Below are 57671 nucleotides of genomic sequence, written 5' to 3' on the forward strand. Positions count from 1 at the left end.
GGTCGAGGCGGGTGACATCGAGTACATCGAAGCGCACGGCACCGGCACCGCGCTCGGCGACCCGATCGAGGTGCACGCCCTTGCCTCGGTGCTGGGCGAAAACCGCACCGACGCCGCGCCGCTGTGGATCGGGTCGGTGAAGTCGAATCTCGGCCACACCCAGGCGGCGGCGGGCATCGCCAACATCATCAAGGTGATCGAGTCGATGCGGCACGAGCGCATTCCCGCCTCGCTGCACTTCCGGTCGGGCAATCCGCACATCGATTGGGATTCGATCGCGGTCCGCGTCGTCGCCGAGGAGCGCCCGTGGCGGCGTTCGCTGCGACCGCGGCGGGCGGGTGTGAGCGCGTTCGGGATCAGCGGGACGAACGCGCACGTGGTGATCGAAGAAGCGCCTCAGGTCTCCGAAGCCGGTGCGGTGACCGATTCCGGGCCCTACCTGCTGGTGTTGTCGGCGAAGAGCGCCGAGGCCCTGCGTGCGCTGGCGGCTCGCTACCGCGATTTGCTGGCTGCCCATCCGGAGACGGCATTGCTGGATGTGTGCGCGTCCGCCGCCGTCGGCCGTACACATTTCGGTGAGCGCGTCGCGATCGGCTTCGATAACGCCGCGCAGTTGCGCGCCGCGCTCGAGGATGTCGCCTCGGGAGCGACCGCGAGCGGTTCGGTCGTCGAGGTGACGAGTGGTTCGGTCGAGCTGGGTCGCCGGTATGTCGCGGGGGACGAGATCGACTGGGCGACGGTGTATTCCGGTCGCCCGTGGCGCCATGTCGACCTGCCGACGTATCCGTTCCAGCGCAAACGGCACTGGCTGGAGCTCGAGCCGCGCTCGGAGGACACCGGGCCGTCGCACCCCTTGCGGCTGGCACCGGAGATGTTCCACGGGCACCGGTTGCGTGGCGTGCCGACGGTACCCGCGGCGTGGTTGTGCGTTCGGTTGAACGACATCGCCGCTCGGTTGCCCGGGAAGTGGGAGGTCGCCGGGCTGCGATTGATCAAGCCGTTGGAGGTCACCGCCGAAGCGGTGGTGCGGGTCGTGCTCGAACCCGGCACGGTCGGCTACGACGTGAGCTTCGTCGGCCCCGGCGATGCTCGGACCAACTTTGCGACAGCGACTCTCATTGCCGCAGGCGGTGATTCGGTCGATTCGCACGATGGGGTGACGAGTGATTCGGATGCGCGGGTCTGGCCCGCCTACTACGACACCGTGGCTGGGCTGGGCCTCGAGTTGGGCCCCGACTACCGCTGCGCCCTCGACTTCCGGCGGATCAGCGACACCGAGTCCGAAGCCGTGTTCCGCCTGCCGGATAACGGCACATCCGTGCTCGACCCGATAGTGCTCGATGCCTGCCTGCACAGCATCGTGGTGACCGCCGACGGAGGCGAAGGGATGTTTTTGCCCTCCGAGATCGGTCGTGCTCGATTCTTCGGCGGTCCGGCGCTCGGAGAATCGATCGTCCGCTGCCGGGTGCGGGTGACCGAATGCAGTGCGCGCGTCATCGTCGGTGACGCCACGCTGCACTCGGCGTCCGGGCGACCGCTCGCCGCTTTGCGGGGGGTGAGCCTGCTGAGTGCGAAACCCGGTGCCGTATCGAAAGCTGTCGCGGCCGACTCGTCCAGGCTCGGACGTCTGCTGCACCACCTGGAATGGGTTCCCGTCGAGAGTGGCGCGTCGGCGAGAGAGCAGCCGACAGGTCGCTGGTTGATCTTCGGTGACGGGCCGGTCGGTGCTGCCGTCGCCGCCGGACTGGGCGCACGCGGCATCGAAACCGTGGTTGTTCGCCCAGAGAACGAGCACGCGGCAGACACCGTTTCGTCGATGACCACGCGTCCGTTCCATGGTGTCGTGTTCGCGTGGACGTCGGCGTCCGCGCAGACTCGTATCGAAGCCGCCTTGCGCTTGACCCGTGCGCTGGATTCGGGGGCGCACCGTCCTGCCGCGCTGTGGTTGCTGACGGTGAACGCCCAGCGCGTCGCACCGGCCGACCGGCCGGATCCCGATCAGGCGCTGTTGTGGGGCTTCGGGCGCACACTGGGCACCGAGCACCCCGAGTTCGGATGTCGCTTGCTGGATCTGTCCGCCGGATCGTCCGTCGACACCGCACCGATCGTCGACGGCTTGCTCGGCGGTCGCATCGGAGAGTTCGCGATTAGGGACGGGCGTTGGCTGACAGCTCGTCTCGCCGACGGCCTCGCGCCCGCCGACGACCACCGGTTGGTCGCGGACCGCTCCGGCGACTTCGACCGGATGCGGTTGATGTCCGCAACGCGGCGCGCACCGGCGTCCGATGAGGTCGAAATCGCTGTCGCCGCGACCGGTCTCAACGCTCACGACCTGTGGGTGGCCTCGGGCATACATCCAGAAGGTGTGCTGCCGTTGGGCTCGGAATGCGCGGGCCGGATCACCGCGGTCGGCGCCGGCGTCGAGGGACTCGCTATGGGTGACCGTGTTGTCGCCTTGACCACTGACGGTTTCGCTCGTCACGTGACGGTGAATGAGGGCATGGTGGCCCGGCTGCCGGATCACCTCTCCTTTGCCGAAGGCGCGACCGTGCCGTACTCCTTCACCGCCGCCTGGCACGCGCTGTTCGACCTCGGCGAGCTGCGCCCGGGGGACCGTGTGCTCATCAACGCCTCCGCCGACGGCATCGGCATGGCCGCTGTCCAGCTGGCCTCGCACGTCGGCGCGCAGGTTCTCGCGACCGCCGCGCTGTGTCGCTGGGCTGAGAGCGCGGGTCTGCCGGTCACGCGGATCGATACCTGGCGCGGCGACGAGGTGGGCGAACGCGTTCGGGCGGCGACCGCGGGGCGCGGAGTGGATGTCGTCGTCGACAGCTTGGGGGACGGCTTTTCCGCGCACGCCTCCGAGATCCTGCGCGCAGGCGGTCGATTCGTCGAGGTCATCGATCCGGTGCAGACCGGCACGGTTCACCGGCGCGACGATGTCGACCATCGGCCGGTCGATCCGGCCGCTGTCGGCCCGCGGCGGCTCGGCGCGATCCTGCGCGGCGTGATGGACCTGTTCGACCAGCGTGCACTGACTGCGCTGCCGCACGCGGTGCACGGTATCGACGGTGCCGCCGAGGCGTTCCGCGCCATGTCGCAACGAAATCATCCAGGTCGCGTCGTCTTGCTCGCCAGGGATAGCCCCGCCGCACGCGGGGACCGGTTGCCCGATGGCACCTACCTGGTGACCGGAGGGTTCGGCGGCCTCGGTGCGGCGGCCGCACGGTGGCTGGCCGACCGTGGCGCCCGGCACTTGGTGCTGGTCGGCAGACGCGCACCGGACGCGGCCGGGGAGCGGCTGCTGGAATCGCTGCGTGCCGTCGGAGTCGGTGTGACCGCGCGGCAGGCGGATGTCAGCGAGCGTGCGGCGGTCGCGGCACTGTTGCGCGGCATCGCGGAATCGGAGTTCCCACCGCTGCGCGGCGTGATCCACTGCGCGGGAGTGCTCGACGACGGCGTGGTGACCGAGCAGAACTGGTCGAGGTTCGAGACCGTGCTCGGGCCCAAATATCACGCGGCCCGTCACCTCGACGAACTCACCCGAGACCAGCCATTGGAACTTTTCGTCACCTATTCCTCGGTGGCGGGCCTGCTCGGCACCCCGGGTCAGGCGAACTACGCCGCGGCCAACGCCGCCTTGGACGCGCTGGCCTGGCGGCGGCGGGCCGAGGGACTGCCCGCGCTGAGCATCGGGTGGGGACCGTTCGCGGATGTGGGTATGGCCGCCGATCGGTCCGATGTCACCGCGCGGCTCGTGCGGCGCGGTCTGCCGCCGCTGTATCAGGACGATGCGGCCGCGGCGCTCGAGCACCTCCTTCGGCACGACAGCACTGCTCCGGGCGTCTTCGAATTCGTGCCGGAACGGTGGTATGCGCACCGGGCGCCGGGCGTCGCGATGACAGCGCCGCTGCGAACCACCCGGGCATCGGCGCCGCCGGTGGCGTCGAACGACCTCGCCGCCATGGAGGCGCTGGTGCAGCGCGTCGCGATGCGCGTACTGGACAGGGCTGGAGAACTCGATCCGGAGGTGCCATTGCACGACACCGGGGTCGACTCCCTCACGGGGATGGAGTTGCGTGCCGCGCTCGCCACCGAGGTGGGGATGCCGTTGCCGGCCGGGCTCGTCTTCGACTACCCGACCGTGCGTGACATCGCGCTGTTCCTGCACCGAAAGGGTGCGCTCGCTTCCACTGGAGGCGAGCACGAAACTGCGGATTACGAGCCTCCGGTCGCGCCCACACTGCAACCTCCGGTCGCACCCACGACACACTCCGCGGTCACATCCGCGGACCAACTTTCGGTGCCGCGGCCGCGAGAACAGTCAGTGGAGGGGAACATTTCGGCCGAACGGGAGCCCAGCAGCGACCAGCCCACCGACGACCCGATCGTCATCGTCGGGATGAGCTGCCGTTTCCCCGGCGGAGTGCGCACACCGGAAGACTTCTGGGACCTGCTGTGGCACGGACGTGACGCGATCACCGAGGTGCCGCCGCAGCGCTGGGATATCGACGCCTACTACGACCCCGACCAAGCGGCTTTGGGCACGATGTACACCCGCTGGGGCGGTTTCGTCGACGGCGCCGACGAATTCGACCCCGCGTTCTTCGGTATCGGTGCGGCGGAGGCGCGCGCGATGGACCCGCAGCAACGGCTGCTGCTCGAGACCAGCTGGGAGGCGCTGGAGCGCTCGGGCCGCGCACCCGGCACGCTGGCAGGCAGCCGCACCGGCGTGTTCGTCGGACTGTGTTTCAGCGAGTATCCGGCAACACCGACGCGCGCCGACCGGCCGACCGCGATCGGCGCCTACTCGGTGATCGGTTCGGCGCCGAGCGTGGCGGCCGGACGCTTGGCCTACGTCCTCGGGCTGCAAGGTCCGGCGATGACATTGGATACGGCATGCTCCTCGTCGCTGGTGGCGCTGCAAGCCGCCTCGGACGGATTACGCGCGGGCCGTTGCGATCTGGCGCTGGTGGGTGGAGTCAACCTCCAACTGGCGCCGGAGACGACCATCGGTTTCTGCCGCCTGGCCTCGCTCTCGCCCGACGGACGGTCGCGGGCGTTCGACACCGACGCCAACGGCTACGTCCGCGCGGACGGTTGTGGCGTGCTGGTGCTGACCCGGCTGTCGCAGGCCCGCCGCAACGGCGATCGGGTGCTGGCCGTGGTGCGTGGCGTCGCGGTGAATCACGATGGCCGATCCAACGGTCTCACCGCGCCCAACGGCCCGGCCCAGCAACGCGTCATCACCGACGCTTTGGAGAGGGCGGGCGTGCGGCCTGCCGCGGTGGACTATGTCGAGACACACGGCACCGGCACCCCGCTCGGTGATCCGATCGAGGCCACCGCGCTGGCCGAGGTGTACGGGGCGGGCCGCACGCAGCCGCTGCTCATCGGGTCGGTCAAGACCAATATCGGGCACGCCGAGGCGGCGGCCGGTGTCGCGGGGGTCATCAAAGCTGTGCTGATGTTGCAGCACCGCCGGATACCGCCGAGCCTGCACTTCCACACACCCAATCCGCTGATCGACTGGGCCGCACTGCCGCTGGAAGTCGTGCGCGAAGCGCGGGACTGGCCGCGCACCGGCCACGAACCGGCGATCGGGATCAGCTCCTTCGGGATGAGCGGCACCAACGCGCACGTCATTCTGGCGCAGGGCGACCCGGCGCATGCGCCGCGACCGGAATCGCCGGCCGCGGAGGTACTCGTCCTGTCCGCACGCGACGAAACAGCCCTCACCGACATCGCCCGGCGTTGGGCCGACGAAATCGACTCGGCGGGCGCGTCATTCGGGGATCTGGCCTATACCGCCGCGACCGGCCGCACCCATTTCGAAGAGCGGCTCGCGGTGATCGCCGAGACCGGCGACGCCGCGGCGCGAGAGCTGCGGAACCGGTCCGACCTGATCCGCGGCCGGGTGGAGCGAACAGCGCGCGCGAAGGTGGCGCTGCTGTTCACCGGGCAGGGATCGCAATACCCCGGCATGGCACGTGAGTTGTTCGATTCCGAGCCGGTCTTCCGCGACGCCCTGCGGCGCTGCGACGCGGTGCTGGGACCGATCGCGGACGGAATCGGGCTTGTCGAAGCCGTGTACGGAGATCACGGGCCGGAGTTGCTGCGGAGCACAATGTTCACCCAACCGGTGTTGTTCGCCGTCGAGTGGGCGCTGTGGGAACTGTGGCGGGCATGGGGGATCACTCCGGCGGCGGTGCTCGGGCACAGCGTCGGGGAGTACGTCGCCGCCTGCGCGGCGGGCGCGATGACCATGGAGGACGCCCTGCGCCTGGTCGCCGCGCGGGGGCGGCTGATGCAGCGTCTGCCGGACCGCGGCGGGATGGTGGCCGTCGACGCTCCGGCCGAGCAGGTTTCCCCGCTCGTGGCACGGCAGGAACCCGCGGTGTCGATCGCCGGCTACAACGGACCGGCACAGGTGGTGGTCGCCGGACCACGAGCCGCGCTCGACCTGCTGCGGGAGGAGTTGTCGGCGAGCGGTATCCGGACCGCCGAACTCGCCGTCTCGCATGCCTTCCACTCCGCGGCGATGGATCCGATCCTCGACGACCTCGCCGCCGCGGCCGCAGGCGCGACGATGACCGACCCCGCGATCCCGCTGGTCTCGAACCTCACCGGTGCGCCGCTGCGCGCGGGGGATCTCACGCCGGAGTACTGGGCGCGGCATGCGCGTCAGCCGGTGCGGTTCGCCCAGGGCATGCGGGCCATGGCCGAGCTGGGCATCGGCGACTTCCTCGAAATCGGTCCGCAGCCGACGTTGTCCGCGCTCGGCGAGCGAGCGCTGGGCGGCTCGGCACGGTTCGCCGCGTCGCTGCGGCGCGGACGCGGTGACCGCGAGACGATGATGACGGCGCTCGGGCAGCTGTATGTGGCGGGCGTGCCGGTGGACTGGGAGCAGGTGCACCGGCCGCGTGATCGGCGGCGGGTGCTCGCACCGACGTATCCGTTTCAGCGGCAACGTTATTGGGTCGACTTTGGATCCGAGACAGCCGCGTCGATGTCACCGGGTAACTCTGGGCCGAGGTCGGATCTCGCGGTGCGATCCGAAGGCGCACTCGCGGACCCAGACACCGCGCCGCGATTCGCGGGCCGCTCATCACGACCCGACAACGCGCCGCTTCCGGATCCGAACCCAGCTGCCCCTGAGTACTCGAAGAGCGCGTCGGCCGCCGCCCTCAGAGTTCCGGCTCCCGGAGATTTGCTCCCAGCGCAGTCGAAACACTTCTCCGCACCTTCGGAAGCCACTGCCGACTCCGCGGCGTCCATACCGACGCCGCCAGCCGCTACGCGGAACACCTCGAACGGCGCTGCCACACCGCAAACGAACCCGATACGACCGGAAAGCGCTCCGGTGCCGACTCCCACTCGACAGGAAGACCGTTCCGAGCATCCGCATTCGCGCGGGGCGACGTCGTTCGATCTGGTGCTCGGTCCGGAGTCTCCGCGCTATCTGGCCGATCACGTCGTCGATCGGGCTGTCGTCGTACCGGGAGCGTGGTTCGTCGCGACGATCGCCGACGCCGCGCGTGAACTCGTCGCCGGTGACGTCGTCGCGATCGATGACCTCGTGATCGCCCGCGGTCTCACGCTGAGCGGCCCGCAGCCGGTGCGGTTGAAGGTCGAGCCGACCGGCGACGGGTGGGCCGTGCAGGTGTCGACCGAAGGTTCCGGCACGCACGCGCGCGCTCATGTCCACACCGGGACGTGCCGGATTCCGGACGGTCCCGGCCTGGCGGAGATCCTCGGCGACTGTCCGGAACACCTTGCGGCGGTGAACTTCTACGAGCTGCTGGCCCGAGCGGGCCTACCCTACGGCCCGGCGTTCCGCCGTGTCACCGGCGTGCGCTTCGGGCGCGGCGAAGCCCTGGTCACGTTGTCGGATCCCGACATCGACATCGACAGCGGCGTGGGCATGGTGCATCCGGTTCTGCTGGACGCGGCGTTCCAAGCCACCTACGCGGCGATGTCGCCGAGGACCGAGGAGCAGACGTGGGTGCCGTTCGCGATCGACCAGGCATTCGTCTCGGTCGCGGCGGGCACCGTTCGATTCGGCCATGTGCGCGTCGGCGAGCAGACGCCACAGCTGTGTGTCGCCGATGTTCGACTGCTCGATGAGGAGGGTCGCCCGGTGCTGGTCGCGAACGGATTGCGCGTGATGCCCACACCCACGCCGAACGCGGGCGGGCAGCCGTCCCGTGCGCCGCATGATCGGACCGTCACGGACGCCTACCGCATCGATTGGCAGGAGACCGGCACGGCACTGCCCGCCTCGGCGGCCGGGCGCTGGCTGATCATCGGCGCGCCCGGAGACTTCACCGAGGGACTCGCCGACGCTTTGCGGGCGCGCGGCGCGGAGTGCGTCTTGGCCCGGCCCGGAAGTGGTTTCGCCTTCCGTGCCGAAAACGAGTTCGAGGTCGACCTGGGCGTACCCGCGGCGGTGCGTGCGCTGCTCGGCGCGGTGAGCGACGGGCGGGCATCGTTGCGCGGGATCGTCTCGGCGCTCGCCCTCTCCGCCGACGATGCCCCGGCGCCGGTCGCCGCGGAACGTCTGGTGGTGGGCGCTCTGCATCTCGTGCAAGCCGCGGCGCTGGCCGGAGAGCCCGCGGTGTGGCTGCTCACCCGCCACGGTCAACGGGTCGATCCCGCCGATCAGGTGGCTCCCGAGCAGTCCGCGCTGTGGGGCTTCGCCCGCGGTGCGCAGCTCGAGCACCGCGAAATCGGTTGTCGAATCGTCGATCTCGATCAGCTGGGCGACATCCGCTCGGTGGTCGACGCGCTCGTCACGCCGCAGGCGCCGCGCCAGCTCGCGCTGCGCCGGGGACGCCGGCGTGTGCCGCGGCTGGTGCCGTTGGAAGTCATCCAGGGCGAGTCGGCGGTGGCGTCCGCAGCGGGGCGGACGGTGCTGATCACCGGTGGTCTCGGCGGAGTCGGCGTGCGGCTGGCTCGCTGGTTCGTCGACCAGGGTTGGCCGGAGCTGGTGCTCGCGGGGCGGTCGGCACCCGATGCGCGAGCGGAGTCGGTCATCGCGGAGTTGCGGGGGCGGGGGCGCGGATCGTGGTGCGGTCGCTCGACGTCGCCGATCGCGAGGCCGTGTCGGCAACGCTGGACTGGATCGATCGCGAGCTGCCGCCGCTGGCGGGCGTGGTGCACTTGGCCGGGGTGCTCGATGACGGCGTGGTCGCCGAGCAGACGGCAACACGCGTCGGGCGGGTTCTCGCGCCGAAGACGTTCGGCGCATGGCATCTGCACGAGTTGACCGCGGCTCGTTCTCTGCGTTTCTTCCTGCTGTTCTCCTCGGCCGCGGCGGTGGTCGGTTTGCCGGGGCAGTCCAGCTACGCCGCCGCCAACGCCTTCCTCGACGGTGTGGCCGAGTCACGCAGTGCGGCGGGTTCGCCCGCGCTGTCGATCGCGTGGGGTCCGTGGGCGGACACCGGGATGGTCGAGCGACTCGGCAGCGGCGCCGTTCAGCGGCTGGCCCGGCGCGGCTACGGCATGCTGCGCCCTGAACAGGCCTTCGACACACTCGCCCACCTGCTCGGTTCGGTACCACCGGCGGCGGTCACCGTGCTGCCGCTCGCGCGGCCGGAGGCAGGCGGAGCCGACGTGCCGGACGTGCTGCGGGATTCGGTCGCGCCCACTGTCGCGGATGTCGACAACGTCCCCGCCGCAAGCGATCCGACTGCCGAGATCGAGGCCCTGGTTCGGCGCTGCCTCGGCCTGGCACCCGGTGACGATCTCGATCGTCCGCTGCACGAACTGGGGCTGGATTCTGTTGCGGCCCTGGAGATCCGCGACGAACTGTCCCGCCGCAGCGGTCACCGCCTGCCCGCGACGCTGGCGTTCGAGTACCCCACCCCGCGCGCAGTGGTCGGCCTGCTGGTGCGGCTCGGATCCGCTGCCGAGCCGTTCGTGCCGCCGTCGATCGAGAGCCATGGCGATTCCTCCGATCGAACGGCGGCGCGGACGCCCGCTCCTACGAGGCACAACGCGGATGCTTCGATCACACCGAACGGGGACCCTCGGCCGCAGACTGCCGACAACGGATTCGCAGCACGCACCGACGAGCCCGGCACCAACGGCCGCTCATTCGCCGACGACCGGCATCTCACACACCAGCCGCTCGATCAGCGCACAGCGGCCGACTCGTTCGCGACACCGACCGCAGTCGACCCGGCCACCGCCTCGGATGCCTACCGCGACACCGGCGCGGTAGGGGATATCGCGATCGTGGGTGTCAGCGGCCGCTACCCGGGCGCCGACGGACTCGACGCGTATTGGCGGGTGCTGGTCGAGGGACGCGACTGCGTCACCGAGATCCCGCCGCAGCGCTGGGACCACACCCGCTATTTCGTTCCCGACCGGCACAACCCGTTCACCTCCTACACCAAGTGGGGCGGATTCCTCGACGACGTCGACTGTTTCGATCCGCTGTTCTTCGCCATCTCCCCGCGCGAGGCGGAAATCCTGGACCCGCAAGAGCGGCTGTTCCTGCAAACCGCCTGGGCCGCATTGGAAGACGCCGGGCATTCCCGCGCCGACCTGGCCCGCGGCGGCCTGCGCCCGGAGCAGGCCGGGGTGTTCGTCGGCGTCATGTGGGGGACCTACCAGATGTTCGGGGCCGAGGAGTCCCGGCTCGGGCGCGGCACGCTGCCCGGGTCGACGTTCTGGAGCATCCCCAACCGCGTCTCGCACGCCTTGGACTTCCAAGGGCCGAGCATGGCGGTGGACACGGCGTGCTCGTCCTCGCTCACCGCGCTGCACCTGGCCTGCCAGAGCATCCGCACCGGCGAATGCAGGCTGGCGGTGGTCGGCGGCGTCAATCTGTCCTTGCATCCCTACAAGTTCGTCGCGCTGAGCCAGGGGCAGTTCGCCTCCACCGACGGGCGCTGCCGCTCCTTCGGCGCGGGCGGCGACGGGTATGTGGCCAGTGAGGGCGTCGGGGCGATGGTGCTGCGGCCGCTGGCCGACGCCGAAGCCGACGGTGACACCATCTACGGCGTCATCAAGGGCACCGCGATCAATCACGGCGGTCGCGTCAACGGGTTCACGGTGCCCAATCCCGACGTGCAGGCGGCGGTGATCCGCTCGGCGCTGCGCGCCGGTGGGGTCGACCCGGCATCGGTGTCCTACATCGAAGCCCACGGCACCGGCACCGCACTGGGTGATCCGATCGAAATCGCGGGATTGTCCAAGGTTTTCGGCGGCTCCGGTGTGTCCGAGCTACCGATCGGCTCGGTGAAGTCCAATGTCGGCCACCTCGAGGCGGCGGCCGGTGTCGCGGCCATGACGAAGGTGCTGCTGCAACTGCGTCACCGGACCATCGTGCCGTCGTTGCACGCCACTCCGGCCAACCCGAACATCGACTTCGCGGCGACGCCGTTCCGGATTCCGGCCGAGCCGCTGCCGTGGCCCGGCGGGGATCCGGCGCGCCCGCGCCGGGCGACGGTGAGTTCGTTCGGAGCGGGCGGGGCCAACGCCAACGTGGTGATCGAAGAGTACGTCGACCGCAGGCCGCCGACTCGGTTCAGCGGCGGGCAGGTCGTTCCGGTCTCGGCTCGCGACCGGGAGCGGCTGGTGGAGTACGTCGCCGCGCTGGACCGCTTCCTCGCCGCGCAACAACCGAACCTGGCCGATCTGGCCTACACGATGCAGGTGGGCCGTCAGGCGGGCAGCGCACGTGCCGCGTTCGTCGCCCGCGACATCGACCAGTTGCGCGCCGCCGTACGCGCCTGGGTCGACGACGCCCCCGGCGCCAGGTCGTGCCGGGATGCGGGGGAGGACTCCCGGATCGCGCGCTGGCTCGACGGCGGTGACATCGATTGGGCCACCGTCCGCGATCCCGGACCTCGCCGTCGCATTCCCGCGCCGACCTATCCGTTCGCCCGGGAGCGATACTGGATTCCGGACGTCGCGCCGGTGCCCGGCTCCGCTTCCGCGCCGAGCCCGCAGACCGTGCCGGGCTCCGATTTCGTCACGAAGCCCACGCCCGGCCCGCCCTCGGCGTCCGAGCCGGACAGCGCATCGCCGCAACCCCTGTGGAGCCGAGGGTCCGCGCCCGGGCCCGTCACGGTGCCGCAGCCTGTGCTGGAGCGGGGATCCGCGTTCACGCCGGAGTCGCGGACACTCCCCGCATCGGCGCAACAGTCGGTGTCCGGGTCGGTTCCGGTGACGCCTGCGCAGAATGGCGGGTACGCGCCCGCGCCGGGGCTTGGACAGGGCCTGATGTGGCCTGTCCCGGAGTCGACGCCGCAAGCCGCGTCAGCGGAACGCCGATTGCTGGTTCCGGTGTGGCGAGAAGCTCCGCTCCCCAGCGGTGACCTGCGCGCCCGCCGTAGCTTGATCGTGTACGACGCACGTACTCCCCACCCTCTGGTGGAGGCTCTCGCCGCCGCTGCGGGCGATCGGGGCCGTCTGGTGCGCCTGTCGGACCTGCCGGGCGACCTGAATCGCGACGACTTCGACGCGGGCGCGGCTCTCGGCCGGGCGCTCGCGGCGCGCTACCCCGATACCGACTGTGTGCTCGACGTGTGCGATCTCGCTCCCGCAGCGGCAGGTAGGCCCACGGGTGATCTCGGCCGGATGGGGCTGTATCAAGGTGTGCTCGAGGCGCGCGCCGGTTCGCTCGCGCTGGTGCATGTTTGCGGCGGCCACGTCGGTGCCGACGGCCCGGAAGCCGCGCCGCTGGGCGGTCTGGTCGCCGCGCTCGCCGCGGAAATCCGTGACGTGCGCACGCGCAGCGTCCATGTGCTCGCCGAGCGAGCGGCGGTGTGCGCCGATCCCGCGCGATTGCTGGCGATCCTGGGCGCGGAGTGCGCCGCCACCGAGGACAGCTGCCCCCGGGTGCGGTATCGGGACGGAATCCGCGAAGCCGTCGAACTGGCGGACGCGTCCGCACGTGCGGGTCTCGTCGTCGATCCCGCCCGCACCTACGTGGTGACCGGCGGGACGCGCGGACTCGGCGCGGAGTTCGCGACGGCGCTGGTCGAGCGTGGGGCGCGCCGCTTGGCCGTGCTCGGCCGGGATCCGCTGCCGCCGGAACCGGAATGGGACCGCGCGGCCGCCGGATCCGGGCCGGTGGCGCAGAAGGTGCGGCGGTTGGTCGCGTTGCGTGACCGCGGCGTCGCGGTGCGGACCTACTTCGGCAGCCTCACCGACGAGACGGCGCTGTCGGGGTTCTTCGACCGGCTGCGGCGCGAGCTGGGTCCCATCGGTGGTGTGCTGCACTGCGCGGGAAGCGTTTCCGGCGAGAGTCCGGCGTTCGTGCGCAAGACCGGCCCCGCCATCGCGACCGTGCTCGAACCCAAGCTGGCGGGTACGGCGGTCCTCGCCGACGTGCTGGCCGCCGACCGTCCGGACTTCTTCGTGTTGTTCTCGTCGGTGTCGGCCGTGCTGCCCGCCTTGGCGGTGGGTCTGTCGGATTACGCGATGGCCAACGCGCATCTGGACCGCTTCGCCGAAGCCCAGCACGCGCTGGGACGGCCCTATTTCCGGTCGGTGGAGTGGCCGTCGTTCCGTGGCACCGGGTTCGGTGAGGTGACCAGCGCGGCCTATCGGGCCACCGGCCTTCCGGCGCTCAGTGCCGCGGAGGGGTTCGAGCTGCTCGACGCGGTGCTCGGACTGCCCGCACCTGTCGTATTGCCGTATCACGGTGCGGCAGCGGATCTTTCGACACGCACCGGTCGGGCAGCGCCGGAAACGGCGGCCGCACCGGCTGCGCGGCCGGTGGCGGCGACCGGGTCCACCGAGGCGTATCAGGAGTTGCTCCGGATCTTCTCCGACGAATTGAAGCTGGCCCCGGCCCGTTTCGAGGGCGACAAACGGTTCGAGGAGTACGGCGCGGACTCGGTGCTGATCGCCTCGGCGGTGCGCCGGATCGAGCAGGTCGTCGGTCAGCCCTTCGACCCGGCGCTGGTGCTGGAATTCCCGACGCTCGACGAGCTGGCGAGTCTGTTGACCGAGCAGTATCCGGAACGCTTCGCGCCCGCACCGCCACCGGATTCGCCTGCCGACCCGCAGCGTCCGTCCAGCGCCCCACCGCAGACGGAGCAGCGCGGAAAGTCACGCCCCACCGCGGCCACCTGGGCTGCCGACGCACGCCGCGGCCGGGCAGCCGAGCCGATCGCCGTGATCGGCATCGGCTGCCGGCTGCCCGGCGGCGACACTCCGGAGGCGTTCTGGCGGCTGCTGGCCGCCGGTGCGTCCGGCATCCGCGAGGTCGACCCGGCTCGCTGGGATCCCGCCCGGTTCTACCGCCCGACCGGCGGGCCCGGGCTGACCAACAGCAAGTGGGGCGGGTTCGTCGACGGTGTCGATCTGTTCGATCCGGAGTACTTCGCGGTCACCGACGAACTCGCCTGGCAGATGGACCCGTTGCAGCGGCTGCTGCTCGAGACCTCGGTGCTGGCCACCACCGATGCCGGGTACCGGCGTGACGAGCTGGCGGGCAAGCGGGTCGGCGTCTACGCGGGCAGCCGGGCGGCGAACTACTTCAACCGGATTCCGGTGCCCGACCGGCACACCGTGATCGGTATCGGGCAGAACTTCATCGCCGCGCGCATCTCCGACTTCTTCGACTGGCACGCGGGCAATGTCGTGCTCGACAGCGCGTGCTCGTCGTCGTTGTTGTCGGTGCATCTGGCCTGCCAGGCGCTGCGGTCGGGCGAGGTCGACGCGGCGCTGGCCGGTGGTGTGGAGGTGCTGCTCGACGAGATGCCGTTCGTCACCTTGTCGGCGGCGGGTGTGCTCTCGCCGCACGGGCGGTGCGCGACGTTCTCCGAGGACGCCGACGGTTTCGTCCCGGGCGAAGGTGCGGCGCTGCTGCTGCTCAAACGACTCGACGACGCCCTCGCCGACGGCGATCGGGTCTACGCGGTGCTGCGCGGCTCGGCGATCGGCAACGACGGGCACACCATGGGCATCACCACCCCGAACATGCGCGCGCAGATCGAGGTGGTCACCGCGGCGCTCGAGGCGGCGGGCATGTCGCCGGACGCGCTGTCGTATCTCGAGGCGCACGGCACCGGCACCATGATCGGCGACCCCATCGAACTGAAAGGGTTGGCGACCGTGCTGGGCGACCGCTCGCGGGGCCCGGAGCCGTGCGCGGTCGGCAGCGTGAAAACCAATATCGGCCATCTGCTGTCCGCGGCGGGCATCGCCGGGGCGGTCAAGACGATCCTCGCCGTGCACCACGCGGCGCTGCCGCCGTCGCTGCACTGCGACAACCTCAATCCGCGTTTCAAGTTCACCGGTTCGCCGCTGCAGGTCAACCGGGAACTGCGCCCGTGGCGGCCGGCCGACGGCAGGCCCCGCGCGGCGGGCGTCAGCTCGTTCGGCTTCGGCGGCACCAATGCCCACCTCGTCATCGAACAGGCGCCCGACGGGCACCGGCCGACGCGCCATCCCCTGGATCCACCCGCCTTCCGCAAGAGGAGCTTCATGCTGCCGAAAACGGTTCCCAGCACATCGACGGAGCCCGCGCCGCGGATCGTGGTCCCGATGACGCCGAGCGCACCCGCGCCGTCGTTCCTGCGGGTGGAGCCGCTGCGATGAGCGGAATCGACCTGGACAGCTTCGCCACCACTCTGCGAGCCGAGGACCCCGTGGTGCGTGACCACCGGGTGCACGGTGTCCGCATTCTGCCGGGCGTGGTGTATCTCGACATGATCCTGCGTGCGGCGATGGCCGCGGGGTACCGGCCCGGTGACCTGACGATCCGGGAGGCGTTGTTCCAGCGTCCGGTGGCCCTCGGTGACGACGGCGCCGTGCGCATCGCGTTCCGGGTCGATCGCCCGTCCGGCCGCATCGCCATCGACGTGCAACGCTTGGACGCGGCGGGCCAGCCCGTCGGGCCGAGCGAGCCGGTCGCAGAATGTGTTGTGCTGCTCGCTGATTCGGCCATCGAACCACCCGGTATCGATGTGGCCGGGTTCCGGGCGTCGGCGCAGGCGCGCGGTATGGCCGAGATGTACGCCCAGAGCGGCAGCCGGGGTATCGAGCATCGCGACTTCATGCGCGCCACAGGACATTTCGACCGCCGCGACGACCTGGTCACCGCCACACTGGGTCTCGGCCCCGAGGCCGCCGCGCATCTGCCCGGATTCCTGCTGCATCCCACGTTCCTGGATGCCTCCACGATCGTGCCGTTCATCGACCCGCATCGCCTCGGCGTGGACGACGACAGCGCGTTCATCCCGATCTACTTCGGTGACGTGCGCGCTTGGCGGGCCACTCCCGAGGAGGTCTTCGTGCGGGCCACGGTCCGCGGCGGCGGGCACCGCGGAGACCTGCTCGAAGCCGAGGTAGCCCTCTACGACCGAGACGGATCGCCGGTGGTCGGATATCGGCTGACCTCCAAGCGGGTGCGGGGCAGCGCGGACATTCAGCGGTTGCTGACACCGCCGGAGTCGGCATCCCCGCCGCGACCGACCGCTTCCACCCCTGTGGCCGTTGCCTCCGGTGATCCGCGTGCGGTGATCAGCGCCGACTTGGCTGCTCTCGTCGCGGGCGAACTCGGCGCCGATCCCGCCGGCATCGCGACGGATGTGGGGTTCTATGAGCTTGGCTTGGATTCCGGGCGCCTGCTGCGGTTGACCGCGGAGCTGGAGGCGCGAGTCGGCGAGCCGCTCTATCCGACGCTGCTGTTCGAGTACCAGACCATCGAGGTGCTGGCCGGACATCTCGCCGACACCGTCGGCACGAATTACCGGCCCCGTGACGCCACAGCGCATCCCGCCGCCGGTACTGCCTTCGGGGAGCCCGTCGTGACCGGAACAGAATCCGTCGCGGACGTGCGCACCGCCGAGCCGCCGACGGAAGCGGTCACAGCCGTCGCGGTTTCCGCAGGAGCGGACGAGCTGATCACCTTCGGATTCGACTGGGAACCCGACGCCACCACGCATCCGCGTCGCGAACCGGAGGGGCTGCTCGTCTTCGACACCGCCGAGCACCCTTACCCGCACGACGAGGCCGTCACCGTCATCCGGGTCCGGCCGGGTCTCGAATTCGTCTCCGGTGCAGACGCTTTCGTCGTCGACCCGGCGAACTCGCAGCACATGCAGCTGCTGGTCGCACAGCTGACGGCACGGCGGCTGCGCTTCGACGCCGCGTTGTATCTGTGGCCCGAAGCGGCCACGGATCCGCAGACGTTGATCGAGCGGGTGTACCTGCCGCTGCGCGATCTACTGCGCGCGGCGGCGGGGGTGCCGCAGTCGCCGGTGCGCCGGGTGCTCGCTTTCACGCCTGCTACCCCCGCGGGTGAATCGAGTTGCGCACTCCTGGGCGGCTTGGCGCGCACGCTTCGGCTAGAGCAGCCGCAACCGCTTCTGCGTGCCGTGCAGCGCGACCCCGCCGAGGCGATCGGTGACCTCGTGGCCGCCGAGCTGGGCATCGATGAACGCGATCCCGACACCGAGATCCGCTACCACGGCGGACGACGCCAGGTCCGCCGGGCACGCCTGCTCACCGACCCCATGCCGAGTTCCGGCGACGCGGTGCTGCGCCCGGGATCGGTGGTCGTCGTCACCGGAGGCTTCGGTGGAATCGGGCAGCAGCTGTCTCGCCGCCTCGCCGGCGAGTACGGCGCCCGCCTGGTCCTGGTGTCGCGCCGTCCGCTCGACGCGGCGGCCGCCGGACTGCTCGGCGAACTCGCCGGCCTCGGCGCGGAAGCCGTTCATGTGCGCGCCGATGTGTCGGTGGCCGCGGACGCCGAACGCGTCGCCGCGATAGCCCACGCCACCTTCGGACCGGTCGATGTGCTCTACCACGGGGCGGGACAGTTGCGCGACGGGCTGCTGTCGAGCACCGGCCGCGACGACGCGCGATCCGTTCTGGCGCCGAAGGTCTACGGCGTCGAGCACCTGACGCGGGCGCTGCCGGAGGCCCGGCTGACGGTGCTGTTCTCCTCGGTCTCTGCGGTGCTGGGCAATCCCGGGCAGGCCGATTACGCGGCGGCCAACCGCTATCTGGACGTCCTCGCCGAACAGCGCGATCGGGCCGGAAGCCGGACGATCAGCGTCGACTGGCCGCTGTGGGCCGAGGGCGGCATGCGCCCGCCCGCCGAGCAGATCGCCGCGCTGCGGCGGGCCGGTGCCGGATTGCTGCCCACCGCGACCGGAATCGACCTGCTGTTGTCGTGTGCCACGCTCGACCGCGCGCAACTCGCGGCGGTATGGGGCGAGCCCGAAGCACTGCGGGCACGACTACAACCGGCAGCCGCGTCCACCGCCCCTGCCGCCGAGCCCGTAGCGGGCGACGAGCACCGTGCGCCTGCCGAGGAACCCATCGCGATCGTCGGCATCAGCGGCCGTTATCCGGACGCCGACGACATCGAGGAGTTCTGGCGCAATCTGCGCGACGGGCATGACGCGGTGCGCCCGGTCCCCGCCGAACGCTGGTGGCTCACCGCCGTCCAGGGCACTCCCGGCGCGCCGCCGATGATCGGCGGATTCGTGCGCGACGTGGGCGGTTTCGACCCGCAGTTCTTCCGGATCCCGCCCGTCCAGGCGCCGCTGCTGGACCCGCAGGAGCGTTTGTTCCTGCAGCAGGCGTACGCGGCGCTAGAGCACGCCGGCTACCACCACACCGATCCGGCCGTGCGGGCACGCCGCGTCGGTGTGTTCGTGGGCGCCACCTGGAGCGACTACCGGCTGCTCGGGGTCGCGGCCACCCGCGACGGCGATCCCGTCGCGGTGGCTTCCATCCCGTCGTCCATCGCCAACCGCACCTCCTACACCCTCGGCCTGCGCGGCCCGAGCCTCACCGTGGACACCGCGTGCTCGGCGTCGCTGACCGCGTTGCATCTGGCGCGGCGCAGTCTGCTGGACGGTGAATGCGACGCGGCGATCGTGGGCGGGGTGAATCTGCTGCTGCACGAGGACAAGTTCCTGCTGCTGCACAGCCTGGGCATGATGTCCGACAGCGGCCGGTGCCGGCCCTTCTCCGCCGGCGCCGACGGCTATGTCCCCGGCGAGGGCGTCGGCGCGATGTATCTGAAGCCGCTGTCGGCAGCCCGCGCCGACGGCGACACCATCCACGGCTTGATTCTCGGCAGCGCGGTCAACCACGGCGGGCAGACCTCGGGGTACAGCGTGCCGCATCCCGGAGCGCAAGCCGAGGTGATCGGCGAAGCCCTGCGCGCGGCCGGGGTCGACCCCGCCGCCATCGACTACCTCGAGGCGCACGGCACCGGAACACCGCTCGGCGATCCGATCGAAATCGCCGGGGTGGCTGCGGTGTTCGGCAGGTCCGGCGGCAGCGGTCGCTCCCGCGCGCTCGGGTCGACGAAGTCGAACATCGGCCATTTGGAAGCGGCCGCGGGCGTCGCGGGCCTGACCCGGGTGCTGTTGCAGATGCGCCACGGCCGAATCGCGCCGACGCCGCACGCCGCGCAGGCTGATCCGGCCATCGCGTTCGACTCGGTGCCGTTCCACCTGCCACGGGAATTGGAGGATTGGCCGCGCCGCACCGTCGACGGCGTCGCGGTGGCGCGGCACGCTGGCATCAGCGCGTTCGGCGCGGGCGGCGCCAACGCCCATGTGGTGCTCGCCGAATTCGTCGACGACCGGATCGCCCCGTCCGGGAGGGGGGAACCCGAGATCTTCGTGCTCTCGGCGCGCACCCCGCAGCGGCTGCACCGCTACGCCGAGACCATGGCGCGGCACTTCCGCACCCTCGATCCCGCGGACTTCCTCGACGCGTTGCGCACCTTGCAGGTGGGCAGGCCCGCGCTGGCACACCGTCTCGCGGTGGTCGCCTCCTCCCCGGCGGAGGTGGCCGACGCACTCGACCGGTTCCGCACCGGCCAAATCGGTCCCGTGGTCACCGGAACCGTCGAAGCGCAAACCCAGCCGCCGCTCGCGCCGGCGACCGACGACCAGGAACTGGCCCTCCGGTGGGTCGCGGGCGCCGACATCGATTGGCGCGGGCGCGGCGGCCCGCGGCGCCGGATCCCGTTGCCCGGCTATCCGTTCGAGCGCACGGACTACTGGATCATCGCGCCGCCGCGCTCGGGCTTCGACACCGCGGTGCGGCGATTCGAGGCGGCGCTGCAGCCCACCGGCATCGTGGAGCCCGGGAGAGCCGAACTCGGCCGTTACGCGGCGATGCTGCTGTTCGCCACCCTCACGGACATGGGACTCACTACGGGGGAGTGGACTCAGGAAGCCTTGGACGCGCGCCTGGGAGTGCGACCGGGGTTCGATCGGCTGCGCACCAGCTGCCTGGACATCCTGCAACGACACGGGCTCGTGCGCCGGCACGACGACCGGATCGAGGTCCCCGGCCCGCCACCCGGCACCGGCGGGATGCGCGCCGACCTGCTGGCCCGCTTCCCGGAAACCGCGCCCTACGTGGCATTGCTGGATGCCTGCCTCGCGGCGTATCCGCGCGTGCTGCGTGGGGAGCTGTCCGCGACGGAGGTGCTGTTCCCCGGCGGCGACCTCGCATTGGTGGGCGCGATCTATCGAGGCAACGCCGCCTACGACTTCACCAACGGCCTACTCGCCGAATTGGTGTCGGCGGTCGGGCAGCGGCCCGGTGGCACGCGGCCGCTGCGGATAGTGGAAATCGGTGCGGGGACGGGCGGTTCCACGCACGCGGTGCTCGACGCGCTCACCGCGCGCGGAATCGCGTTCCACTATCACTACACCGACGTCTCGCACAGTTTCCTCACGCACGGACGGCGCACCTTCGGCACGCGCGAGAACCTGCGTTTCGCGGTGCTGGATATCGACGCCGATCCGGTCACGCAGGGATTCTCCGCGCACGAAGCCGACTTGGTGCTGTGCGCCAACGTTCTGCATGCGACGCGGTCGATCGATGCGACCCTGCGCAACATCCGGCGGTTGCTGGCGCCCGGCGGTGTGCTCGCGTTCACCGAGGCGACCACGGACCTCGAGGTGCTGGCGCTGACCTTCGGGCTGCTGGAGGGCTGGCACGCCTACCGCGATCCGGAGGCGCGTATCCCGCACTCCCCGTTGCTGTCCGAGGCGCGATGGCAGGCCGCGCTGTCCGCGGCGGGATTCTCCGGAGTCCGTTCGTGGGGTCCCGGGCTGTCGGCGGACGAGGAGCCGAGTTTCCGGCTGCTGGCCGCGGTCAGCGCCACCGCGCAGGCCGCTCCCGCTGTCGCCGCACCGGCCACGACCGCGCAGCCCTCTCTCGCGGACACCGCCCGTCCGCCGCTCCCCCAGGAAGTGGCAGCCGAACCAGCTCCCGTCACGCAACACCACTTCGCGGCCGAACCGGCGGCCACCGCGCAACCCCGTTTCGCGGCGGCCGCTGAACCGGCCGCCATCCGGCAGGCCGAACCTTCGGTCGCCGCGCAACAGCTCGCCGCGGTGAGCGCATCCGCGCAGCCCGGCAATGCTGCGGCGCTGGAGGCCGAACTCGTCGCCATCGTCGCCGATGGACTGGGTGTGGCGCGCGGTGAGGTGCGTGCTGACTTGCCGTTGTCGGAGTACGGCGTCGATTCCATTCTGGCGGTGAAGATCATCGACCGGGTCAACGCCCGTTACGGCTCGGCGCTGCGCCCCACGGTGGTGTTCGACCATCCGTCGGTACGGCTGCTCAGCGCTCACCTGGCCGGACAAGGAGCCACGGCGGCGAGCACGCCGGCGGCACAGATGCCCGTCCGGACATCTCCCGTCTCGAACGTGGCGCCGTCGGGCGCCCGAACCGTCGCTGCGCGGGCCGCGCAGTCCAGCGAGAGGTCGGCATCGATGGACGTCGCCATCATCGGCATGTCCGGGCAGTTCCCGGGCGCGGCGAACCTCGAGCAGTTCTGGCGCAATCTCGCCGATGGCCGGGACTCGGTGACCGAGGTTCCCGTCACGCGCTGGCCGATCGCCGACTACTTCCGGGCGGGGCAGGTGACCCCGGGCAAGACCTACTCCAAGTGGGGCGGATTCCTCGACGGTGTCGAGGAGTTCGATCCGGCGTTCTTCGACCTGGTGCCCGCCGAAGCCGACTACATGGACCCGCAGCAGCGGCTGTTCCTGGAGCACAGCTGGCTGGCCCTGGAAGACGCCGCCATCGACCCGAAGTCGTTGCGGCGCACCCGGTGCGGGGTGTTCGCCGGGTCGCCGGGGTCGGACTACGCCAACCTGCTGCGCAACCGTGGAGCGGCCGGTTCCCACCACATGTTCACCGGCAACAGCCCGGCCATCCTGCCCGCCCGGGTGGCCTATCACCTCGATCTCACCGGTCCGTGTCTGGGGCTGGACACCGCCTGCTCCTCGGCGCTGGTCGCGTTGCACCAGGCCTGCCGCAGCCTCGCCGCGGGCGAGTCGGAACTCGCGCTGGCCGGGGGCGTCGCGGTGTTCGTGACGCCCGAGTACCACCTGCTCGCCTCCTCGATGGGCATGCTGTCGCCACGTGGCCGGTGCGCGAGCTTCGACGCGGGCGCCGATGGTTTCGTAATCGCCGAGGGCGTCGGCGTGGTGGTGCTCAAACCGCTGGCCGCCGCCGAACGCGACGGCGACCCCATCCACGGGGTGATTCGCGGGATCGGCATCAACCACGACGGCCGCACTAATGGCATCACCGCCCCGAGCGTGCGTTCGCAGACCGAACTGGAACTGGCCGTGTATCGCGACGGCGGGATCGATCCGTCCACCATCGGTTACGTCGAAACGCACGGCACCGGAACACGTTTGGGTGACCCGATCGAGATCGAGGCGCTCACCGCCGCCTTCCGGCGCTACACCGGCGCGATCGGCGCCGTGGCGGTGGGATCGGTGAAATCGAATATCGGGCACGCTTCGCATGCCGCGGGCATGGCGAGCCTGTTCAAGGTGCTGCTGGCCATGCGCGCCGGACAGCTGCCGCCCTCGCTGCACGTCGATTCGGTGAACCCGCTGCTCGGATTGGACGAGTCGCCGTTCTTCGTCAACACCGAGCTGCGCGCGTGGAACAGCGCACCACGGCGGGCCGCGATCAGTTCTTTCGGTTTCAGCGGCACCAACGCGCACGTGGTGGTGGATGGCGCACCGGAGCCGGTGACGGCCCGCCGTGACATACCGGGCGGCCCGCAGCTGGTGGTGCTCTCGGCCCGCAGCGCGACGAGCTTGACCCGGATGGCACGGTCGCTGCGCAGGCACCTGACCGCGCATCCGGAGCTGGCGCCCGCGGACATCGCGCGCACGCTGGCATTCGGGCGCGCCGGTTTCGAGCATCGGCTCGCCGTGGTCGCAGACTCGGTGGACGCGATCGCGGCGCGGCTGGCCGCTTTCGCCGAGGGCGACCGTCCGGCAGGCGTCTTCACCGGAACCATCGACACCCCGTCCACGGACCGGGCCGGAGCCATCGTGCTGGACGACCCGGTAGCAGCGGCACGGCAATGGGTCGAGGGCGGACATGTCGAACACGCGGGCTGGATCGACCCGGCCGCGCGCCGTATTCATCTGCCCGGTTACGAGTTCGACCGAGAAAGGTGCTGGGCGCCGGAGGCGAGTGGTCCACCTTCATACGCGGTCGAGGCTGGGCGCTTCCACGATGTTTCTGGACTAGGCGACACCGCCCCCGTACCGGCGGCGTTCGCGCCCGAGACGAGGGCACTCGATGGCACTTCGGCACCGCGACAGGCCGCCGGAGGCTCGGCGGTACCGGCGGCCGCACCCCTGGGCGACCGCGGACACCAGAATGTCGACCACGACCCAACGCGTGGATCTGTGCCGTCCGCTGCCGACCGGCAGCCGCATGGACTCGTGAGCCCCGCTACCGGGGTCTCGCCGTTGCGACAGGCCGCCGAAACCTACCTCAAAGGTCTACTCGCCCAGTACTGCCGACTCGACCCGCAACGGATCCGCACCCGCATTCCGTTGCAGGACTACGGCATCGATTCGGTGCTGATCAGCAAGATGAACGACCGGCTGGAATCCGATTTCGGTCCGCTGCCGAGCACCCTGTTCTTCGAATATCAGACCGTCCGCGACCTCGCGGGTTATCTCGCCGACGAGCACTCGCCGCGCGTGGCCGCCCTCACCGCCGACCCCGCTGCCGTGACGCCGTCGCCCGCCGGCGTACCCGGGGCAGCGCGCACGGTTACTCCGGAAAGCGTTGCTGCCGAACCCGCCGAGCCGATCCTCGATGATGCGCACGATTCCGAGGACATCGCCGTCATCGGCATGGCGGGTAAGTTCCCGATGGCGGGCACCGTCGAGGAGTTCTGGGCCAACCTGAGCGCGGGCCGCGACTGCATCGTCGAGGTCCCGCCGCACCGCTGGGATCACCGCGAATACCTGTCCGAGGATCCCGACGAGCCGGGCACAACCTACGCCCGCTGGGGCGGGTTCCTCGACGACGTGGACAAGTTCGACGCCCGCTTCTTCGGCATCACCCCCAAAGATGCCGAGGAGATGGACCCGCAGCAACGGCTGTTCCTCGAAACCTCCTGGGCAGCGCTGGAAGATGCGGGTTACTCGCCGGAGCGGGTGCGCCGCAGCGCCGCGGCCCGTGGCTTGCCCGACGCCGGGGTCTTCGCCGGCGTGGGCTACGCCGAGTATCAGGCATTCGTCGGTGTGCCGATCTCGGGCTATTTCGCGGTGGCGAACCGGGTCTCCTACCACTTCGGCTTCAACGGCCCGAGTCTCGCGGTCGACACGGCGTGCTCGGCATCGCTGACCGCGCTGCATCTGGCTTGCGCGAGCCTGCGCCGCGGCGAAGCGGCCTACGCGCTGGCCGGCGGGGTGAACGTGTCGATCCACCCCGGCAAGTACCTGCTGCTCGGCTACGGCCGCTGGGCCTCCACCGACGGCCGCTGCCGGTCGTTCGGCGCGGGCGGTGACGGCTACGTGCCGGGCGAGGGTGTGGTCACTCTCGTGCTCAAACCGTTGCGGCACGCGCGCGCCGACGGTGACCGCGTCTACGGCGTGATCCGCGCCAGCACCCTCAACCACGGCGGGCGCACCAACGGGTTCACCGTCCCCAACCCGGTCGCTCAGGCCGACCTCATCGGCCGGGCGCTCGACGCGGCGCGCGTCGACGCGGGCGACATCGGTTACGTGGAAGCCCACGGCACCGGTACCGCGCTGGGTGATCCCATCGAGATCGCGGCGCTGACGAAGGCGTATCGCCGCTCGACGTCCGCGAGTGGCTATTGCGGCATCGGCTCGGCGAAATCCAGTGTGGGGCATCTGGAAGCGGCGGCGGGTGCGGCGGGCGTGGTGAAGGCGCTGTTGCAACTGCGCCACGACACCATCGCGCCGAATCTGCACAGCGACCCGCCGAACCCGGGAATCGACTTCACCCAGACTCCGTTCCGCGTCATCGACCGGCCCACGCCATGGCCGCGGCCCGCCGACGGCAGGCCCCGCGTCACCGCCGTCAGCTCGTTCGGTGCGGGGGGCTCGAACGCCCATGTGATCCTCACCGACGCCGAGCCTGTCGCGCCGACTACCGAAGACGGGCGACCGAGGATCGTGGTGTTGTCCGCGCGCGACGCCGACCGGCTCGCGGAACTGGCCGCACGCACCGCCGACCGGCTGCGCGAGCATCCGCTTCCCCTGCCCGACGTGGCGTGGACGCTGGCCGTCGGGAGAGCCACATTCGAGCATCGCCTCGCGGTGGTGGCCACCTCCACGACCGAACTCGTGGAATTGCTCGACAGCACAGCCGATTCGAGCGCACCGGCACCGGCCGAAGGCCTGCTGGTCTTCCGCGGGGTGGCCCGCACCCACCGCGACCTCGACGAGTTGCCCGGCGAGTCGGATGCCGAGCGCGCCGAGGTGGGCGCACTGCTGCGCTCCGGCAATCTGCCGCGGGTCGCCGAGTTGTGGGCCGACGGGTGGACCGTGGACTGGGAACAGGGTTACGGGCGGCCGTTCGGCCGGATCGTGAGCCTGCCCGGTTATCCGTTCGCGCGGCGCAGGTACTGGATCGTCCCCGAGGACTACCAGCGGCGCACCGACCCGGTATCGCAGGTGGTCGCGAAGACGGTGGTCGCGCGAGAAACCGAGCCGCCATCGGCGGATCGGCGCAACGGACACTCCACGAACGGCGCAGCGCACCGAGACATACCGGTGCCCGCCGAACCGGCGCAGACACCCCTCGAATCGGTCGCCACCGAGCCGTCCGGCGACGAATTCGACAGCGCGTTGCGCGATCGGCTCGCCGAGCACATCCGCGACATCTTCGCCGATCTGACCAAGACCGATCCGGCCGATCTCGACCTCGACGCGGATTTCACCGACTTCGGGTTCGACTCGGTGGCCACCGTCCGGATGCTCAACCGGCTGATGAAGCACTACGACGTCAAGATCCCGGCGGAATCGACCGAGCTGTATCCGACCATCGCGTCACTGTCGCACTATCTGGTGGCCGAGGGCATCATCACCGGGGCGGCGCAAGACGCCCCGCGCTCCACCGCCGTCAGCGCGGCCACCGTGACCCAGCAGGACATTCCCGCGGTGACCATGGACGCCCCGATCCCGGTGCGATCGGTCTTCATCACCGGCGTGACCGGTGTGCTGGGCGGCAAGCTGCTGCACGATCTGCTCACGCGCACCGACGTGCGGGTGACCTGCCTGGTGCGCGGCAAGACCGTGGTCGTGGCCGAGCAGCGGATCAAGCACTTCCTGGCCACCTACGATCCGGACGCGACCCTCGAACGGGCATTCGCCGAGCGCGTCACCACCGTGCTCGGCGACGTCTCCAGCGAACGGCTCGGCCTGGACGAGGACACCTGGCACCGGCTCGCCGACGAGGTGGACCTGACCATCCACGCCGCCGGCCGCACCACCCTGGTCACCTTCTACGACGCCCTGGCCCCGATCAACGTCGAAGGCACCCGCCGCGCGGTGGACTTCGCGCTGCGCTCACGAGGCAAGTACCTGATGTACGTGTCGAGCTTCAGCGCGCTGGGCGATCGGCTCAACTTCAACAACCCGCCGTTCACCGAGCGCGATCTCGAACTGGGCCAAGGCTACGACCATCTGCCCTACCAGCAGACGAAGTACGAGTCCGAGAAGCTGATCCGGGCGGCGAGCGAGCGCGGACTGCTGTGGGACATCGTGCGCCCCGGAAACATCATGGGCGACAGCCGCACCGGCCGGTACCCGTTCTCCGAGGTCAGCGTCAAAGGCGCGTACTACGACATCCTCAAGACGATGATCGAGACCGGCGAGACGATGCTGACGCCGGTGCACTGGGACATCACCCCGGTCGATTACGTCAGCGCCGCGATCGTGCACATCGCCCTGCACCGCCCCACCTACCGGGAGACCTACCACCTGACCAACCCCGATATCCGGCGCTACTACGACGTGGTCCGCTATGTCCAGCGCGCCGGCTACGAAGTGGATCTGGTGCCGCTCGAGGAATTCCATCGCCGGGCCACCGACCGGCAGATCTACCGGCTGGGCAGCGACGAGGTCTACGACAGCCAGACCCTGGAGATGTTCAAGTACGGCATCGAGCTGTTCGGCACCATCCACTACGAGGAGAGCTCCTACGCCGACTGCGCCTACACCCGGCGGGTGCTCGGCGCCGCGGGCATCGACTGTCCGCCGACCGAGGATCTGGTGCGGGTGTATCTGGCGCACTGCGCCGAGGTGGGATACATCCCGGCACCGCGCGGGGCCCAGCCGGCCGCGGAGGTGCTGCGATGAGCGCCGAGTGCACGATCGTCTTCCCCGGCCAGGGCGCCCAGCGCACGGGGATGGGAGCGGACTTCTGCGCCGAATACCCCGTCGCCCGTGAGACTTTCGCCGAAGCGAGCGCCGCGGTGGGCGAGGACCTGCTGCGGATATGCGCCGAGCGCGATCCGCGGTTGCATCGCACGGAGTACACCCAGCCGTGCGTGCTGACCATGGAAATCGCCGCGTACCGGGTGCTGGTGACCGAATTCGGTTTCCGGCCGGTCACTTTCGGCGGGCACAGCCTGGGCGAGTATGCCGCGCTGGTCGCGGCGGGCGTGTTCGAACTCGCCGACGGGGTTCGCCTGGTGCGCGCGCGTGGGGCGCTGATGCAGCGTGCCGCGCCGGAGGGTGTGGGCGCGATGGCCGCGCTGATCCGGCCGGATATCGCCGGCTCCGGGGTGGCGGAGCTGGTGGCCGAGGCAGGCGCGGAGGTGGCCAACGACAATTCGACCGATCAGCTGGTCATCAGCGGTGCGCGCGAGGCGGTCGCGGCCGCGCGCGCCGTCCTGGCCGAACGTCATCCGGAGTTGCGTTTCGTCCCGTTGCGGGTGAGCGCGCCGTTCCACTCCCGGTGGATGCGCGGCATCGAGGCGGAGTTCGCCGGACATCTCACCGACTGCGCGCCGCGCATCCGCGCCGAGCGTTCGGTCGCGGTGACCTCGAACTACACCGGGGAGTTCCACCGGCCCGAAACCCTCGCCGAGCATCTGGTGCGCCAGATCTCCGCTCCGGTGCGCTGGACGGCGAACATGCGCGCGTTGCTGCGCTCGGGCAGCCCCCGCTACGAAGTCGGCCCGTCGGCGCCGCTGTCGAAGTTCTTCGCCACGCTGAGTGCGCCGGTGACCCGGATCGCGACGGTGGGCGATCTGCGTGCCGTCCGCGGCGAGGCGGGATCTGAACATGCCGCCGTCGAGCCTGCTATGGCTACGGTGGCAGCGTCGGCCCCTGAGCGGGAACGCATCGCCTCTGGCACGATTTCCGTGTCGGTGGCAGTGTCGGCCGTCCCCGAACCGGACAGCATCACGCCCGGGATCAATTCGGCGTCGCCGGTAGGGTCGACCACCCCGCAACCGAAAACTGCTGTGGTAGGGACTGATCCGGCTTCGGGAGCAACTTCGGCCACCCGCGGATCGGCGCGACCGGCCGAGACGGATGGGCTGACCATCCATCGCAAGACAGCGGGTACTGCAAGCCTGCGGTTGTTCTGCTGGCCGTTCGCCGGCGGTAAAGCCGCCGCCTACACGCCGTGGCGGCGCGAGCTGCCCGACTGGGTGGAGCTGTGCGTGGTCGAACTGCCCGCCCGGCAGCGTCATCTGGCGCAGACACCCATCCGCCGCTTCACCGACCTCGTCGACGCCGCGGTGGCCCAGGTCCTGCCGCTGACCGATCTCCCGTTCGCTTTCTTCGGTCACAGCCTCGGCGCGCTGACCGCCTACGAGGTGGCCCGCCGCCTGCCCGACCCGATCGCGCCGCGAGCGCTGTTCCTCGGTGGCGCGGTGGCCCCGCACCTTCCCCGGCCGGGGCGCTTGTCGGATCTGCCGGATCACGAGTTCGTCGCCGCGGTCGGTCATTACGGCGGAATCCCGCCCGAGGTGCGCGAGACCCCGGAGGTGATGGCGTTGTTCCTGCCCGCCTTGCGCAGCGATTTCGAGATCTTCGACGATTACCGGTTCGCTCCCGCCGCCGCGCCGTCGTGCCCGGCCCACCTGTTCGGTGGCCGCGACGACCGACAGGTGGCGGTCACGCAGTTGGAGGCCTGGCGTGACGTCCTGCCGGGACTGCGCTCCACCGAGTTACTGCCCGGCGGTCACTTCTTCCTCGTCGAGCAGCGGGCAGCGCTGCTCGGCTCGCTCGCGGACAAGCTCGCCGCTGTCCGCCCCCACGCGGTATCCGCCTGATGAAGGGATGCAGTAATGAAGGTCGAAGTCCTCACCCCCTCGTGCAACCTCGACACCGTCCGCGACGGGCGCGGCGGCATTTTCACCTGGGTCCCGCCCGAACCCCTGCTGGAGTTCAACCTGATCTACATGCACCCCGGCAAAGTGCGCGGCCTGCACTACCACCCGCACTTCGTGGAGTATCTGCTGTTCGTGGAGGGCAACGGCGTGCTGGTGACCAAGGACGACCACGAGGACCCGGACTGCCCGGAGGAGTTCATCCACGTATCCAAGGGCATCTGCACCCGCACGCCGATCGGGGTGATGCACACCGTGTACTCGATCACCCCGCTGACGTTCATCGCCATGCTGACCAAGCCGTGGGACGAGTGCGATCCGCCGATCGTGCAGGTGGCGCCACTGCCGCACACCTTGGAAGGCAACGGAGCGTGAGCCGAAGCGGACGCGGCGTACAGGCGCGGTGGCGCAAGCCCGCGGCGACCGACGCGCACGCCGGAAAGGATTGCGTGTGAGCCGATTACGTGTGGCCGTGGTCGGCGCTACCGGATACGTGGGCGCCGCGCTGGTCGACGCGCTCGCGAGAAGCGGACGGTGGGAGGTGGCGCCGGTGGTACGCGCCGACCATGAACGTCACCGCGCGGCCGGTCGCTACGACGTGCTGATCAATACCGCCTGCCCGTCGAAGAGGTTCTGGGCCGAGCATCATCCGGACGCCGATCGCCAGGAGACGGTCGACAAGACGCGCCTGCTGCGCGAGCAATGGGACTGGGACCGGTTCGTGCAGATCAGCAGCATCTCCGCGCGCACCCAGCTGGACACCGTCTACGGCCGCCATCGCGCGCAAGCCGAGCAGATGTGTTGCACGCCGGACAGTCTCGTCGTGCGGCTCGGTCCGATGTACGGCGGGGACTACCGCAAGGGTGTGCTGGCGGACATGGCCGCCGACCGTCCGGTGTTCGCCAGCGGCCGCTCACGCCAGAGCTTCGCTCCGGTGGAGTGGTGCGCCGACTGGATCGTCGCCCACCTCGAGGACACCGGCTTGTGTGAGGTCGGCGCACGCACCACCGTCACGCTGGCCGAGGTGCGCGACGCGGTGGGCTCACGCTCGGAGTTCGCCAAAGATCATGTCGACGACCAGTTCCCGATCACCGCCACCGGCCCGGACTGGCCGGAGGCGGCGGCGGTGATCGACTGGCTGGCCGGGCGGAGGGTCAGCGGTGCGCGGGCGAACTGAGGCGATGCCTGCCCGGGCGCAGATACTTCTCCGCGCACAGCACCAGCAGGAAGCGCACGCTGGTCGCGACGTCGCGGGTGCGCATCTTGGACGCGCCCGCGGTGCGGTTGAGGACGTGGATCGGCACCTGCTCGATCCGGAACCCATTGGCGGCGAGAATGTAGAGACTTTCGAAGAAGAAGGAGTACCCGGTCGAACGGACACGATCGAAAGCCGCCACCGGAACGGAGTCCAGCCGGTAGTATCGGAACGCACCGGTGGCATCGTAGGGCATCCGCAGCAGTGTCACGGTGAGGAAATGCCCGACCCGGGTGAGGGCCTTGCGGAAGGGAGTCCAGTCGGCAAGGCTGTCCTCTTTCAGATACCGCGATCCGACCACGACGTCGAAACCGGCCGCAGCGGCGCGCAGTGCCGGAAGATACGACGGCGGATGCGCGAAATCGGAATCCATCGTGATGATGTGCCGATATTCTCGCGCATAGGCCCAGCGAATTCCGGCCTGGTGTGCGGAGCCGACGCCTTGGCGCCCGGCCCTGTGCAGCACGTGGATGCGGGGCGCGTGCTGTCGGGCCAGGTCATCGAGCAGATCTCCGGTCCCGTCCGGGGAGTTGTCGTCGACGAACAGGACATCGAAATCGGTGCCTTGTTCCAGGATCTGAGCGAGCAACGGGCCCACGTTGCGACGCTCGTTGTACGTCGGAATCATTACCAGAGTTTTTTCGGAGGCCGCGCTCATGCAATCGAATTCTAATACCGGCGGCGACCGAAAGATAGGTATTGCCCGCTTTTCGACTACCCGTTAGTCTCGGGGTTGGAGGTTTGATGAGAAAGGCGCTGATAACCGGCATCACCGGCCAGGACGGGTCTTATCTGACAGAATTCCTGTTGCAGCAAGGATATGAGGTGCACGGGATTATCCGGCGTGCGTCGAATTTCAATACCGACCGGATAGATCACCTGTATTCCGATACGCATTCCCAACGCCGGCTGTTCCTGCACTACGGGGATCTGATGGATTCCAGCAGCCTCAACCGGATCCTGGAGGACGTGCGCCCGGCGGAGATCTACAACCTGGGCGCGCAGTCGCACGTGCACATCTCGTTCCAGATCCCGGAGTTCACCGCCGAGACCAACGCGATCGGCACGCTGCGCATCCTGGACGCCATCCGCAAGACCGGCATCGCCACTCGGTTCTATCAGGCTTCGTCCTCGGAGCTGTACGGCGGACTGCACGATGTGGCTCTCAGCGAGGACACGCCGTTTCATCCGCGTTCGCCGTATGCCGTGGCGAAGCTGTACGCGTACTGGATCACGGTCAACCATCGCGAGGCCTACGGGATGTACACGGTCAACGGCACCTTGTTCAATCACGAATCACCCCGGCGCGGCGAGGTTTTCGTCACCCGCAAGGTGACCCGCGGCGCGGTGCGCATCGCGCAGGGCAAACAGGACAAGCTGTTCATCGGCAATCTGGACGCCCGCCGGGACTGGGGATACGCCAAGGAGTACGTCGAGGCGATGTGGCTGATGCTGCAACAGCCCGAACCCGACGACTACGTGATCGCCACGGGCGAGACGCACAGCGTGCGCGAGTTGTGTGAGACCGCCTTCTCCGCCACGGGAGTCGAATTGATCTGGGAAGGAACCGGTTTGGCGGAGAAGGGAATCGACCGGCGCACCTCGCGGGTGCTGGTCGAGGTGGATCCGACCTATTTCCGGCCCGCCGAGGTGCATCATCTCACCGGAGATCCGAGCAAGGCGCGCGAGAAGCTCGGGTGGGCGCCCCGCACGAGTTTCACCGAACTGGTCGAGTTGATGGTCGCCCACGATATGGAGAACGTGTGAGGCAAGCAGTGGCGGTGCAGGGTTGCCGGGTGTGCGGGAACACTCGGCTCGAGACGGTGGTCGACCTCGGCACGATGGCGCTGACCGGGGTGTTCCCGGCCACCGACCCGACCGAGGTGCCGCGCTACCCGTTGGAGTTGGTGCGCTGCGTGCCCACCGGCAGCGAGGAATGCGGGCTGGTGCAGCTGCGCCACACCGCCGACTTCGACGAAATGTATTCCCCCGGATACGGATACCGCTCCGGACTGAACACATCGATGATCGACCACCTCGCCCACCGGGTGGCGCGGATCCGCCAGCGGGTGCCGTTGTCGCCGGAGGATGTGGTGATCGACATCGGCAGCAACGACGCGACGCTGCTGCGCGCCTACCCCGAAGGGTCGGCGACGATCGTGGGCATCGACCCGCTGGGGGAGAAGTTCCGCCGGTTCTATCCGCCGCACGTGCGGCTGGTGACCGGGTACTTCACCCGCGAGCTGGTCGAATCGGCGTTGGCGGGGCGACGGGCCAAGGTGATCACCTCGATCGCCATGTTCTACGACGTCCCCGCGCCGCTGGAGTTCATGCGCGCGGTGTACGACAGCCTCACCGACGACGGCATCTGGGTGCTGGAGCAGAGTTATCTGCCCGCGATGCTGGCCACCACCTCCTACGACACGATCTGTCACGAGCACCTGGAGTACTACACCCTCGACCAGATCGAATGGATGGCGCGGCGTTGCGGCTTCGTGGTGCTCGAGGTGGAACGCAATGCCGTCAACGGCGGCAGTTTCGCGCTCACCTTGGGCAAGCGGGGCGAGCCCTCGCCTGCCGATGCCGCCGCGCTGGATCGCATGCGCCAGGAGGAGTCCACGCTGGGGCTGCACACCGCGCAGCCGTACGCGGACTTCGCCGAACGAGTCGAGCAGCATCGCGAACGGGTCCGCGACTTCTTCGACCGCTCCCGCGAGGCGGGCCTGCGCACGCTCGGTTACGGAGCCTCCACCAAAGGCAACGTGGTGCTGCAGCACTGTGGGATCGGCCCGGAGGACCTGACGTGCATCGCGGAGGTCAACGACGACAAATTCGGCAAGTTCACCCCGGGCAGCGCGATCCCGATCGTGTCGGAGGCACGAGCCCGCGAGCTGGCCCCCGACCAGTTCTTCGTGCTGCCCTGGCATTTCCGCACGATGATGCTGGAGCGTGAAAGCGCCTTCCGCGCGGCGGGCGGGCGGCTGGTGTTCCCGCTGCCGGAGCTGGACGTGGTGTGAGATGACCATCGTCGTCACGGGCGCGGCCGGGCAGGACGGCACCCTGCTGTCGGACCTGCTCACCGCGCGCGGTGAGCGCGTGCTGCGGATCGGCCGCGACGGCCCGGTCGACATCACCGACGCCGCCGCGGTCGAGGAGCTGATCGCCGCCGAGCGCCCCGCGCAGGTGTATCTACTGTCAGCGGTGCAGCACTCCTCGCAGGACGACCACGGCGACCCGCGCGAGCTGGCCCGCGCCTCGCACCGGGTGAACACGCTGCCGGTGCAGCACTTCGCGGAGGCGATCGATCGTCACCGGACGGGCACGCGGCTGTTCTACGCGGCCTCCTCGCATGTCTTCGGCTCCGACGGCGCCGCGGTGTGCGACGAGAACAGCGGGCTGCGACCGGACTCGATCTACGGGGTGACCAAAGCGGCGGGCCTGCTGGCCTGCCGCGCCTACCGCGCCCGCGGCGTCTTCGCGACCGCGGGCATCATGTTCAACCACGAATCACCGTTGCGGGCCGAGAAATTCGTCACCCGCAAGATCGTGCGCGCCGTCGCCCGAATCCAGCGCGGTGAGACCACCACGGTGGAGGTGGGCAGGTTGGACGCCGGCGCCGACTGGGGGTACGCGCCGGACTACGTCGAGGCGATGACGCGCATCATGGCCCTCGACGAGCCGGACGAGTTCGTCGTCGCCACCGGCGAACACCACACGGTCGCGCAGTTCTGCGCGGCGGCGTTCGGCATGGCCGGACTGGACTGGAACGACCATGTCCGCGAACGTTCCTCGGTGCTCACCCGCAGCGGGCGACCGCTGGTGGGTGACGCGGCGAGGCTGCGCGAGCGGACCGGGTGGCGCCCTTCGGTGGACTTCCACGGCATGGTGCGCGCCATGCTCGCCGCCGAGGGCGTGCGCCCGGCGGAGCAATCGAGGCCGGTACGCACCGGCGGAACGGATGGATGACGTGCCACTGAACGACGAGAATGTCCTCGCCGCCCACTTGATCTCCGTCGCCGACGGCGTCTACGAGGAGACCGCAGCGCGGATCGGCGAGATCGGCACCGAGGCGGTCGCCGACGCGGTGCTGAAGGAGATCGCCTGGCGCGCGAACTACGGATCCCGGCCGGGGCAGCCGGTCACGGCGGTGTTCGAACTGACCCACGAGGGCAAACAGCTCGACTATCTGCTCACCTTGGGCGCCGAGGAGCCCGCGATAGCTCCCGGCTCCCTGGAGGATCCGTGGCTGGTGGTTCGGCAAGATCTGGTGGAGCTGCTGCGCGCGGTCTACGGCCCGCCCGACGCGGCGCTCGGCACGCGCGCCATCGCGATCAAGGACGAGCCGGGGCCGGGCAGTTTCGCACCCGACGACCCGTGGCGGCTGGCCCGCGACGCCGCCGCGGTCGCCGCCGACCGGATCGTCACCGCCTGCCGCCCCCAGCACTACGACCTCAACGCCCTGTCGCTGCACTTCGGTTCGGACAAGTGGGGCGGGCACTGGTACACCCAGCACTACGAGCGGCATTTCGCGCCGCTGCGCGACAGCCGCGTGCGCATCCTGGAACTGGGCATCGGCGGCTACACCGCGCCCGATGTCGGCGGCGCGTCGCTGCGGATGTGGAAGCAGTACTTCCGCCGCGGGCTGGTGTTCGGGCTGGACTACTTCGACAAGTCCGGCATCGCCGAGCCGCGCCTGCAACCGCTGCGCGGCGATCAGGGCGACGCGGCGTTCCTCGACGAGCTCGGCAGCTCACTGGGCCCGTTCGACATCATCATCGACGACGGCAGCCACATCAGCGGTGACGTGATCGCCTCGTTCCGGGCGCTGTTCGCCCACCTGCGGCCCGGCGGGCTGTACGTGGTGGAGGACACCCAGACCTCCTACTGGTCGGGCTGGGGCGGCAGCAGCACCGCGACCGACGACCCGGCCACCAGCATCGGTTACCTGAAAACCCTGGTGGACGCCTTGCACCACCAGGAATTCGAGAAGGAATCCGGCCGCGCGACAGGCGCTTTCGACGACTGGATCGGGGCGCTGCACTTCTACCACAACATCGTGGTCGTCGAAAAACGCCGCAACGCCGAGCAATCGGCTCCATCATGGGTGCCTCGGCACACCAATCCGATGGAGTGGATGAAGCCGAAGGAGTGATCGGATGAAGTTTCTCGTCGTGCCGGTGCCCTCGTCGGGCCACCTGCTGGCGATGGTGCCGTTCTGCTGGGCGCTGCGGCTGGCCGGGCATGAAGTGCTGGTCGCCTCGCGCAACGATGTGACGGCCACCGCGCTGCGCTCGGGGCTCAACGCCGTCGAGTTGACCGCGCTCAACGTGCCCATGGACCAGTTACGCACCCAGGTGAATCCGGGCATGTTCCCGCTGCCGCTGTTCGCCGACCGCGACCTGTCCAGCGGGCAGGGCCTGTGGCAGATCGCCGCGCAGAACTGGCACAACCACGCCCGCCGATACCTCGAGGCGTTCGCCGCGGTGGCCACCGACTGGCAAGCGGAGGTGATCCTCACTGACCCGCTGGCCACCATCGGCCGGGCGCTCGGCGCGCACCTGGATCTGCCGGTGCTGGTGCACCGCTGGGGCATCGACCCCACCGGCGGCCCCTTCACCGAACGCACCGCCGCACTCGCCGCCGAAGCGGGCACCCGGCTGGCCGACCCGGTCGCCGTGCTCGACATCTGCCCACAGCGGCTGCAAGCGCCCGACGCCGCGCCGGGCACCCCGCTGGGCTACGTCCCGTTCAACGGCACCGGCGCGCTGCCGCCGTGGCACCGCAACGAGCACGGCCGCAAGCGGATCGCGGTGTGCATGGGCGGCAGCACGCTGGGCCTGACCGGTCCGCGGCCGCTGGAATCGGTCCTCGCGGCGCTGGCCGACATCGACGACGCCGAGGTCGTCGTCGCGCTGTCGGCACCCGACCGGGCCACCGTCGGTGAACTGCCCGGCCATGTCCGGGTCGTGCAAGAGGTTCCGCTGAACCTGTTCCTGCCGAGCTGCGATCTGCTGGTGCACCACGGCGGCTCGACCACCGGCCTCACCGCGGGCTGGTTCGGGTTGCCGCAACTGGTGCTGCCGCAGATGTTCGACCAGTTCGACTACGCCCGCGGCCTGGTGCGCAGCGGCGCCGGGCTCGCCGCCGAGACCCCGGCGAGCCAAGGCGACATCGACGCGCTCACCACCTCGATCCGCACATTGCTGCGCGAACCCGGATTCCGCGCCGCCGCCGAACAGATCGGCGCCGACCTGCGCGCCGCACCCACCGCGAGCGACGTGGTGTCCCAGGTGGTTCCGTTGCTGACCGGGCACGCCACAGCAGCGACCAGATAGACCATCCGCGCGGCCCGGGACCGGGCGACGCGGGAACCGAAAGCCGTAGGTTGCAGATGATATCCAGGACATGGACCAGGTTCCGTGGTTCGCTCGACTACTACGCCGCGATGTACGCGGTGTTCGTCGTCGGCATTCTCGTCCCCGTCGTGATGATCGTGCTCTCGCTCACCGGCCTCCCCGGACCGGTGACCGCCGCGCTCGGCGTCGTGTGCGCGGTGGCGCTGTTCGTGCTGTTCGTGCCGACGGTGCCCGCCGAGTGGCGGGAGGTGGTGCGTGCCAAACCGATCGTGGTGCGGGTGCTGTGGAGCGTGGCCATCCTGCTCGTGGTCGCGGTGCTGGCCCGGTTGACGCAGTTCATCCTCGACGCCGACAACGTCGACGCCTCGCTGTCGGCCGACGACGACTTCCTGGTGAAGAAGACCCACCTGTCCGGTTACATCAGCGGTGCGCTCATGGCCGAGCACGACCCGGCGAGCCTCTACGACCGCCACCGCTACGAATCACCCCGGGCGGATTCGATCCTGCCCGCGGTGGCGCCGCAGGATCGCGACGCCTACCTCTACCCGCCGCCGTTCCTGCTGCTGCCCCGGTTGCTGCTGCTGTTCAGCCACGACTTCGCCACGCTGCGCGCGCTGTATTACTCGCTGTACGTGGCGATCGTGCTGGTGGCGATGTTCGCCATCGCCCGCTGGGTCGGCGGCAGGCAGGGCGGGGTGCTGGCGGCGCTGACCCCGGTGGTGTGGCTCAGCCTGCCGACCCTGGCGACTTTGCAGATCGGCAACATCCACGTGCTGGTGCTGTATGTCGGCGGGGCGGGCGCCATGGTGCTGTTCCATCTGCGGCGCAATATCTTCGGCGGCGCGGCGCTGGCGTTCGCGATCATCGCCAAGGTGTCCCCGGCGATCCTGCTGGTCTATCTGCTGGTCCAGCGGCGCTGGCGGCCCGCGGTGTGGACGGCGGTGTTCGGCGTGCTGTATTCACTGGCCACGCTGGCGATCTTCGGCTGGGAGCCGTGGCGGCAATTCCTGTCCGACGGCACCTGGCAGCGGCTGGCCAGCGGGGAGTTCCACCAGTTCGTGCTGGTGGAACGAGCCAACCAGCTGGTCAACTATTCGCCGTTCGGGCTGCCGTACAAGGCGAACATCATGGGCTGGGACATCGGCGACCCCGTCGGGCCCGCTCGCGTGATCACCAACATCTACACGTTGTTGCTGCTGATCCTGGTGGCGGCTACCGCGGTCCGTATCCACCGGCGGCTGTCCGCCGGGGCGGAAGGGCCGCGGGTGCGCGCCGAGCAGCTGGCCATCTGGCTGGCGGTGCTGACGCTGGCGTCGTTCCGCGCTCCGTTCGGGCCGTGGGTGTACATCGCGGTGGGCGCGGTATGGATGCTGGCGGTGTACGCCGGGCTGATGCGCGGCGGCAAACGCACCGTCGCCCTGCTCACGGTGGCTTGGCTGATCGTCGCGGTCTACAACGAGAACGTCTACTTCACGCTGGTGGCGCAGACGGTCATCTACGTCGCCTGCTTCGTGGTGGCCTGGCGGGCGAGCGCGGGCACCGATCCGGAACCCGCACCGCCGCAGGAAGACACTCCACAAACCGAACGGGTCGGCGCGGCATGAGCGGTCAGGCCCGGAGGAAGCAGCGCAGCGTGACCACGCAGGGCCCCGCTCATGCCGACAACAGACACAGCATGAGCGGTCAGGCCCGGAGGAGGCAGCGCAGCGTGACCACGCAGGGCCCCGCTCATGCCGACAACAGACACAGCATGAGCGGTCAGGCCCGGAGGAGGCAGCGCAGAGGGGACAGTGCATGAGCGGCTATTGCGTGATCGGCGCGGGCGCGGCGGGTTTGGCGACCGCGCGTGAGTTCGCCGCGCACGGTTTGGATTTCGAGGTGCTCGAGGCGTCCGACGGGATCGGCGGGATCTGGGACGCACGGCGTCCGGACTCACCGGTCAGCCACAACACGCACGTGATCGCGTCCAAGGGTGTGCAGGCGTTCTCGGGATTCCCGATGCCCGAGGATTATCCGGACTATCCGGGGCACGAACTCGTGCTGCGCTATCTGCACTCCTACGCCGACGCCTTCGACCTGTGGCCGCGCATCCGGTTGAACACCTCGGTGCAGCGCGTCGAACCAGCAGAAGGCGGCTGGGCGGTCACCCTGGCCGACGGATCCGAGCGACGCTACGCCGGGGTGGTCGTCGCCACCGGGCACGACCGTACCCCGCGGCGCATCGATATCCCCGGTTCGGGCACGGTGCCCGTGCTGCATTCCAGCGAGTACCGTCATCCCGAACAGGTGCTCGGCAAGCGAGTGCTGGTGATCGGGGCCGGGCAGTCGGCGGCCGACATCCTGTCCGACTGCGCGGTCAACGCCGCGCTGACCCTGCACAGCAGCAGGCGCGGGTTCTATTGCATGCCCAAGTACATGCTGGGCCGCCCGACCGACAGCATGCTGCAAGGCAAGATGTGGCGGCCGCTGCGTAAGCGGGCCTTCGAGCGGCTGTTCTCGTATCTGCGCGGCCGCTCCCGCACGTTCGGGCTCCCGGTGCCGGATTTCAACGACGGCATCGTCATCCCGATGCTCGGCGACCAGCTGCATCACCACTACACCCACGGCGACATCACGCCCAAACCGGACGTCACCGCGATCGATGACGACCGGGTGACCTTCACCGACGGCACCGAGGAGAAGGTCGATCTGGTGGTGCTGGCCACCGGGTTCGTGCCGAACTATCCCGTCGTCGACCGGACCCATTTGAACTGGGCCAGCGACAGCCTGCGACCGGGCCTGTATCTCAACATCTTTCCGCCGCGCACCCGCGACCTGTTCGTCGTGGGGATGGTGCGGCCGATCGGTTCGCACTGGGATGTCTACGAGAAACAAGCCGAGCTGGTCGCGCGGTACCTGCGGGCCAAAGCGAGCGATCCGCGGCGGGTCGAGCGTTTCGATCGCGCCACCGAGGGCCGCCAGCCCGACCTGTACGCCGGGTTGCGGCTCTACCACGCCGACCAGTACCCGCTGGTGGTGGAGAAGCAGGACTACGTGAACCAGCTGCGCAAGCACGCCAAGCTCTTGAAGTGAAAGGTCGTTCCATGAAAGCACCCGGGCCAGGTCTGGTGGAAACCGGACGCATGCTGCCGAAACTGGCGAAGAACCCGCTGACGACGGTGGGCGCGCTGCTGGAGGGCTACGGCGACGTCGTGCGGGTCAAGGCAGGCCCGATGCTGGTCTACCTCGTCGCGGACCCGGCGATGACCGAGTACGTGCTCAAGGACAACTACACCAACTACCGCAAGAGCCCGATCTACGACGAGTTCAGCATCCTGCTCGGCGAGGGGCAGCTGACCACCAACAACCTGGAGTATTGGCGCACCCAGCGCAAGCTGATCTCCCCGGCGTTCTCCCATTCGCACGTCAAGGGTTTCGCCGACGACATCACCGACAGCGCCGCGGCGATGCTCGACGGCTGGGACGCCGCGGCCGGGCAGTTCCGCGACATCTACGACGACTACGTCAAGCTGCTGCTCGCGGTGACCGGCCGGATCCTGTTCGGCTTGGATCTGTCCACCGACACCAGCCAGGTGACCGACGCGATGCGCGCGGCGTTCGCGCTCATCATGAAGCGGGTGAACGCGCCGGTGAAGCTGCCGCAATCGTTCCCGACACCGGAGGCGCGCCGGGTCGCGCGCAAGGTCGGTGAACTCGACGACGTGGTACGCCATCTCATCGAGGAACGCCGCCGCGGCGGTGACACCACCGACGTGCTCACCGCCCTGGTGCGCGCCCGCGACGAAGGCGGCCGGGGCATGCGCGAGGAGGATCTGCTCAACGAGATCAAGACCCTGCTCGTGGCCGGGCACGAGTCCCCGGCCAACGCGCTGTCGTGGGCGTGCTACCTGCTGGCCATCCATCCGGAGATCCAGGAGAAGCTGGCCGGGGAGGTGCGCGCCGTGCTCGGCGACCGCAGCCCGTCCTTCGCGGATCTGGGGCAGCTGAGTTACTGCCGCATGGTGATCGAAGAGACGATGCGGCTGTATCCACCCGCTTGGATCGTCGAGCGCACCCCCATCGCCCATGACGAGATCGGTGGCTACCATGTGCCTGCGGGCGCGCGAGTCACGTTGTGTATGTACTACATCCACCGCGACAAACGGCTGTGGGACGCCCCGGAGGAGTTCCGGCCGGAACGTTTCGCCGACGCGGCGGTGGCCGAGCGGCACAAGTTCGCGTTCTTCCCGTTCTCCGGCGGCCCGCGTATCTGCCTCGGCAAGGACATGTCGATGACGGAGATGGTCCTGATCCTGGCCATGACGGTGCAGCGTTTCCGGCTCGAACTCGACCACACCCACCCGGTGGTGCCGCTGGCCTCGGTGAATCTGCGCCCGGAATCCGGCATCCGCATCCGCCCGGTCCGCCGCGTCACCGAGCACGTCACGACCTGACCGGGCTGTTCGGCCACCCGGCGAGGGGATCCGAGATCTCACCGGTCGGGAATGTCGTGTGCCCGCTGGGTGCGGGTCGCGGTCCGGTGGTCAGTTCGCCACGGTTTCGAAGGCGCCCGCCTGGTAGGAGCCGCCCTTGGTCCGGGTGATCACCCCCAGCCGGTTGGCGGCGTTGATCATGGCGACCAGATAGACCAGGGTGGCGATCTGCTCGTCGTCGAAGTGCTTGCGCACCAGGGCCCAGGTGTCGTCGGAGACGCCGTGGCCGGCGTCGGCCAGGCGGGTGCCCTCCTCGGCCAAGGCCAGCGCGGCCTGCTCGGCCTCGGTGAACACCGTGGACTCACGCCACGCGGCGACCAGATCGACCCGCACCGCGGGTGCCGTGTTACGAAACGACCGGTACCGGCATCGCGGTCGCGCTGTTGCGTGCCGAGACTGGCCGCAACCCCGACGATCCGGACCTCACCGGCCTGATCGGAGAACTGGCCACCCACGAACCCGCCACCGCATCCGCCGACAATCTCGCCTTGCTCGCCACCTGGGCCGCCACCGAACACCTCGCCTCCAGCCCCGAGACGACCAACGAAACCACGCACCCGCCCTCCCACTGAAAGCTCCCGGCTGCGCAGCGAGGCAGCGAAGAAAGTCCGGGAGATCCGCCGCTTGCGGCGGACCGCTGAGCGCTGCGGCAGCACGCCTGTCCAGCGGCGCGTCGCACTACGCCGTATCCGCCCGAAATTCGGCCGATACTGCGGCGATCCCGGGTGTTCGGGAGGGCGGTGATCCGCGCGTGGTCGCCGCTCAGCATGGTAGGGCCGCCGCGTCCGGGCACGTCGGTCGAGGACCGGGCGCACCCGCGGCGCCGGGCCGGGTGATGCCGCTGACCTGGGTCAGTCCCCACACAACCAGTGCGGCGAGGGAGTAGGCCGCGCCGGCCCAGCAGGAGGCCTGCCATCCCCGGGTGCTGTATGCCCAGGCGGTCGTGAGTGCGCCGAGGGCGGATCCGAGCGAGTAGAAGGCCATGTAGGCGCCTATGACGCTGCTGGCGCGGTGCGGATGCGCCGTGGTCAGCAGATGCTGGCTACCGACATGCACTGCCTGGACGGCGAAGTCGAGGAGAACGATGCCGATGGCGAGCAGCCACAGGGTTGTTTCGGTCCGCGCGATGAGCGACCAGGAGGCGGTGAGCACCACCAGTGCGGACCCGGTGATCGCCTGTGCGTGACCGGAGTCGGCCCATCGTCCCGCGCGGGCGGCGCCGAGAGCTCCGGCCAGGCCCGCCACTGCGAACAGGCCGATCTGCGTGGTGCCGAAGTTCCACGGGTCGGCGCCGAGGGGCAGGGCAAGTCCGCTCCAGAGGGTTCCGAAGGACGCGAAGAGGAAGAACGCGATCAGGCCTCGGCTGACAAACAGGCGATCCGTGCGCGCGAGCCGCCCCATCGATGCCAGCACCTGCGTGTACCGCGCGCCGGGAGTTCCGCGGTCCGGGTCGAGTGCCGCGCGGACGGTGAGGGCCAGAGCAAGGCACAGTACGGCGAGCAGCGCGTACACCGCGCGCCAGCCGACCGTGTCGCCCAAGACCCCGGCGAGGACGCGAACGCCGAGAATGCCGATCACCACCCCGGAGGTGACCGCGCCGATATTGCGGCCCCGCTCGCCCGGCGCGGAGACGGCGGCGACGTAGGCGACAGTCACCTGAACCACGACCGCGAACAGTCCCGCAGCCGCCAGCCCCGCCACCGCGACGGCACCGTTCGGGGCGGCGGCCGCGACCGCGGCTCCCGCGGCGGTGAGGACCAGATGCACGGTGATGAGCCGCCGCCGATTCACCACGTCGCCGAGCGGGACCAGCAGGATCAGACCGGCGAAGTACCCGACCTGCCCGGCGGCGACCAGCCCGCCCAGCGACTCGGGTGCTACTCCCAGGTCGGCGCCCGCTGCTTCCAGAACCGGCTGTATCGCATAGATCGTCGATACGGCCACTGCGCACACCAGCGCCAGGACGAATCGCTGCGGCCTTGTGACTTCTGTCGCCACCACACCTCCCATATCAGTAGCAAAATGCAACTATTCGAGGATAGGTAATAATGGTTTCGAATTGCAACCGACTGGAGGAGGCTCATGACCACGACGCTCGGTACCGGCCGCGAGTGGACCGATCCCACGTGTCCGGTCGCGCGAACCGTCGACCTCGTGGGCGACCGGTGGAGCTTGCTGATCGTGCGCGACGCCATGGACGGCGCGGCGAGCTTCACCGACTTCCAGCAGCGGCTCGGGATCGCCCGCAACATCCTCACCGATCGCCTGCGCAGACTGGTCGACCACGGCATCCTCACCACGAGCACCGCCCCGGGCGGCAAGCGGCACAGCTACGCACTCACCGGAGCCGGGCAAGACCTCTTCACCCTCGTCGTGGCGTTGCGCCAATGGGGAGAACGCCACACCTTCACCGACGACGAACCCCACTCCATGCTCGTCGACCGTGACGGCAGCCCCGTCGCCCCCCTGCGCACCGAAAACCACAAGGGCGAGCGCGTCACCGCGGCGACCACCCGAGTTCGCAAGGTGGGTGAACACGACACGTCGGCGGCAGGCACGTGATCGGCCCCACGGCGACTACGCCGAATCCGTTGCGGCTACCGGAACCCGCGGGTGCTCGTGTTCACGGCCGGTTCCCGGGACGTTTGTCGGCGAGCCAGCGGCTGGTCGGAGGAGTCACCGCGCACAGCAGTCCCGCGCAAGAGAAGAACAGGACGGTGCCGATGAAGACGAAGTCGCTGCCGCGGCTGTCGCCGCTCAGGCTCGCCCCTGATCCGATCAGGCAGACCAGCGTGATGATCCCGGTGCCGGCTGCCACGGCGATGCGGCCGGATCGTTTGCGCCGAAACAGTGCGATCGAGCCGCAGATCAGCAACAAGGCCATCGTGGTGGAGATCGCCATGGGGGCGAGAAGGTCGAGGGCGACCTCACGCAGCGTCTGGCGGCGACCGTATTCGATGTGCGGGGTCGTCAGCTCCATCGCTCCGCTGGCGAGGATCAGACAGAAGGCCAGACCGAAGGCGAACGCCACGACGGCGCCGATCCTGGGGACGACGCCGGATGCCCGGGCCGGATCGTAGACGGGCGTGAGCGGTGGCATCGGGGGCAGCGGCTCGGCGCGCCACCTGGGCTCCGAAGGCTGGTTCAGCAAGGTCGGAGCCGACCGCGGCCAAGGGTCGAGCGCCGTCGCCGAGTGGGCGGAGCGCTGGTTGACGTAGGTCGGCGCGGGCGGCACGTGGGCAGCGTCGCCGCGCAGGGCCGCCGCCGCGGCTGCCGCGAAGTCGCCACAGCTGGCGAATCGTTCGTCGCGGTGTTTGGCCAGCGCGCGTGCGATCACGTTGTCGAGCTGCCGTGGCAACTCCGGACGGGTGTCGCTGAGCCGCGGCACCGGCTTGGCGATGTGTCCCGCGACGATCTGACCGGGATTGGTCGAGGGAAAGGGCGGTTGCCCGGCCAGCAGCGCGTAGAGGGTGCAGCCGAGGGAATATTGATCGGCGCGGTGATCGACCGGCTCACCGGACAATTGCTCGGGTGAGGCGTAGGCGAGTGTGGCGGTGAACGTCCCGGTGGCGGTCAGCTTGGTATCCGCGTCGAGCAGCCGCGCGATACCGAAATCCGTGAGCAGAGCGCGGGTTTCGCGACCGGCTTCCGCTTCGGCGATCAGGATGTTGGCGGGCTTGACGTCGCGATGCAGCACCCCTCGGCCGTGGGCGTAGTCGAGGGCGTTGGCCGTATCGCCGACGATGTGCAGGACATGGTCCGGGCGGGTGGTCTGCGGGTCGAGCCGGGCAGCGTCGGTGCCGCGGACGTACTGCATGGAGATCCACAGGTGCCCGTCCTGGCTGCCGCGATCGTAGACGCCGACGATTCCCGGATGTTCCAGGCGAGCGACGACATTGGCTTCCAGTTCGAACCGTCTGCGCAGTTCTTCGTCCTCCGACACCGCGCGATTGAGCAGTTTGAGTGCCACCAGTCGCGGCAGCCGCGGGTGGCGGGCCAGATAGACGGTGCCCATACCGCCTTGCCCGAGCACTCCCTCGATCAGGTAGCCGGCGAACGACTCGTGCTGCCCCAACACTGATGGCCCCCTTCTGATCCCCAGCCCACCTGGACCGAGGGCAGCATATCCGCAAGCGGCCTGCCATTTCTCGGCGCGGCCATCGCAACCATGGGCGCGGGCACGATCGCCCTCAACCCCCGTGAGAGTTGCCGACCCGCCTCGATTCTCAGCTCAGCCGAGCAGTTCCCGGCTCAACGCCAGCAGTTCGGCGGTCGACAGAACCTCTTCGTGCACTGCTGATTTCGCATCCACCGCCGAAGAGATGCGAGTCGGGGGTGACGGATCCGTCGCCGGGGCGGCGGGTGTGAGCCGGACGCCGAGTTCGGTAGCCAAGAGCTCGACGGTGGGGCAACCCCAGATGACGGCGGCGGGGACGTCGATGCCCAGGCGGGCGCCGAGGCGCGCCGACAGTTCCACGGCGTGCACCGAGACGATTCCGAGCTGGTCGAAGTTCTGCCGTGGGGGCACCCGGTCGGGTGCGATGCCGACGACTCGGGCCAGCTCGGCGGTGACCAGGGCGACCAGATCGCGGGCGGAGTTGCTTCGGGGCTCGCTGGAGTCGGGCGATGGGCGGGCTGATGCCCGGTCCCGGACCGTAGCGGCCGCTGCCGGGGCCGTCACCGGCGACACGACCAGCGCGGCCCCGGCATCGGAACCTCGGGCATCAACGGGAGCGACGTCGTGGCCTTCCGGCGAATCGAACGAAAGCGATCCGATCGCGCCGACGCCTGGTTCCTCGACCGGGGCATGGGGCTCCGACCAATGCCGCCGGCGCTGGAATGGATAGGTGGGCAGGGATATCGGGCGGCCCGGCGGGTTCACCGCCGCCCAGTCGGGCTCGACACCACGCTCGAACAGCACGCCCGCCGCCTCGAGCAGGTCGCGGTGGGCCACCGTGCCGGGACGCAGAGCCGCGGACAGCACCAGACTCAGCGCCTCGTGCTCGGTGTCGTCTTTCTGGGTGGCCCCGTCGAGGTAGGCGCCGAGGAAGTCGACAACCGCGCCCACATCGTCGGCCACGACCGAAAGCCGGTGCCGGAAAGGCGTTCTCGTGGCAAGGGTATGGGCGAGATCACCCAGACCGATCCCCGGATCGTGGAGGAGATGCTCACGCAGTCGATGTGCGTGCGCGCGCAGCGCGGTCTCGGTGCGGGCGGACAGCACCACCAGCCGCTGCGAGACGCCGGTCCCGGTTACCGGCTCGGGCGCGGGCGCGGCTTCGATGATGACGTGAGCGTTGGAGCCGCCGAAACCGAACGCGCTCACCGCGGCGCGCGCCGACCGGTCGTGCTGCGGCCACGGCAGCGCGATGTCGGCGACGCGCACGCCGGCCGTCTGCGGATCGAATTCCTCCGGCGGTCGTTGGAAATGGAGGCTGCGTGGGATCCGGCGATGGGTCAGGGCGAGCGCGACTTTCACCAGTCCCGCCATGCCCGCGGCCGCTTCGGTATGCCCGATGTTGGTCTTGATCGAGCCGATCCTCAGCGGTGCGCCGGGCGCTCTGCCGGTGCCGTAGACCTCGGCCAGTGCCGACAGTTCGGCGCGGTCGCCGACCGCGGTGCCGGTGCCGTGCGCCTCCACGTAGTCGATCGTCGACGGGTCGACACCCGCTCGCGCGCACGCCCGCCGCAGCAGTTGCCGCTGCCCGTCGGCGCTGCTGGCGGGCATGGAGCGATGCCTGCCGTTGTTGTTGGTGGCGCTGCCCAGCAGGGCGCAGTAGACGCGGTCACCGTCGCGCAGCGCCTGCCGCAGCGGCTTGAGCACGACGACCGCGCCACCTTCGCCGCGCACGTAGCCGTCGGCGGTGGCATCGAAGGTGCGGGATCGGCCGCGCGCGGACAACACGCCCAGCGCGGACAGTCCGATCGTGGTCTCCGGGATCAGATTCAATTGCACCCCACCGGCGACGGCCACCTCGCTCTCACCCGCCCGCAGCGCCTGACAAGCCAGGTGCACCGCGACCAGCGATCCCGCGCACGAAGCGTTCACAGTCATACTGGGGCCGTCGAAACCCAGGAAGTACGACACCCGGTTGGCGATGACGCCTTCGACATCTCCGGTACTGGTGAACGGTGTGATGGCGGTGGCGCCACGGGCGAGTTTCACGGCGCGATAGTCGTTGAACTTGTTGGCGAAATACACGCCGGTCCGCGGAACCCGGTCGGGGCGGATTCCCGCGTCCTCGAATGCCTCCCAGGCCAATTCCAGCGCCAATCGTTGCTGCGGATCCATATCGGCCGCTTCGCGCGGGGTGATGCCGAAGAATTCGGCGTCGAAACCGGCGACATCCGCCAGATATCCACCCGCGACCGACACCGTCTTGCCCGCGGCGGCGCGGTCGGCGCCGCGATGGTCACCGGACCAGCGACCGGGCGGCGGTTCGTCGGCGATCGCGTCGGTCTCCTCGATCAGCAACCGCCACAACGCCTCCGGGGAATCGGCGCCTCCGGCGAAGCGACAGCTCATGCCGATCACGGCGATCGGCTCGGCGATGTCGATTGTCTGCTGAGGACGGGTGCGCCGCTTGGCTTTCTTCACGCTTCTCGCCTGCCCGCGATCCACCGACCGTGCACCCGTGGAACAAGCGGTGCGGTGAATCTGCCGATCTTGTTGTGGGGTCGGGACATGTGCCGGAGACTTTACCTGTGCTGTTTTCCGAACGCCCCGTTTTCGCTCGGGTGACCTCGGCGCTGGGGGGCGAGGCACGGCGTCGAGAACTCCTCCGTTTCGCCTCCGTCGGTGCCGCCGCGTTCACGCTGGACACCGCCGTGTTCCTGACCTTGAAGAGCACCGTGCTCGAGGCGTATCCGGTCACGGCGAAAGTGGTCGCGGTGCTGGCGGCGATCACCTTGTCGTATGTGCTCAACAAGCAATGGTCCTTCGACGGGCGCGGCGGGCGGCGCGGCCACCACGAGGCGGCGCTGTTCTACCTGGTCAGTTTCCTGGCCGTCGCGATCAACACCGCACCGCTGTGGGTCTCGCGGTATGTGCTGCATCTCGAGGTGCCCGAGGTCTCCCGTTTCACCCAGAACGTGGCCGATTTCGTGGCCGCGCAGCTGATCGGCACCGCGCTGGGCATGGTGTTCCGGTTCTGGGCGTTCGTGCGGGTGGTGTTCCCGGACGAGGTCGAGCGCCCCGGCGCGGGGTGAGCCGGGGCGGTTGCGCTCATCCTGATGACAACCCTGTCCGGCGCGATCGCCCACCGTGCGGGCCGCGCCGCCCCGCCGCGACACCCCGGCCGCGCGTTCGCCCCGCCGCGCGGGTGGTAGGAAAGGGGGCGTGTCCGCAACTGGCGAAGGAATCGACCCGAACAGAAGCTCGCGCGCGGTGTCGGAAGTGGTGGAGCTGGTCAGTACGCTGATCCGCTTCGACACCTCCAATACCGGTGATCTGGCCACCACCAAGGGTGAGCGCGAATGTGCGCAGTGGGTGGCCGACCAGCTGCACCAGGCGGGCTATGTCACCGAATACGTCGAATCCGGCGCGGAAGGTCGCGGCAATGTCTTCGCGCGGCTGGAAGGCGCCGATCGCAGTCGTGGCGCCCTGATGATCCACGGGCACCTGGACGTGGTGCCCGCCGAGGCCGCGGACTGGAGCGTGCATCCGTTCTCCGGCGCGGTGCGCGACGGCTACGTGTGGGGTCGCGGCGCGATCGACATGAAGGACATGGTCGGGATGGCGCTGGCGGTGGCCCGTCAGTTCAAACTCGAGGGGACGGTGCCGCCGCGCGATCTGGTCTTCGCGTTCCTGGCCGATGAGGAGAACGGCGGCAAGTGGGGCTCGCAGTGGCTGGTGGACAACCGCCCCGATCTGTTCGACGGCGTCACCGAGGCGGTGGGGGAGGTCGGCGGATTCTCGCTGACCGTGCCACGCCCCGACGGCACCGAACGCAGGCTGTATCTGGTCGAGACGGCCGAGAAGGGTCTGGGCTGGATGCGGTTGCGCGCCAAGGCCCGCGCCGGCCACGGCTCGTTCCTGCACGAGGACAACGCCGTCACCATCCTCGCCGACGCCGTATCCCGGCTGGGCAAACACACCTTCCCGCTGGTGCTGTCGGATTCGGTGGCCGCCTTCCTCGCCGCCGTCGCCGAGGAGACAGGTCTGGAATTCGATCCGGCCGGCCCCGACATCGAGGGTCAGCTGGCCAAGCTGGGCACCATTTCCCGCATCATCGGCGCCACCCTGCGCGACACCGCCAATCCCACCATGCTGCAAGCCGGGTACAAGGCCAACGTGATCCCGCAGACCGCCGAGGCGGTGGTGGACTGCCGCGTGGTTCCCGGGCGGCAGGCGGCGTTCGAACGGGAGGTGGACGAGCTGATCGGCCCGGATGTCGAACGCGAGTGGATCACCAAGCTCGACTCCTACGAAACGACCTTCGACGGCGATCTGGTCGAGGCGATGAACAACGCCGTGCTCGCCCATGATCCGCGCGGCCGCACGGTGCCCTACATGCTCTCCGGCGGAACGGACGCGAAAGCGTTCGCCCGCTTGGGTATTCGTTGCTTCGGTTTCGCCCCGCTGCAGCTGCCGCCGGAACTGGACTTCACCGCCCTGTTCCACGGCGTCGACGAGCGGGTGCCGGTGCAGGCCCTCGAATTCGGCACCCGCGTGCTGGAACACTTCCTACTGCACAGCTGATCCGATCCGCAAGAGAGAGGTTTTCATGACCTACGACCCCTACGAGGCGCTTCCGAAGGTGCCGTCGTTCACCCTCACCTCCACCGATGTCACCGATGGCCAACCCTTCGGTAACGAACAGGTCAGCGGCATCTTCGGCGCGGGAGGCAAGGATATCTCCCCGCAGCTGTCCTGGTCGGACTTCCCGGCGGAGACCAAGAGCTTCGCGGTCACCGTGTACGACCCCGACGCCCCCACCGCCTCCGGCTTCTGGCACTGGGCCGTCGCCGACATCCCCGTGAGCGCGACCTCGCTGCCGTCGGGCGCGGGCAGCGGTGAGGAAGGCGGCGCCATGCCGACCGGCGCGATCACCCTGCGCAACGACGGCGGCTTCCACGGCTTCGTCGGTGCCGCCCCGCCGCCCGGTCACGGCCCGCACCGCTACTTCATCGTCGTGCACGCCGTCGACGTCGAAAGCCTCGGCATCGACGAGAACGCCACGCCCGCCTACCTCGGCTTCAACCTGTTCTCCCACACCCTCGCCCGCGCGACCTTGATCGCCACCTACGAGCAGAACTAGAGCCCGTCACGTGATCGTGGCCCTGAGCGAAACGCTCGGGGCCACAGCGTTTTCTATCGCGGGTTCGGCGCAAGACACCCCGGGCACCCGGAAACGCGTACTCGAATCCCCGCTCAGCGGCAGCTTGTCGGCGGTGCGCCTGCCGATCTTCCCCAGTGACGGGAAGCTACCCAGAACCGTGTCGTTAGTGTGGCAACTCGGACCATGACGGACCGCCGTCCCGGGAATCGAACCTCGCTGCGTCTCCGAAGGCTCGCATGACTCGCACCACCCCGCCCCGGCCCGTCGACCTCGGGGTTGCCTTCCCCGCTCTGGCACCGCTGGCCCGGACCGCGACCCGGCTCTCCTGCCCGAACCGTGCACGATCGATCCGGAACAAGTGATCGAATACCCGAACTCGGCGGAACTCGAGGGCGAGCTCGGGCAGCGAGTGGGCCAGTGGACCATGGCCCAGATTCCCGGTGTCGAATTCCGCGGTCTCGAAGACCGCGATCAGCCGTACAACTTCTTGTGTATCGCGCCCGGATGGAAGATCGGCGGCTTCGTCAATTGGGGCATGCAAGGTCCCTATCCGAACCCCTGCCCCACCTGCGGCACCCCGACCGAACCCCTACTGACGATCGCCAGCTCCGAGTGGCAATCCGATGTCCGCCATTGGATCCCGTACGAGGACCAGGCCGCCGACTTGTCATGGGGTGCTGTACAGAACGGCCCGAGCATGCCGACCCGGATCTGCGTCTCCGACCGCAACGGCCAGATCATCCGAGTCTGCCCGAAATCGCCTGAGCACCCGCACATCCAGATGATGCAATAGCCAAGCGCACGAGCATGCATCATTCGCCTCGGGCCTGGGTGAATGCCAGCACCAAAGCCGACTAGTCGGTATTCCCAGCGGTGGTTCGCGCTCGTCGCGTCGCGGCTACCCGCAAGCGCTACGCTGCCGCTGGACAGCCGCCCAAGTGGGCGCACGATGGACTGATGAGGGTACGAACTTGATCATTCGCACGGAAACCGCCTGGGTGCTCTTCTTCGCCGGGCTCATCTTCCTGTGGGCGCTGGTTCTCGGCGTGTGGAAATGGCAGGGGATGACCACCTCGCCGGACGGTCTGGCACACCCCTACGTCGACATCGCCCACCGCGCCGCACTGCTGTACTCGTTCGCCACCGGTCTGATCGCCTGGTTCGTCGAATTGTCCGGCTGGCCGACAGCGGTGAACGCCACCGCGGCGGGGGCGATCATCGCACTGTTCGTAGTGACGATCGCGAACTACATCCGCCTGGGATTGCAGCGCGAGACCGACAACCAGATGCGCAACCCTCCGCCCTCGATGCGTTTCGTCCTCGCCGCTCTGATCATCGGCGAGATCGGCGGATTCTGCGTACTCCTGGTCGGCTTCGCGGTAGAGCAGTTGGCGTAGTCCGGCTCACGCCACGAGCAATGTGCGAGTCCGTTCGTTGAAGTCCGCCACCAACGGGTGCGGACCGAAGGCCACCATGCGCTGCTGTATGTCGCGCACCGCCTCGACGGAGCGGGAGGACTTGACCTTGCGCGCGAGGTCGAGTGTCCGCACACCCGTGGCATGCGCAGCTTCGAGGTCGCGCTTCTGTATGTGGGTCACCGCGAGCGCGGCGTGGGAGAGCGCACCGCGTCGCGCGCGATTCTGCGTGCGGGCGTGGGAGATCGAACGGCGAGCGTGCGACGCGGCTTGTTCCGGTTGCCCGAGGTCACGGAATGCGTTCGCCCACTCGCCGAAGATGTATGCCTGATCGATGAATCGCGCCCACTCGGGCTCACGGTCGGGCTCGACACGGGCGAACGCGTTCTCCGCGGCGTTGATCGCGTGCGCGGTAGCGGCCTTGTCGCCGATGACAGCCAGAGAGCGAGCTTCCAAGGTCCACAGGTCCGCCAGGCAGGCGGGCGCATCCACCTTCGACAAACCTTGGCGACCCGCTTGGGCGAGTCGCCGGCCTTCGTGCGGATGCCCGAGCAAGGTTGCCTGGTCGGCCAGCCCGGCGAGCACGTGCGCGCCGAGCGCGGGATCGCGCGACTCCTCGGCCAAGCGAAGCGCCTGGATCAGATACCGCTGCGCCGTTCCGTGTTCGCCATTGTCGAACGCCATCCAGCCGAGCAGGTAGGTCTGTTCGGCAGCCGTACGGCAGAGTGCCAGGCGGACGTCTTCGGTGTGCGTCCGCCGCAGCAGCGGGTACACATGCTCGTTCATGTACGCCGCCAGAACCAGCCGACCCGAGCCGCCGCCCTGGAAGACATCCATCTCCTGGAATGTGCTGAACATGTTCCGCACGGCGGCGACGTCCTCGAGCCGCACCCGCTGCCGCTGATCCGGCAGTTGGTCGAGAGTGTTCAGCAACCAGTCGCGCGACGGCCCGATCGCCGCGACCGCCGTGAACGGAGCCATGGACAGAAATTTCCTGCGATCCACGTCGGCCCTCCCGAGGTCTGCGACTGCGTTCAGTGTCTGTGTCCACGATGGGCTGTAGAAGAGGGCGCGGTCAACGGTCGGCATCTCGCCCAGACCGAGGTCGTAGGTCGTCACGCGATAGCCGAATCGTGCCGAGAACAGGTCGGCGAGGATCGCCGGGACCGGCGGCCGTGGGCGTTCTCCCTCATCCACCCAGCGGCGCACGCTGGAGGCGTCCGGCCTGATCTGAGGTTCGCCCCATTCGAGCGCCAGTGTGCGCACCCGACGCGCCAATTCACCGCGACTCCAACCTGAACGGGCCAGCCACTCGGAGAGATGCATGTTCGCACTGTCCATCACGCCTGCCATTTCGTCACCCGGAGAGGTCGATCCACCACCTTTCAACACCCGCCGCGACCTTACTCGCCGTGACTGCGAGGTGTGTGCTGAATACGCGTCCGGTCAGGGGGTTCCGCGCGAATCCCGCGGCAGGCTCGCTCTCGTTGCCTGGGCTACTTCCGTAGTTCGCGGGACGCATCTCCACCGTCGATCGATCTGAGCAGGGGGTTTGATGATGGGCTGGATACCTTTCGGGGATACACCAGTGTCCCGATGCGCCTACTACCGGCAGGTGTGCGACCTGCCCGCGGAGGTGGATCCACCTCAGGTGGGGCGCATCGTGCTACGTATGGGGGTGGCGTGGGCGGTGATCATGCCCGCCACGCTGGGCCAGGATGTGAAGGCCTGGATGCAGCGGCACCACCATCGGATCGGGCCGATCATGTCGCATCCCCGGTCGAAGCGGTGGACGTATCTGACGCAGCACGACCTGCCGGATGACATCATGCTGTTCGCGGAGATGTTCCGGCTCGACGTCTCGTTGGTGGGCGCCGGTGGAACCGTGGCGCTGCCGAGCCCGGCGGATCAGGGGACTACGTTCCGCGCCTGGGTCGCTCGCCCCGACAGCGCTTTTCGTCCCTCCGGGAGCGTCGTGGTGGCCGCTATCCGTGGATGCGTGGCGGAGCGGGTGGCACGACGGAAGCGAGGCTTCACGTATGCCTGAAAGGTATTGCAGGGCATGGAAGGTCTCGGCGCACTACGGGATCGGCCTCGGACTCCGGCAGAGCGATACGCACGACCACGCGAAAGAGCGGCGGCGGTGAACGGTGCCGAGCGCCGTGGTTCTCCGCTCCCGTCGGAGCCGGATGTCCACTTGTCGGTGTTCTGGCACGGCGCCCGGATGGATTACGTCGCCTGTGTCACCGCGGCGTGCTTGTTCGTCCAGGAGTGGCGTGCCCGGCACTGGCACGACGCGGTCGAGGTGTCGATGGACGACATCGAGGGGTATCCGCGATTGCCTTGTGAGCGGTTGTATCTGGAGCCCTGAGGGCGCGCCCGGTCAGGAGGGGGCGTCGTAGACCAGGGTGTAGCGCCAGAACAAGCGACGGCGGATCCGGGCGCCGGGCAGTTCCCGCGCGGCGGCGGCGCGGATGTCGGCGAGAGTCTCGGTCGGCTCGGCGGTGGGTGCCGTCATGTGCGGGGGCAGCGTTTCGGCGCGAGCCGGGTGCTTGATCAGTCCCATGACGGGGTTGGCGGCTATGGCCGGTAGGTCGGCGAGTATGTCGAGGGGTCCGGCGTGGCGGTAGCAGCCGACGATCGCGAGTCGCCCGCCGGGGGCAAGACAGTCACGCAGTTCCCGCAAGGTGGGCAGCAAGGGGAGGTGATGCAGGACGGCGACGAGGGTGACGGCGTCCCAGCGTCGCTGGTGGTCGCGACCGGCGAAGCCGGCTTCGACGATGGTCACCGCGGGGTCGCCGGCGAAGCGTCGCGCCGCCAGGCGGGCGGTCGCGGGGTCGGGTTCGAGCGCGGTGACGGTGGCGGCGCGTTCGCGCAGCCGGGCGGCGAGGTTGCCTGTGCCGCATCCGACATCGAGGACGTGATGGGCTCCGGCCGCTGCCACCTGGCGTACGACCCACGCACCGTAGTGGTCGTTGTGGCTCCACGGATGTCGCCGATTGAACCGGTCGAGTCGAGACAGCAGCACCGTTCCATTCTCATGGCGGCCGCGCGGTCGGCATCCGGGGCCTCGGGGATCAGCGTGAAAGACTGTGGCCCTGGACGTGATGCCCAGGGCCACAGTGCGTTCCGGCGAGTTTACTTGACGCTGATCACCCGGTCGGAGGGTTCCTTGGCGTACAGCGCGTCGATCTCGGCCTGATATTTGGCCGCGATGGGGGCGCGCTTGAGCGACATCTTCGGGGTCAGTTCGTCGCCGCCGGGCTCCCAGACGGCGCCGAGGACGGTGAACCGTTTGATCTGCTCGACGCGGGAGAGTTTGGCGTTGCCCGCCTGGACTGCCGCCAGCACCTCGTCGATGATCTGCCCGCGGGTGGCCAGGGCGGCGATGTCCTCGCCGGTGGCGTCGAGTTCCTTGGCGCGGAGGGCGGCGACGTCGGGGTCGAGCACGATCAGGGCGGCGATGTAGGGCTTGGCGTCGCCGATGGCGACGACTTGGCCGATCAGCGAGGAGGCTGCCTTCACCGAGTTCTCGATGTTGGTGGGGGCGATGTTCTTGCCCGCCTCGTTGATGATCAGTTCCTTCTTGCGGTCCACGATCCGCAGGTAGCCGTCGGCGTCGAGGGTTCCGATGTCGCCGGTGTGCAGCCAGCCGTCGGAATCGATGGCCTCGGCGGTCTTGTCGGGCATGTTGCGGTAGCCCCGGGTGACGATCGGGCCGCGCACCAGCACCTCGCCGTCGGCGTCCAGGCGCAGTTCCATGCCGTCGACCGCGCGCCCGACCGAGCCGGGGCGGGGCTTGTCCAGCTCGGTGTAGGTGCCCACGCCCGTGGTCTCCGACATGCCCCACACCTCGCTGACGGTGAAGCCGAGGCCGAGGAAGTATTCCAGGGTCTCCGGCGGGATGGGCGCGGCGCCGGAGGAGGCGACGTGCAGCTGATCGAGCCCGAGGGCGTGGCGCAGCTTGGACAGCACCAGCGTCTCGGCGATCTTGTGCTGCGCGCCGAGCAGGGGACCGCGGCCTTTGCCGGCCAGGTCGGCGCGCGCGGCCGCGATTCCGGTGCTGATCGCCCAGTTGGCCAGCGCCTTCTTGACCGGGCTCGGTTCTTCGGCGAGTTTGCCCTCCACTCCGGCCTTGATCTTCTGCCATACCCGCGGGACGCCGAAGAAGGCGGTCGGTCGCGCGTCGGGCAGGGCGGCGGCGACCTCGCGAGGGTCGGGCACGGTGGTGATCTGGATGCCGGTGAGCAGGTTGATGGCGTGGGCGGAGATCCGGTCGGCGACGTGCGCGGCCGGCAGGTAGGACACCGCACGATCGTCCAGGCCGACCGGCAGCGGGCCGTTGACCAAGGCGATGATCTGGGCGAGCACATTGCGATGGGTGATCTCCACGCCCTTGGACGGGCCGGTGGTGCCGGAGGTGTAGATCAGAGTGACCACATCATCGGCGCCGACGGCCTGCCAGGCGGCGTCGAAATCGAACTCGGCGGCGGGCGCTTCCTCGACCTGTTCGAGGGTGACGGCGCCCTCGGCGGGGCCGTCGACCATGATGATGTGCTCGACCGGCGCCCCGGCCGCGGTGATCCGGTCGAGGAAGACCTGTTCGGTCACGACGACTTTGTTGCCCGCGTTGGTGAACAGGTGGGTGATCTGCTCGGGGGAGCTGGTGTTGTAGATGGAGAACGGGGTGGCGCCCAGGTGCAACGCGGCGGTGTCGACGAGATTGAACTCGGGACGGTTGGTGAGCATGATGCCGACGGTGTCACCGTGGCCGACGCCGAGGCCGGCCAGGCCCGCGGCGATCGAGCGCACCCGTTCGGCGTACTCGCGCCAGGTGTATTCCTGCGTGCCACCCACCTTGCGCAAGGCGATCTGGTCGGGACGCAGCCGGGCGGTCTCCTGGAATGCGGCGGGGACGGTGTACACCGTTTTGCCCGACTGGTGCGCGTATCCGATTTCTGTTGTCGTCATATCCCTGTTCCCGATAGCGCTGGCGTGAACCGGACGCCGGTATCCACCGGTGTCCGATCCGGACTCGAATCCTGACGCGGTGCGGCGAATGCACTGTCAGTCCCTCACGAGTCGGCGCGCCACATGTGGCGCGGCTCACTCATGGTAGCCACAGGAGGGAAGCGGGGTGTGCAAACTTCAACAACCCTTCAGGCGCCGATCAGATCCGGCGCGGAGCCGGGCCCGGGACGCGGACGGAAGTTCTCACCAGGTGTGATGACAACCGGGTCGGCGGCAGGCGGCTGGTCGGCCGCCCGCGACATGCCGCCCGGCTCGTCGAGTG

General features: G+C 69.3%; 30 protein-coding genes and 2 pseudogenes (1 of these 32 running past the window's edge). 23 read left to right on the forward strand and 9 right to left on the reverse strand.

The window, feature by feature from the left end; all coding sequences use genetic code 11:
* Positions 1–16 precede the first annotated feature (16 nt).
* The 6 genes and pseudogenes from ON29_RS37100 to ON29_RS15655 all read left to right on the forward strand — a co-directional run.
* Positions 17–15219, forward strand: a pseudogene (locus ON29_RS37100) (beta-ketoacyl synthase N-terminal-like domain-containing protein); the annotation flags it as partial.
* A complete protein-coding gene (locus ON29_RS37775; RefSeq protein WP_373283881.1) occupies positions 15196–15564 on the forward strand; it encodes a ketoacyl-synthetase C-terminal extension domain-containing protein in 369 nt (122 codons plus the stop codon). The pseudogene ON29_RS37100 and the gene ON29_RS37775, both read left to right, overlap by 24 nt.
* On the forward strand, positions 15561–27614 hold the full coding sequence (locus tag ON29_RS35395; RefSeq protein ID WP_040867019.1) for a thioester reductase domain-containing protein: 12054 nt from the start codon (positions 15561–15563) through the stop codon (positions 27612–27614). The genes ON29_RS37775 and ON29_RS35395 overlap by 4 nt, the downstream gene beginning before the upstream one ends.
* A complete protein-coding gene (locus ON29_RS34830) occupies positions 27611–29542 on the forward strand; it encodes a thioesterase domain-containing protein (protein ID WP_051175255.1) in 1932 nt (643 codons plus the stop codon). The genes ON29_RS35395 and ON29_RS34830 overlap by 4 nt, the downstream gene beginning before the upstream one ends.
* Before the next feature lie 15 nt (positions 29543–29557).
* A complete protein-coding gene (locus ON29_RS15650) occupies positions 29558–29974 on the forward strand; it encodes a cupin domain-containing protein (protein WP_040867020.1) in 417 nt (138 codons plus the stop codon).
* Positions 29975–30050: 76 nt separating this feature from the next.
* On the forward strand, positions 30051–30776 hold the full coding sequence (locus tag ON29_RS15655; RefSeq protein WP_217999185.1) for an NAD-dependent epimerase/dehydratase family protein: 726 nt from the start codon (positions 30051–30053) through the stop codon (positions 30774–30776).
* Here ON29_RS15655 and ON29_RS15660 read toward each other — a convergent pair.
* Positions 30754–31482, reverse strand: a complete 729-nt coding sequence (locus ON29_RS15660) for a polyprenol monophosphomannose synthase (RefSeq protein ID WP_051175256.1) — start codon at positions 31480–31482, stop codon at positions 30754–30756. The two genes, ON29_RS15655 and ON29_RS15660, sit on opposite strands and share 23 nt — an antisense overlap.
* 116 nt (positions 31483–31598) lie before the next feature.
* On the opposite strand from ON29_RS15660, the gene gmd reads away from it, so the two are divergent.
* From gmd to ON29_RS15700, 8 genes are all read left to right on the forward strand, one after another.
* Positions 31599–32621 (forward strand): GDP-mannose 4,6-dehydratase, encoded by a 1023-nt coding sequence (gene gmd, locus ON29_RS15665; RefSeq protein WP_040867022.1) that lies wholly within the window; start codon positions 31599–31601, stop codon positions 32619–32621.
* On the forward strand, positions 32618–33871 hold the full coding sequence (locus tag ON29_RS15670) for a class I SAM-dependent methyltransferase (RefSeq protein ID WP_217999186.1): 1254 nt from the start codon (positions 32618–32620) through the stop codon (positions 33869–33871). Before gmd ends, ON29_RS15670 begins: the two co-directional genes overlap by 4 nt.
* 1 nt (position 33872) lies before the next feature.
* On the forward strand, positions 33873–34820 hold the full coding sequence (locus ON29_RS15675) for a GDP-mannose 4,6-dehydratase (protein ID WP_040867024.1): 948 nt from the start codon (positions 33873–33875) through the stop codon (positions 34818–34820).
* Between the two features lies 1 nt (position 34821).
* Positions 34822–36006 carry a class I SAM-dependent methyltransferase gene (locus ON29_RS15680; protein WP_157172808.1) on the forward strand — a complete coding sequence of 395 codons (1185 nt, stop codon included), beginning with the start codon at positions 34822–34824 and terminating at the stop codon, positions 36004–36006.
* 4 nt (positions 36007–36010) lie between these two features.
* The gene (locus tag ON29_RS15685) at positions 36011–37189 is read left to right on the forward strand and encodes a nucleotide disphospho-sugar-binding domain-containing protein (RefSeq protein WP_040867025.1); all 1179 of its coding nucleotides are present in this window, start codon (positions 36011–36013) and stop codon (positions 37187–37189) included.
* A gap of 56 nt (positions 37190–37245) precedes the next feature.
* The gene (locus tag ON29_RS15690) at positions 37246–38814 is read left to right on the forward strand and encodes a glycosyltransferase family 87 protein (protein ID WP_040867026.1); all 1569 of its coding nucleotides are present in this window, start codon (positions 37246–37248) and stop codon (positions 38812–38814) included.
* A 190-nt stretch (positions 38815–39004) separates the two neighbouring features.
* A complete protein-coding gene (locus ON29_RS15695) occupies positions 39005–40282 on the forward strand; it encodes a flavin-containing monooxygenase (RefSeq protein ID WP_051175258.1) in 1278 nt (425 codons plus the stop codon).
* An 11-nt stretch (positions 40283–40293) separates the two neighbouring features.
* Positions 40294–41643: a cytochrome P450 gene (locus ON29_RS15700; protein ID WP_083863567.1), complete on the forward strand. Its 1350-nt coding sequence runs from the start codon at positions 40294–40296 to the stop codon at positions 41641–41643.
* Between the two features lie 90 nt (positions 41644–41733).
* Here the strand turns inward: ON29_RS15700 and ON29_RS15705 are convergent.
* Positions 41734–42015: pseudogene (locus ON29_RS15705) on the reverse strand (carboxymuconolactone decarboxylase family protein); the annotation flags it as partial.
* A 5-nt stretch (positions 42016–42020) separates the two neighbouring features.
* Here ON29_RS15705 and ON29_RS15710 point away from each other — a divergent pair.
* Positions 42021–42254, forward strand: coding sequence for an MmyB family transcriptional regulator (locus tag ON29_RS15710; protein ID WP_040867028.1), 234 nt, complete (start codon positions 42021–42023; stop codon positions 42252–42254).
* Positions 42255–42444: 190 nt separating this feature from the next.
* Here the strand turns inward: ON29_RS15710 and ON29_RS15715 are convergent, their stop codons facing one another.
* Positions 42445–43680, reverse strand: a complete 1236-nt coding sequence (locus tag ON29_RS15715; protein ID WP_051175263.1) for an MFS transporter — start codon at positions 43678–43680, stop codon at positions 42445–42447.
* An 84-nt stretch (positions 43681–43764) separates the two neighbouring features.
* Here ON29_RS15715 and ON29_RS15720 point away from each other — a divergent pair, with 84 nt between their 5' ends.
* Positions 43765–44244, forward strand: a complete 480-nt coding sequence (locus tag ON29_RS15720) for a winged helix-turn-helix transcriptional regulator (RefSeq protein WP_040867029.1) — start codon at positions 43765–43767, stop codon at positions 44242–44244.
* Positions 44245–44305: 61 nt separating this feature from the next.
* Here ON29_RS15720 and ON29_RS33890 read toward each other — a convergent pair whose 3' ends face one another.
* Both ON29_RS33890 and ON29_RS37495 read right to left on the reverse strand, forming a co-directional pair.
* A complete protein-coding gene (locus tag ON29_RS33890; protein ID WP_051175259.1) occupies positions 44306–45760 on the reverse strand; it encodes a serine/threonine-protein kinase in 1455 nt (484 codons plus the stop codon).
* 153 nt (positions 45761–45913) lie between these two features.
* Positions 45914–48280, reverse strand: coding sequence for a beta-ketoacyl synthase N-terminal-like domain-containing protein (locus ON29_RS37495; protein ID WP_051175260.1), 2367 nt, complete (start codon positions 48278–48280; stop codon positions 45914–45916).
* Positions 48281–48387: 107 nt separating this feature from the next.
* Here ON29_RS37495 and ON29_RS15735 point away from each other — a divergent pair, with 107 nt between their 5' ends.
* From ON29_RS15735 to ON29_RS15755, 5 genes are all read left to right on the forward strand, one after another.
* Positions 48388–48891 carry a GtrA family protein gene (locus ON29_RS15735; protein WP_217999188.1) on the forward strand — a complete coding sequence of 168 codons (504 nt, stop codon included), beginning with the start codon at positions 48388–48390 and terminating at the stop codon, positions 48889–48891.
* A gap of 130 nt (positions 48892–49021) precedes the next feature.
* Positions 49022–50383 (forward strand): M20/M25/M40 family metallo-hydrolase, encoded by a 1362-nt coding sequence (locus ON29_RS15740; RefSeq protein ID WP_174371829.1) that lies wholly within the window; start codon positions 49022–49024, stop codon positions 50381–50383.
* A gap of 25 nt (positions 50384–50408) precedes the next feature.
* The gene (locus tag ON29_RS15745; protein WP_040867032.1) at positions 50409–50942 is read left to right on the forward strand and encodes a YbhB/YbcL family Raf kinase inhibitor-like protein; all 534 of its coding nucleotides are present in this window, start codon (positions 50409–50411) and stop codon (positions 50940–50942) included.
* A gap of 379 nt (positions 50943–51321) precedes the next feature.
* Complete coding sequence (locus ON29_RS15750) at positions 51322–51756, forward strand: hypothetical protein (protein ID WP_051175261.1); 435 nt, start codon at positions 51322–51324, stop codon at positions 51754–51756.
* A 178-nt stretch (positions 51757–51934) separates the two neighbouring features.
* Positions 51935–52360, forward strand: a complete 426-nt coding sequence (locus ON29_RS15755) for a hypothetical protein (RefSeq protein WP_373283880.1) — start codon at positions 51935–51937, stop codon at positions 52358–52360.
* Positions 52361–52366: 6 nt separating this feature from the next.
* Here the strand turns inward: ON29_RS15755 and ON29_RS15760 are convergent, their stop codons facing one another.
* On the reverse strand, positions 52367–53704 hold the full coding sequence (locus ON29_RS15760) for an NsdA family TPR-like regulatory protein (protein WP_217999194.1): 1338 nt from the start codon (positions 53702–53704) through the stop codon (positions 52367–52369).
* Between the two features lie 262 nt (positions 53705–53966).
* Here ON29_RS15760 and ON29_RS15765 point away from each other — a divergent pair, with 262 nt between their 5' ends.
* Entirely contained in the window at positions 53967–54425 is a 459-nt protein-coding gene (locus tag ON29_RS15765) for a DNA-directed RNA polymerase subunit beta (protein ID WP_245548971.1), read from the forward strand.
* Between the two features lie 96 nt (positions 54426–54521).
* Positions 54522–54749 carry a hypothetical protein gene (locus ON29_RS15770; protein WP_040867034.1) on the forward strand — a complete coding sequence of 76 codons (228 nt, stop codon included), beginning with the start codon at positions 54522–54524 and terminating at the stop codon, positions 54747–54749.
* A 12-nt stretch (positions 54750–54761) separates the two neighbouring features.
* Here ON29_RS15770 and ON29_RS15775 read toward each other — a convergent pair whose 3' ends face one another.
* The 3 genes from ON29_RS15775 to ON29_RS15785 form a co-directional block, all read right to left on the reverse strand.
* On the reverse strand, positions 54762–55406 hold the full coding sequence (locus tag ON29_RS15775) for a class I SAM-dependent methyltransferase (protein ID WP_040867035.1): 645 nt from the start codon (positions 55404–55406) through the stop codon (positions 54762–54764).
* A 110-nt stretch (positions 55407–55516) separates the two neighbouring features.
* A complete protein-coding gene (locus ON29_RS15780; protein WP_040867036.1) occupies positions 55517–57349 on the reverse strand; it encodes an AMP-dependent synthetase/ligase in 1833 nt (610 codons plus the stop codon).
* A gap of 188 nt (positions 57350–57537) precedes the next feature.
* Positions 57538–57671, reverse strand: the end of a protein-coding gene (locus ON29_RS15785; RefSeq protein ID WP_083863572.1) for a GTP cyclohydrolase II. 610 nt of this gene lie beyond the right edge of the window; 134 of the gene's 744 nt are visible here — the last part of the coding sequence; its start codon lies off the right edge, out of view; the stop codon is at positions 57538–57540.

Origin of the sequence: Nocardia exalbida NBRC 100660, assembly GCF_000308575.1 — a bacterium.
Lineage (GTDB): Bacteria > Actinomycetota > Actinomycetes > Mycobacteriales > Mycobacteriaceae > Nocardia > Nocardia exalbida.

Coding starts and splice junctions, on each gene's coding strand:
- ON29_RS35395 (WP_040867019.1), top strand. CDS start 15,561: ATGAGCGGAATCGACCTGGACAGCTTCGCCACCACTCTGCGAGCCGAG.
- ON29_RS34830 (WP_051175255.1), top strand. CDS start 27,611: ATGAGCGCCGAGTGCACGATCGTCTTCCCCGGCCAGGGCGCCCAGCGC.
- ON29_RS15650 (WP_040867020.1), top strand. CDS start 29,558: ATGAAGGTCGAAGTCCTCACCCCCTCGTGCAACCTCGACACCGTCCGC.
- ON29_RS15660 (WP_051175256.1), bottom strand. CDS start 31,482: ATGATTCCGACGTACAACGAGCGTCGCAACGTGGGCCCGTTGCTCGCT.
- gmd (WP_040867022.1), top strand. CDS start 31,599: ATGAGAAAGGCGCTGATAACCGGCATCACCGGCCAGGACGGGTCTTAT.
- ON29_RS15675 (WP_040867024.1), top strand. CDS start 33,873: ATGACCATCGTCGTCACGGGCGCGGCCGGGCAGGACGGCACCCTGCTG.
- ON29_RS15685 (WP_040867025.1), top strand. CDS start 36,011: ATGAAGTTTCTCGTCGTGCCGGTGCCCTCGTCGGGCCACCTGCTGGCG.
- ON29_RS15690 (WP_040867026.1), top strand. CDS start 37,246: ATGATATCCAGGACATGGACCAGGTTCCGTGGTTCGCTCGACTACTAC.
- ON29_RS15695 (WP_051175258.1), top strand. CDS start 39,005: ATGAGCGGCTATTGCGTGATCGGCGCGGGCGCGGCGGGTTTGGCGACC.
- ON29_RS15700 (WP_083863567.1), top strand. CDS start 40,294: ATGAAAGCACCCGGGCCAGGTCTGGTGGAAACCGGACGCATGCTGCCG.
- ON29_RS15720 (WP_040867029.1), top strand. CDS start 43,765: ATGACCACGACGCTCGGTACCGGCCGCGAGTGGACCGATCCCACGTGT.
- ON29_RS15745 (WP_040867032.1), top strand. CDS start 50,409: ATGACCTACGACCCCTACGAGGCGCTTCCGAAGGTGCCGTCGTTCACC.
- ON29_RS15760 (WP_217999194.1), bottom strand. CDS start 53,704: ATGCATCTCTCCGAGTGGCTGGCCCGTTCAGGTTGGAGTCGCGGTGAA.
- ON29_RS15780 (WP_040867036.1), bottom strand. CDS start 57,349: ATGACGACAACAGAAATCGGATACGCGCACCAGTCGGGCAAAACGGTG.